Source organism: Brevibacterium luteolum (genome assembly GCF_013004595.1).
GTDB lineage: Bacteria > Actinomycetota > Actinomycetes > Actinomycetales > Brevibacteriaceae > Brevibacterium > Brevibacterium luteolum.
In genome coordinates, this window is record NZ_JABEMC010000005.1 from 114,055 (window position 1) to 170,465 (window position 56,411).

52 protein-coding genes and 1 tRNA gene (2 of these 53 only partly in view) are annotated in these 56,411 nt (G+C 67.6%); 21 read left to right on the plus strand and 32 right to left on the minus strand.

Annotation, left to right across the window (positions count from 1 at the left end; all coding sequences use genetic code 11):
- A protein-coding gene (pspAB, locus tag HLA91_RS09235; RefSeq protein WP_102161954.1) for a PspA-associated protein PspAB crosses the window boundary here: on the plus strand, positions 1 to 550 show its 3' portion. Its footprint begins 50 nt before the window's first position; 550 of the gene's 600 nt are visible here — the last part of the coding sequence; its start codon lies beyond the left edge, outside the window; the stop codon is at positions 548 to 550.
- A gap of 149 nt (positions 551 to 699) precedes the next feature.
- Here the strand turns inward: pspAB and HLA91_RS09240 are convergent, their stop codons facing one another.
- From HLA91_RS09240 to mmsB, 9 genes are all read right to left on the minus strand, one after another.
- Positions 700 to 939 (minus strand): RNA-binding S4 domain-containing protein, encoded by a 240-nt coding sequence (locus HLA91_RS09240; protein WP_102161955.1) that lies wholly within the window; start codon positions 937 to 939, stop codon positions 700 to 702.
- Between the two features lie 3 nt (positions 940 to 942).
- A complete protein-coding gene (locus HLA91_RS09245; RefSeq protein WP_165883616.1) occupies positions 943 to 1,779 on the minus strand; it encodes a hypothetical protein in 837 nt (278 codons plus the stop codon).
- Between the two features lie 110 nt (positions 1,780 to 1,889).
- Positions 1,890 to 2,633 (minus strand): sulfite exporter TauE/SafE family protein, encoded by a 744-nt coding sequence (locus HLA91_RS09250; RefSeq protein WP_212754232.1) that lies wholly within the window; start codon positions 2,631 to 2,633, stop codon positions 1,890 to 1,892.
- 199 nt (positions 2,634 to 2,832) lie between these two features.
- Positions 2,833 to 4,458 carry a chaperonin GroEL gene (gene groL / locus HLA91_RS09255; RefSeq protein WP_102161958.1) on the minus strand — a complete coding sequence of 542 codons (1,626 nt, stop codon included), beginning with the start codon at positions 4,456 to 4,458 and terminating at the stop codon, positions 2,833 to 2,835.
- Between the two features lie 272 nt (positions 4,459 to 4,730).
- Positions 4,731 to 4,934: a cold-shock protein gene (locus HLA91_RS09260; RefSeq protein WP_102161959.1), complete on the minus strand. Its 204-nt coding sequence runs from the start codon at positions 4,932 to 4,934 to the stop codon at positions 4,731 to 4,733.
- A 250-nt stretch (positions 4,935 to 5,184) separates the two neighbouring features.
- Positions 5,185 to 5,793 (minus strand): LytR C-terminal domain-containing protein, encoded by a 609-nt coding sequence (locus HLA91_RS09265; RefSeq protein ID WP_170274441.1) that lies wholly within the window; start codon positions 5,791 to 5,793, stop codon positions 5,185 to 5,187.
- A gap of 3 nt (positions 5,794 to 5,796) precedes the next feature.
- Complete coding sequence (locus tag HLA91_RS09270; protein WP_102161961.1) at positions 5,797 to 6,051, minus strand: DUF3263 domain-containing protein; 255 nt, start codon at positions 6,049 to 6,051, stop codon at positions 5,797 to 5,799.
- 175 nt (positions 6,052 to 6,226) lie between these two features.
- Positions 6,227 to 7,693, minus strand: coding sequence for an aldehyde dehydrogenase family protein (locus tag HLA91_RS09275; RefSeq protein WP_170274442.1), 1,467 nt, complete (start codon positions 7,691 to 7,693; stop codon positions 6,227 to 6,229).
- Positions 7,694 to 7,777: 84 nt separating this feature from the next.
- Entirely contained in the window at positions 7,778 to 8,674 is an 897-nt protein-coding gene (mmsB, locus tag HLA91_RS09280) for a 3-hydroxyisobutyrate dehydrogenase (RefSeq protein WP_170274443.1), read from the minus strand.
- 111 nt (positions 8,675 to 8,785) lie between these two features.
- Between mmsB and HLA91_RS09285 the strand changes: the two genes are divergently transcribed.
- Positions 8,786 to 9,454: a uracil-DNA glycosylase gene (locus HLA91_RS09285; RefSeq protein ID WP_170274444.1), complete on the plus strand. Its 669-nt coding sequence runs from the start codon at positions 8,786 to 8,788 to the stop codon at positions 9,452 to 9,454.
- Between the two features lie 9 nt (positions 9,455 to 9,463).
- Here the strand turns inward: HLA91_RS09285 and HLA91_RS14210 are convergent, their stop codons facing one another.
- Entirely contained in the window at positions 9,464 to 11,530 is a 2,067-nt protein-coding gene (locus HLA91_RS14210) for a threonine/serine exporter family protein (protein ID WP_170274445.1), read from the minus strand.
- 93 nt (positions 11,531 to 11,623) lie between these two features.
- Positions 11,624 to 12,898 (minus strand): amidohydrolase, encoded by a 1,275-nt coding sequence (locus HLA91_RS09295; RefSeq protein WP_170274446.1) that lies wholly within the window; start codon positions 12,896 to 12,898, stop codon positions 11,624 to 11,626.
- 325 nt (positions 12,899 to 13,223) lie between these two features.
- Here HLA91_RS09295 and HLA91_RS09300 point away from each other — a divergent pair, with 325 nt between their 5' ends.
- Positions 13,224 to 14,264, plus strand: coding sequence for a ketopantoate reductase family protein (locus tag HLA91_RS09300; RefSeq protein WP_170274447.1), 1,041 nt, complete (start codon positions 13,224 to 13,226; stop codon positions 14,262 to 14,264).
- 47 nt (positions 14,265 to 14,311) lie between these two features.
- Here HLA91_RS09300 and HLA91_RS09305 read toward each other — a convergent pair whose 3' ends face one another.
- From HLA91_RS09305 to HLA91_RS09340, 8 genes are all read right to left on the minus strand, one after another.
- Positions 14,312 to 15,817 (minus strand): NCS2 family permease, encoded by a 1,506-nt coding sequence (locus tag HLA91_RS09305; protein ID WP_338076763.1) that lies wholly within the window; start codon positions 15,815 to 15,817, stop codon positions 14,312 to 14,314.
- 282 nt (positions 15,818 to 16,099) lie between these two features.
- Positions 16,100 to 16,441 carry a helix-turn-helix domain-containing protein gene (locus HLA91_RS09310; RefSeq protein ID WP_165883626.1) on the minus strand — a complete coding sequence of 114 codons (342 nt, stop codon included), beginning with the start codon at positions 16,439 to 16,441 and terminating at the stop codon, positions 16,100 to 16,102.
- Positions 16,407 to 16,760 (minus strand): type II toxin-antitoxin system RelE/ParE family toxin, encoded by a 354-nt coding sequence (locus HLA91_RS09315; RefSeq protein WP_170274448.1) that lies wholly within the window; start codon positions 16,758 to 16,760, stop codon positions 16,407 to 16,409. The genes HLA91_RS09310 and HLA91_RS09315 overlap by 35 nt, the downstream gene beginning before the upstream one ends.
- A 260-nt stretch (positions 16,761 to 17,020) precedes the next feature.
- On the minus strand, positions 17,021 to 18,148 hold the full coding sequence (locus HLA91_RS09320; RefSeq protein ID WP_102161970.1) for an SPFH domain-containing protein: 1,128 nt from the start codon (positions 18,146 to 18,148) through the stop codon (positions 17,021 to 17,023).
- A gap of 245 nt (positions 18,149 to 18,393) precedes the next feature.
- Entirely contained in the window at positions 18,394 to 19,422 is a 1,029-nt protein-coding gene (adhP, locus tag HLA91_RS09325; RefSeq protein WP_170274449.1) for an alcohol dehydrogenase AdhP, read from the minus strand.
- A 186-nt stretch (positions 19,423 to 19,608) separates the two neighbouring features.
- Entirely contained in the window at positions 19,609 to 20,370 is a 762-nt protein-coding gene (fabG, locus tag HLA91_RS09330; RefSeq protein WP_170274450.1) for a 3-oxoacyl-ACP reductase FabG, read from the minus strand.
- A gap of 48 nt (positions 20,371 to 20,418) precedes the next feature.
- Complete coding sequence (locus HLA91_RS09335) at positions 20,419 to 22,263, minus strand: acetate--CoA ligase (protein ID WP_170274451.1); 1,845 nt, start codon at positions 22,261 to 22,263, stop codon at positions 20,419 to 20,421.
- Positions 22,256 to 23,041: an IclR family transcriptional regulator gene (locus HLA91_RS09340; protein ID WP_170274452.1), complete on the minus strand. Its 786-nt coding sequence runs from the start codon at positions 23,039 to 23,041 to the stop codon at positions 22,256 to 22,258. The genes HLA91_RS09335 and HLA91_RS09340 overlap by 8 nt, the downstream gene beginning before the upstream one ends.
- A 218-nt stretch (positions 23,042 to 23,259) precedes the next feature.
- Between HLA91_RS09340 and HLA91_RS09345 the strand changes: the two genes are divergently transcribed.
- The 7 genes from HLA91_RS09345 (at position 23,260) to HLA91_RS09375 (ending at position 31,507) form a co-directional block, all read left to right on the plus strand.
- Entirely contained in the window at positions 23,260 to 24,177 is a 918-nt protein-coding gene (locus tag HLA91_RS09345) for an ABC transporter ATP-binding protein (protein ID WP_338076764.1), read from the plus strand.
- Positions 24,174 to 26,228 (plus strand): AMP-binding protein, encoded by a 2,055-nt coding sequence (locus HLA91_RS09350; RefSeq protein ID WP_170274453.1) that lies wholly within the window; start codon positions 24,174 to 24,176, stop codon positions 26,226 to 26,228. The genes HLA91_RS09345 and HLA91_RS09350 overlap by 4 nt, the downstream gene beginning before the upstream one ends.
- On the plus strand, positions 26,225 to 27,097 hold the full coding sequence (locus tag HLA91_RS09355; RefSeq protein ID WP_170274454.1) for a branched-chain amino acid ABC transporter permease: 873 nt from the start codon (positions 26,225 to 26,227) through the stop codon (positions 27,095 to 27,097). The genes HLA91_RS09350 and HLA91_RS09355 overlap by 4 nt, the downstream gene beginning before the upstream one ends.
- A 3-nt stretch (positions 27,098 to 27,100) precedes the next feature.
- Positions 27,101 to 28,165 carry a branched-chain amino acid ABC transporter permease gene (locus HLA91_RS09360; protein ID WP_204514217.1) on the plus strand — a complete coding sequence of 355 codons (1,065 nt, stop codon included), beginning with the start codon at positions 27,101 to 27,103 and terminating at the stop codon, positions 28,163 to 28,165.
- A gap of 85 nt (positions 28,166 to 28,250) precedes the next feature.
- Positions 28,251 to 29,441 (plus strand): ABC transporter substrate-binding protein, encoded by a 1,191-nt coding sequence (locus HLA91_RS09365; protein WP_170274455.1) that lies wholly within the window; start codon positions 28,251 to 28,253, stop codon positions 29,439 to 29,441.
- Positions 29,438 to 30,289: an ABC transporter ATP-binding protein gene (locus HLA91_RS09370; protein WP_170274456.1), complete on the plus strand. Its 852-nt coding sequence runs from the start codon at positions 29,438 to 29,440 to the stop codon at positions 30,287 to 30,289. Before HLA91_RS09365 ends, HLA91_RS09370 begins: the two co-directional genes overlap by 4 nt.
- A 21-nt stretch (positions 30,290 to 30,310) precedes the next feature.
- Positions 30,311 to 31,507: a phenylacetate--CoA ligase family protein gene (locus HLA91_RS09375; protein WP_170274457.1), complete on the plus strand. Its 1,197-nt coding sequence runs from the start codon at positions 30,311 to 30,313 to the stop codon at positions 31,505 to 31,507.
- Positions 31,508 to 31,585: 78 nt separating this feature from the next.
- On the opposite strand, the gene HLA91_RS09380 is transcribed toward HLA91_RS09375, so the two are convergent.
- Both HLA91_RS09380 and HLA91_RS09385 read right to left on the minus strand, forming a co-directional pair.
- Positions 31,586 to 31,981, minus strand: coding sequence for a fluoride efflux transporter FluC (locus HLA91_RS09380; RefSeq protein WP_170274458.1), 396 nt, complete (start codon positions 31,979 to 31,981; stop codon positions 31,586 to 31,588).
- Complete coding sequence (locus HLA91_RS09385) at positions 31,978 to 32,469, minus strand: CrcB family protein (RefSeq protein ID WP_170274459.1); 492 nt, start codon at positions 32,467 to 32,469, stop codon at positions 31,978 to 31,980. The genes HLA91_RS09380 and HLA91_RS09385 overlap by 4 nt, the downstream gene beginning before the upstream one ends.
- Before the next feature lie 214 nt (positions 32,470 to 32,683).
- Between HLA91_RS09385 and HLA91_RS09390 the strand changes: the two genes are divergently transcribed.
- Together HLA91_RS09390 and HLA91_RS09395 are read left to right on the plus strand one after the other, a co-directional pair.
- Positions 32,684 to 33,223, plus strand: a complete 540-nt coding sequence (locus tag HLA91_RS09390) for a YceI family protein (RefSeq protein ID WP_170274460.1) — start codon at positions 32,684 to 32,686, stop codon at positions 33,221 to 33,223.
- A 110-nt stretch (positions 33,224 to 33,333) separates the two neighbouring features.
- Complete coding sequence (locus HLA91_RS09395; protein ID WP_170274461.1) at positions 33,334 to 34,386, plus strand: pirin family protein; 1,053 nt, start codon at positions 33,334 to 33,336, stop codon at positions 34,384 to 34,386.
- Between the two features lie 39 nt (positions 34,387 to 34,425).
- On the opposite strand, the gene HLA91_RS09400 is transcribed toward HLA91_RS09395, so the two are convergent.
- The 6 genes from HLA91_RS09400 to HLA91_RS09425 all read right to left on the minus strand — a co-directional run bounded on the left by HLA91_RS09400 (position 34,426) and on the right by HLA91_RS09425 (position 39,790).
- A complete protein-coding gene (locus HLA91_RS09400; RefSeq protein WP_170274462.1) occupies positions 34,426 to 35,073 on the minus strand; it encodes an HAD-IA family hydrolase in 648 nt (215 codons plus the stop codon).
- A 30-nt stretch (positions 35,074 to 35,103) separates the two neighbouring features.
- Positions 35,104 to 35,862 (minus strand): glucosamine-6-phosphate deaminase, encoded by a 759-nt coding sequence (locus HLA91_RS09405; RefSeq protein WP_338076765.1) that lies wholly within the window; start codon positions 35,860 to 35,862, stop codon positions 35,104 to 35,106.
- A 243-nt stretch (positions 35,863 to 36,105) separates the two neighbouring features.
- Positions 36,106 to 36,441: a TfoX/Sxy family protein gene (locus tag HLA91_RS09410; RefSeq protein WP_170274463.1), complete on the minus strand. Its 336-nt coding sequence runs from the start codon at positions 36,439 to 36,441 to the stop codon at positions 36,106 to 36,108.
- Positions 36,442 to 36,515: 74 nt separating this feature from the next.
- Positions 36,516 to 36,588, minus strand: a tRNA-Thr gene (locus tag HLA91_RS09415).
- Positions 36,589 to 36,771: 183 nt separating this feature from the next.
- A complete protein-coding gene (locus HLA91_RS09420) occupies positions 36,772 to 37,653 on the minus strand; it encodes a DsbA family protein (RefSeq protein WP_102161988.1) in 882 nt (293 codons plus the stop codon).
- Between the two features lie 139 nt (positions 37,654 to 37,792).
- A complete protein-coding gene (locus HLA91_RS09425) occupies positions 37,793 to 39,790 on the minus strand; it encodes a protein kinase domain-containing protein (protein WP_170274464.1) in 1,998 nt (665 codons plus the stop codon).
- A 62-nt stretch (positions 39,791 to 39,852) separates the two neighbouring features.
- Between HLA91_RS09425 and HLA91_RS09430 the strand changes: the two genes are divergently transcribed.
- Entirely contained in the window at positions 39,853 to 42,276 is a 2,424-nt protein-coding gene (locus HLA91_RS09430; protein ID WP_338076766.1) for a trehalose-6-phosphate synthase, read from the plus strand.
- Between the two features lie 41 nt (positions 42,277 to 42,317).
- Here the strand turns inward: HLA91_RS09430 and HLA91_RS09435 are convergent, their stop codons facing one another.
- Together HLA91_RS09435 and HLA91_RS14080 are read right to left on the minus strand one after the other, a co-directional pair.
- Positions 42,318 to 43,385 carry a substrate-binding domain-containing protein gene (locus HLA91_RS09435; protein WP_170274465.1) on the minus strand — a complete coding sequence of 356 codons (1,068 nt, stop codon included), beginning with the start codon at positions 43,383 to 43,385 and terminating at the stop codon, positions 42,318 to 42,320.
- Positions 43,385 to 44,437 (minus strand): LacI family DNA-binding transcriptional regulator, encoded by a 1,053-nt coding sequence (locus HLA91_RS14080; RefSeq protein WP_170274466.1) that lies wholly within the window; start codon positions 44,435 to 44,437, stop codon positions 43,385 to 43,387. The genes HLA91_RS09435 and HLA91_RS14080 overlap by 1 nt, the downstream gene beginning before the upstream one ends.
- 119 nt (positions 44,438 to 44,556) lie before the next feature.
- Here HLA91_RS14080 and HLA91_RS09445 point away from each other — a divergent pair, with 119 nt between their 5' ends.
- The 3 genes from HLA91_RS09445 (at position 44,557) to HLA91_RS09455 (ending at position 48,317) form a co-directional block, all read left to right on the plus strand.
- A complete protein-coding gene (locus HLA91_RS09445; RefSeq protein WP_170274467.1) occupies positions 44,557 to 45,927 on the plus strand; it encodes a DUF4032 domain-containing protein in 1,371 nt (456 codons plus the stop codon).
- Complete coding sequence (locus tag HLA91_RS09450; RefSeq protein ID WP_170274468.1) at positions 45,924 to 46,718, plus strand: SDR family NAD(P)-dependent oxidoreductase; 795 nt, start codon at positions 45,924 to 45,926, stop codon at positions 46,716 to 46,718. Before HLA91_RS09445 ends, HLA91_RS09450 begins: the two co-directional genes overlap by 4 nt.
- 192 nt (positions 46,719 to 46,910) lie before the next feature.
- On the plus strand, positions 46,911 to 48,317 hold the full coding sequence (locus HLA91_RS09455) for an MFS transporter (protein WP_102161994.1): 1,407 nt from the start codon (positions 46,911 to 46,913) through the stop codon (positions 48,315 to 48,317).
- Positions 48,318 to 48,729: 412 nt separating this feature from the next.
- Here HLA91_RS09455 and rlmB read toward each other — a convergent pair whose 3' ends face one another.
- A complete protein-coding gene (rlmB, locus tag HLA91_RS09460) occupies positions 48,730 to 49,662 on the minus strand; it encodes a 23S rRNA (guanosine(2251)-2'-O)-methyltransferase RlmB (protein ID WP_170274469.1) in 933 nt (310 codons plus the stop codon).
- A gap of 115 nt (positions 49,663 to 49,777) precedes the next feature.
- Complete coding sequence (cysS, locus tag HLA91_RS09465; protein WP_170274470.1) at positions 49,778 to 51,232, minus strand: cysteine--tRNA ligase; 1,455 nt, start codon at positions 51,230 to 51,232, stop codon at positions 49,778 to 49,780.
- A gap of 281 nt (positions 51,233 to 51,513) precedes the next feature.
- Here cysS and HLA91_RS09470 point away from each other — a divergent pair, with 281 nt between their 5' ends.
- The 4 genes from HLA91_RS09470 (at position 51,514) to HLA91_RS09485 (ending at position 55,259) form a co-directional block, all read left to right on the plus strand.
- Positions 51,514 to 53,154 (plus strand): sodium-dependent transporter, encoded by a 1,641-nt coding sequence (locus HLA91_RS09470; protein ID WP_170274471.1) that lies wholly within the window; start codon positions 51,514 to 51,516, stop codon positions 53,152 to 53,154.
- Positions 53,151 to 53,273, plus strand: a complete 123-nt coding sequence (locus tag HLA91_RS09475) for a methionine/alanine import family NSS transporter small subunit (RefSeq protein WP_165883647.1) — start codon at positions 53,151 to 53,153, stop codon at positions 53,271 to 53,273. The genes HLA91_RS09470 and HLA91_RS09475 overlap by 4 nt, the downstream gene beginning before the upstream one ends.
- A 202-nt stretch (positions 53,274 to 53,475) precedes the next feature.
- Complete coding sequence (locus HLA91_RS09480) at positions 53,476 to 54,570, plus strand: S-(hydroxymethyl)mycothiol dehydrogenase (protein WP_170274472.1); 1,095 nt, start codon at positions 53,476 to 53,478, stop codon at positions 54,568 to 54,570.
- On the plus strand, positions 54,567 to 55,259 hold the full coding sequence (locus HLA91_RS09485) for an MBL fold metallo-hydrolase (protein WP_170274473.1): 693 nt from the start codon (positions 54,567 to 54,569) through the stop codon (positions 55,257 to 55,259). Before HLA91_RS09480 ends, HLA91_RS09485 begins: the two co-directional genes overlap by 4 nt.
- A 117-nt stretch (positions 55,260 to 55,376) precedes the next feature.
- Here the strand turns inward: HLA91_RS09485 and HLA91_RS09490 are convergent, their stop codons facing one another.
- Positions 55,377 to 55,838 (minus strand): heme-binding beta-barrel domain-containing protein, encoded by a 462-nt coding sequence (locus HLA91_RS09490; protein ID WP_170274474.1) that lies wholly within the window; start codon positions 55,836 to 55,838, stop codon positions 55,377 to 55,379.
- Between the two features lie 223 nt (positions 55,839 to 56,061).
- On the opposite strand from HLA91_RS09490, the gene HLA91_RS09495 reads away from it, so the two are divergent.
- Positions 56,062 to 56,411, plus strand: the 5' portion of a protein-coding gene (locus HLA91_RS09495) for a hypothetical protein (RefSeq protein WP_170274475.1). It continues 181 nt past the right edge of the window; the window shows 350 of its 531 coding nt (coding positions 1–350); the start codon lies at positions 56,062 to 56,064; its stop codon lies beyond the right edge, outside the window.

The window sequence follows — 56,411 nt, forward strand, 5'->3', positions numbered from 1 at the left end:
CCTCGATGACCTGTTCGCGCTGCCGAACGTGTCGCTGACCCTGCAGTCATCCTCGACGTTCACCCCGACTGGCGTCGGCGCCGTGTGCTTCCGCGAGGTCGAAGGCCGCGCCTTCGCCGAGGCCGAGCAGGAGAGCCGCGAGCTCATCGCCAAGGACCCCGACTGCGACGTCGAACAGGTCAACGACGGCTACGGCTTCACCTGGCAGGTCATCACCGACGCCCAGGCGAACATCTCGAACCTGGCGACGAACATGCACGCCATCAACTCAGCGCTGGTCAACCAGGGCTTCGACACGATGCTGCTGTGCACCGCCCTGTACTTCCGTGACGCCGACGGCCGCGCGGCCGCGATCGTCTACCTGTACAAGCGCGGCACCTTCTACCCCTTCGTGCAGGTCGGCCAGCACCGACGCGACAACGCCCTGGAGATCCAGCTCAAGGGCCTGCTCGAAGGCGAGGTTCCCCTCGAAGAGGATCTGACGAAGTGGTCACCGCTGTGGGATGCCCCGGGCATGGACCGGACCGCTGGGCCAGAGCTGACCCGCTGAGACACACCCGCGTGCAGTTCGTGTCGACTGCTCGATCATCGAGTCGACACGAAACGCACGACTGAACTCGGCTGAACGTGTGCAGACTCGACGATTCTCGAGTCTGCACGAAATGTCAGAAAGGGGATGGCAGTGCTGCTGACGGCCGGTCAGCTGACCGCAGGAGGCTCCAGGGCCTGGGCGACGGTGAACTCGACGCCGGCAGCCGGGACGGAGATGACATCCCCGGTGACGATCTTGGCGCTGCGGCGCGTATCGACTTCGCCGTTGACGAGGACGTCGCCGGACGCGATCATGTCCTTGGCCATGACGCCGTGCTCGGCAACGCCGTGGAGCTTGAGCAGCTGACCGAGGCGGATATCGCCGGAGCTGATCTCGACAGTCTCCACGGATCAGAACCCGAAGTCGAAGTCGCCGAAGCCACCGCCATCGCCGAAGCCGCCTCCGTCACCGAAGCCTCCACCGTCGAAGCCTCCGGCGTCACCGCCGTCCATGCCGCCGGGGTCAGCGTTCATGCCGTCGTTGAAGCCGTCAGCGTAGGAGCCGTCCCAGCCGTGGCCGAAGCCGTTGAAGAGCATAGCGCCCATGAGGACGCCGGGAAGCAGGCCGGAGCCGGCGTAGGAGTTGAAGTAGCCGCGGTTGTATTCGGCGTAGCTCGGGCCGGCCTCCCAATAGGCGCGGCGGCCCAGCCCGTCAGCAGTGGCGACCTTACGCACGGCAGGCTCAGCACCGACGGCGATGCGCTCAGCGTCAGCAGCGCACACCGGCACCGGGCGCAACTGGCCGCCGACCGGAGCCCAGTCGATCTCCTCGACCGAGGGTCCATGCTGCGGGTTGAAGAAGCACGGCGGACGTCGGGTGGGCAGCGGCTCGCCGTTGACGCGGGCACGCACGCACTTGGCGGCGTAACGGCCGTCCTCAAGCGCTTCGGTCACGTGCCGGATGTCCTCGGGCTTCTGCACGCGCTCCAGGGTCTCCTTGGCGGTGTCGTAGGCGTCGAGTGCGCGCTGGTAGTCCTGGCGGCCGCCTTCGTCGAGGTCGGCGCCGGTGGTGACGATGTCGAGGTCAGCGACCTCTTCGCCGAAGGACGTGACGTCCTCGGCTGCGGACTGGGTGACGAAGCTGAGCTCCTCTGCCTGTTCCTCCCGTTCGCGCAACTTCTGGCGCCGGGAGCCGAAGAACATGAGTGAACCGACGATGATGAGCAAACCGAGAAAGACGTATCCCATGCCCCGTCCGATCCTTCTTCCATCACGAGTGCGGCTGACTGCCCCATTATCACCGGCGAACCTTAGTGCACTCTGAGGAGCACGCGTGAATACGGCGCGCGGGGTTCAGCTCACAGGCCCGCCAGTCCCTTGACGAGCGTGGCGGCACCGCCGGCCAAGGCGATGGTGATCATGCCGACGCGGGCAACCTTGACCGGGATGCGCTCGGCGGTCAGCTCGCCGATGATCTGTCCGGCGGCCAGGGCGGCAAAGACCATGAGCCACTGGCCGAGCCCGAGGTGCGGGATCGCGGTGCGGTCGAAGGCGACCTTGGCGATGATCGACATGACCGAGGCGATGGCCAGCAGAGGCTGCATCGTCGCGGCGAAGCTGCGCTGCTCCCAGCGGGTGAGCACGGCATAGGTGCTGAAGGCCGGGCCGCCGACGCCGGAGGCGGCGTTCATGACCCCGGCGACAAGCCCCGAGGTGGCGATGCCGCCGGTGTTGACCGGCAGCACCTTGCCGACGCGGCCGATGACGATCGAGGTTGCCAGGGCGATGACGACGATGGCACCGATGAGCGTCTGCAGCGGAGCGGTCGGCATGACGGACGCCAGCCACGCACCGGGGATGGTGGCGATGACCGAGGACACCGCGAGGATCTTCAACGTCTTCCAATGCACCTCGCGCCAGGTGCGGGCGAAGATGATCGCGCAGGAGATGAAGCCGACGATATTGACGAGCACGACTCCAGACAGCGGGTCGAGCAGCAGCACGAGGAACGGACCGGAGACGAGGGCGAATCCCATCCCCGTCACACGCTGGGACAGTGCGCCGATGAAGACGGCGAGCAGGATGAAGGTGATGACGGGCATGATGAGCTCAGCTTAGCGCTTCATAAGACCTGCAGCGGGAGGTTCTGCGGCTGCTGAGATTTTGGTGCGGTGCAGGTCAGGGCGCTGCTCGGGGCGTGGTGAATGAGAGCAGGCGGGGTGGAAGAGTCAGACTCTTCCACCCCGCCTGGCTGGGTTCTGACGCGCCGGCTATGCGGCCGGTCGTTCAGTTCTCAGCGGCTCAGAAGCCCATGCCGCCCATATCCGGCTCGCCACCCGGCATGGCCGGTGCCTTCTCAGGCTTGTCGGCGATGACGGCCTCGGTGGTGAGGAACAGGCCGGCGATCGAGGCGGCGTTCTGCAGAGCAGAGCGGGTCACCTTGACCGGGTCGTTGATGCCTGCGGCCATGAGGTCCTCGTACTCGCCGGTGGCGGCGTTGAGGCCGTGGCCGGAGTCGAGGTTGCGGACCTTCTCGGCCACCACGCCGGGTTCGAGGCCGGCGTTCGTGGCGATCTGCTTGAGCGGGGCGTCGATGGCGACCTTGACGATCGAGGCACCGGTGGCCTCGTCGCCTTCGAGCTGGAGCTTCTCGAAGGCCGTCTTGCCGGCCTGGATGAGTGCCACGCCACCGCCGGCGACGATGCCCTCGTCGACTGCGGCCTTGGCGTTGCGCACGGCATCCTCGATGCGGTGCTTGCGCTCCTTGAGCTCGACCTCGGTTGCGGCTCCGGCCTTGATGACTGCCACGCCGCCGGCCAGCTTGGCCAGACGCTCCTGCAGCTTCTCGCGGTCGTAGTCGGAATCGGAGTTGTCGATCTCGGTGCGGATCTGCTGCACGCGGCCCTGAATCTCATCGGCGTCGCCGGCACCTTCGACGATGGTGGTCTCGTCCTTGGTGACAACGACCTTGCGGGCGGTGCCCAGCAGGTCGAGGGTGGCGTTCTCGAGCTTGAGTCCGACCTCCTCGGCGATGACCTGGCCACCGGTGAGAATGGCGATGTCGGCCAGCTGCGCCTTGCGGCGGTCGCCGAAGCCCGGAGCCTTGACGGCCACGGACTTGAAGGTGCCGCGGATCTTGTTGACCACGAGCACCGCGAGTGCCTCGCCCTCGACGTCCTCGGCGATGATGAGCAGCGGCTTGCCCGACTGCTGGATCTTCTCGAGGACCGGCAGCAGGTCCTTCACGTTCGAGATCTTGGAGTTGACGATGAGGATGTAGGGATCCTCCAGCACCGTCTCCTGACGCTCAGCGTCGGTGACGAAGTAACCGGAGATGTAGCCCTTGTCGAAGCGCATGCCCTCGGTGAGCTCGAGCTCCAGGCCGAAGGTGTTCGACTCCTCGACGGTGACGACGCCTTCCTTGCCGACCTTGTCGATCGCCTCGGCGATGAGCTCGCCGATGGCCGGGTCGCCTGCCGAGATGCCAGCGGTCGCAGCGATCTGCTCCTTGGTCTCGACGTCCTTGGCGGTCTCGAGCAGCACATCGGAGACGGCTGCGACAGCCTTCTCGATGCCGCGCTTGAGGCTGAGCGGGTCAGCACCGGCGGCCACGTTGCGCAGTCCCTCGCGGACGAGAGCCTGAGCGAGAACGGTGGCGGTGGTGGTGCCGTCGCCTGCGACGTCGTCAGTCTTCTTCGCGACTTCCTTGACGAGCTCGGCGCCGATCTTCTCGTACGGATCTTCGAGTTCGATCTCCTTGGCGATGGAGACACCGTCATTGGTGATGGTCGGTGCGCCCCACTTCTTTTCGAGCACGACGTTGCGGCCGCGCGGTCCCAGGGTCACCTTGACCGCATCGGCCAGGGTGTTGAGTCCGGTTTCGAGTCCGCGGCGTGCATCTTCATCGAATGAGATGAGCTTTGCCATATGGCTGGTCCTCCCTGAACGGAGTGGCATGTCTTCCCGGTCCCAAGCGCCCGCGACGGCAGAGCCGGTTCTGCTGATTCCCTTCCACAGCAGCCTGTCTCACTTCTCGGGGCCGAGATTTACCAGTACTAGATTTAGCACTCTCGACCCGAGAGTGCAAAACTGCACCCACACCTCGGGAGCGGTGCGGGTGCAGGCAGGGGCGGACATGCGAAGAGCCGGGGGCAACCCGGCTCTTCTGGTGATCGGCGGGCAGCGCCGGTCGGGAGTGCTCAGAGCACCGTGACCGATTCTGCCTGCGGGCCCTTGGCGCCTTCACCGACCGTGAACTGGACCTGCTGGCCTTCTTCAAGCGAGCGGTATCCGTCCATCTCGATCGCGGTCCAATGGACGAAGACGTCCTGGTCTCCGCCTTCTACGGTGATGAAGCCGTAGCCCTTCTCAGCGTTGAACCACTTGACCGTGCCTTGCGTCATTTCTACTCCATATCATGCGTACTGCAGCGGGGCACCTATCCGAGGAACTCCGTTGTTCGTGCCGGTCACGCCGCTGCCCTGGTGAGGCAGCACCGCGATCGACGCGGGTCACTGTATGCCCGGAAGACTGTCGGTTACGGCAAGTTTCCTTGTATCTCATACATTGCCGCCAGCCTATGCCACGGCTGGCGCTCCCTGCAAACACAGGCGCGGAATGGCGCGTTTCCGAGCGGATGCGGAACCGCGGTGCTCAGTTGCCGGTGCCCTCGGTGGCACCGTCGGTCGAGTCGCCGTCGCCGCCGAGGCTGTCGAGGTCCTCATCGGCGATGTCGGAGGTGATGAGCAGGGTGACCTGGCCGGGGAACTCCGCGGACTTCTCGACGGTCTCGACACCGAGTTCGGCGGCCAGTGCGCCGGCCTGCATCTCGTACTCGTCATCGGAGTAGTACACGACAGAGGACGACTCGTTGGTCGAGTGGTTGCCGACGTCGGTGACGTTCCAGCCGTTGGATTCGAGGTGCTCGCGGAACTTCGCGGCAGCACCGGTGACGCCGGAGCCGTTGAGGACGTGGACCTCGGCGGTCTTGTCGACGACGTCGACGGCCGGATCGGTGGTCTCCTCTTCGGTCGGCTCGGCCCCTTCGGTGGCTGCCGGGGTCTCGGCGACGTTCTCCTCGGGGTTCGAGGCGGACTGGCGGATGATGTTGAAAGCACCGAATACGACGAGCAGTGCGGCGATGGCGAGCACGGCGATGAGCGCGATCGCCCCGCCCTGCGAGATCGGCCCGCCTCGGCGGTGGGCGCCCTTGCGTCCGGTGGGCTGCAGGTCGTCGAATTCGTCGCGTGGGTACTTGGCCATCGGCTACCTCGCCATGCGCGTGCGGGCGCGGTGCTGGTGACGGCTCTCGCGGATGCGGCGCAGCCGTTTGATGAGGATGGGGTCGGCGGCATAGGCCGCGGGGCTGTCGAGCAGGGTGTTGAGCAGCTGGAAGTAGGCCGGGGCCGACATGTCGAACTCCTGGCGGATCGCTCCGTCCTTGGCGCCTCCGTAGGTATGCCACTGGCGCTCGAAGCGCAGTACGCGGGATTCGAGTTCGGTGAGCTCCTGCTCGCTCATGCCACCTGCCTTCTGTCGGATAGCCACAGTCTAGCGAAGAATGACACGCATGTGCTTCAGGCGGGCGTGCCGGTCATGCAGAAGCCACCGGTGCGGTGCTGGGCTGCAGCACCGCACCGGTGGCTCTCATCTGGGCGGACCCGCGAACGGGTCAGCCGCGGGTCTGCTGGGCGGGTCAGCCGATCTTGACGTTGACCTGCTTGATCTGGGTGAAGCCCTCGAGCATGCCCTCCAGGGAGAGCTCACGGCCGATGCCGGAGGTCTTGAAGCCGCCGTAGGCCTGGCCGACGACCTGCGGGCCGCCCTGGTTGACCTGCACCCAGCCGGACTGGATCCGGTCGGCCATCCGCAGTCCGCGGCCGAGGTCGCCGGTGAAGACGTAGGCGGCCAGGCCGTAGTCGGAGTCGTTGGCCATCTCGACGACCTCGTCTTCGGTGGAGAACCGGATGACAGACAGGACGGGTCCGAAGATCTCCTCCTGGGAGGTCTTCCAGTCGTTCTTCGCCTGCGCGAAGATCACCGGGGCGTGGTAGAAGCCCGGTTCGCCGACCTCGAGGCTGTCATGGCCGTCGTAGGCGACCTCGACGCCGTCTTCGGCCTTGCCGTGGTCGATGTACTCCTGGACGAGGTCGTACTGCTTCTGGTTGATGACGCAGCCGATGTCGGAGGCCTCATCGCGCGGGTCGCCGACCTTGAGTCCCTTGACCTTCTCGACGAGCTTGCTGAGGAAGTCATCGTAGATGTCGGCGTGCAGGAACAGGCGCGAACCCATCGTGCACGACTGGCCCTGGCGAGCGAAACGGGTGGCGAGCAGCACCTGATCGAGTGCGGCTTCGAGGTCCGCATCCGGGAAGATGATGTTCGGGCTCTTGCCGCCGAGCTCCATCGAGGAGTGCGCCAGGCGGCTGGCAGCCGCCTCGGCGACGTGGCGGCCAACCGAGGTCGAGCCGGTGAAGGAGACCTTGTCGACATCCGGGTGCTGGACGAGGGCCTCGCCGATGACCGAGCCCTTGCCGGTGACGACGTTGAGGACGCCGTCGGGCAGGAACTCCGAGCAGATCTCGGCCATCTTCAGGATCGTCAGCGGTGCGTCCTCAGCGCACTTGAGCACGATCGTGTTGCCGGCGGCCAGTGCGGCCGGGGTCTTGAAGCCGGCGATCATGAGCGGCGAGTTCCACGGCAAGATGCCGGCGACCACGCCGAGCGGCACGCGCTTCGTGTAGTTGAGCTGCTGCTCACCGGCGGGAAGCGTATTGCCCTTGACCTCGCCGGCGACACCACCGAAGTACCGGAAGATCTCCGAGAGCATCGTCGCCTCGGGACGGGCCTGAGTGCGCTTGGCGTTGCCGGTGTCGAGCGCGGTGAGCTCGGCGAGCTCGTCGATGTTGGCCTCCAGGGCATCAGCGCACTTCGTCAGCATCTTCTGACGCTCCTTGAAGTGCAGGCCCGACCAGGCCGGGAAGGCTGCGCGAGCAGCCTTGACGGCGCGGTCGGCGTCCTCGGCCTTGCCGTTGGGCACGTGGGCGATGACGACGTTGCGGTCGATGGGGGTGATGACATCGGCGCGCGACCCGTCGAGGGCGTCGACCCATTCGCCGCCGATGAGCATGTGCCAGTCAGTGGGCTGCGGGAAATCTGACATCGTGTGGTCCTTTCACAACAGGGGCCCTCAGTGTGAGGGGAGGCAGGGGTTCAAAGCGGTGTGCCCGCTGCGGCTGCAGCCGGCTCAGGCGTCGAAGGAGCCGTCAACCAGTTTCTTGACAATCGAGCAGTCCTTGCCGCCGGATCCGGCATCCGAGACCTGCTTGAGCATGTCCTTGACGATCGTGCCCAGCGTCAGCTCGGTGTCGGTGTCCTCACCTGCGGCGAGCGCCAGGTTGATGTCCTTGAGCGCCAGGTCGGCGGTGAAGGTCGGGGCGAAGTCGTCGTTGGCCGGAGAGGTCTCGACGACGCCGGGGTACGGGTACCAGGTGCGCAGCGGCCACGAGTCACCGGAGGAGACCTTCGCGATCGAGTAGAACAGCGAGTGGTCGAGTCCGAGGCGGTCGGCGAGCACCGCGGCCTCGGAGGTGGAGACCATGTTGATGAAGAGCATGAGGTTGTTGCAGATCTTCGCCGCCTGCCCGGTCGTCGGAGCACCGGTGGCGATGACGTTGCCGGCCATCGGCTCGATGAACGGGCGCGCCTTCTCGACTGCCGCCTCTTCGCCGCCGACCATGAAGGCCAGGGTGCCTTTCTCAGCTCCGGCGATGCCGCCGGAAACTGGTGCGTCGACGAACTCGAAGCCGGCCTCCTTGGCCCGGTCGTGCAGCTGCTGGCAGCTGGCGACGTCGATCGTCGAGGAGTCGATGAGCAGGGTGCCGGGCGCGGCCGTGGCGAAGATGCCCTCGTCGCCACCGTAGGCTGCCAGCGAGTGCTCCCCCTTGGGCAGCATCGTGAACACGACCTCGGCGCCTTCAAGCGCCTCGGCAGCCGAAGCACACGTGGTGACCCCCGCCTCGGCGGCGGCGTGCATGGCCGGTTCGGAGAGGTCGAAGCCGCGCACAGCGTGCCCGGCTCTCAGGAGGTTCTTCGTCATCGGCAGGCCCATGTGGCCCAGCCCGATCCATGCGATCGTCGACATTGGAGTCCTTTCGGATCGATGCGGTTGTACGCGCTGTGTTGAGCATAGCGCTCGTCTGTGTTGCCGGTCACGCCGGGGTCTGCGGAGGTCGCTGCTGGCTACGATGGCGGTATGAGTCTTGAGAAGATCATGGCCCCGGACTGGGCTGAGGCGATGGCGCCGGTGGCCGGTCAGATCACCGCGATGGGCGATTTCCTGCGCGCCGAACTTGCCGCCGGCCGCCAGTACCTGCCGGCCGGAGACGATGTGTTCCGCGCCTTCCGCGAACCGCTGTCCGGCGTGCGCGTGCTCATCGTCGGCCAGGATCCGTACCCGACACCCGGTCACCCGATCGGGCTGTCCTTCGCTGTCGCCCCGGACGTCCGCCCGCTGCCGCGGTCTCTGACGAACATCTTCAAGGAGCTCGGCGACGACCTCGGGGTCTCGCCCCCGAGCAGCGGGGACCTGCGCCCGTGGCAGGCGCAGGGAGTCATGCTGCTCAACCGGGTCCTCACCGTCGCCCCCGGCTCTCCGGCCTCGCACCGGAACCAGGGCTGGGAGACGGTCACCGACCGGGCGATCGAGGTGCTCACCGCCCGCGGCGGGCCGCTCGTGGCGATTCTGTGGGGCCGGGACGCGCAATCCCTGGCGCCGCGGCTGGACGATGTGCCGATCGTCGCGTCCCCGCACCCGTCGCCGCTGAGCGCTTCGCGCGGGTTCTTCGGCTCGAGGCCGTTCAGCCGGGCCAATGCGCTGCTGGCCGAGTGCGGTGGCGAGCCGATTGACTGGCAGCTGCCCTGACCGGCGCTTTCAGCTGGAGACCTGCCCCGTGCCCGAGGTGGAGGTCGGGTGCGTGCCGGCGGTCGCCTCGGCGACGGCATCGGACTTCTCACGGCGGTCCTTGACTCGCTGGTGGATCGGGCGGGCGAGGAAGTCGCCGAAGACCGCGCCCACAGCGATCGCGGCGTTGGCCGTCACTGCGGTGAATAGCGAGGACAGGCCCATCGACAGTGGGATCGCGTCCTGCGGCTGGACGATCTGGTAGGCCGCCGAGAAGATCGACAGGCCCTGCAGCAGCGGGAAGATGCCCGGCAGCAGCAGCACGATCGGCGGCGCACCGCGGTGCAGCGCGACCGGGCGGACGATGAGCCCGACGACGGTGGCGGCGATGAAGCAGGTGACGACATTGCCCAGGCCCAGCAGCGTGCAGCCGACGTAGATGACGAAGCCGACGCCGCCGATGAGCCCGGCGATGAGGATCTGACGCTTGGCGGCCTGCATGCCGATCGCCCCGCACATGCCGACAAGGATCGCGGCGATGAGCGAGATGATGGTGGTCAGCGCCTCGACTCCGCCGGAGGTGACGATCACCTCGATGGGTGAGAGCCCGATCGCCCGACCGACCATGATGCCCAGGGCGATGCCGGAGACGATGCCGGCCAGCGTGGTGCCGACGGTGACGGCCTTGGCCGAGGCAGTGAGCGGGAAGTTCGTCAGCGAGTCCTGCACCGCGGCGATGAGGCCGGCAGTCGGCAGCAGCAGCACAATGCCGGCGGCCACGAGGTACTGCGGAGCAGCGATGAACCCGAATGTCCAGGCCGCCATTGCCAGCACGGTCGCAAACGTCGATTGGCCCATCGCGGTGAAGAACGGGGGCACGTCGAAGCGGGCGAGCAGCGCACCGAAGCGGTCGATGATGATCGCCATGCCGAAGCCGATGACCGCTGAGACTGCCGAGCCGCCGAGCAGCAGCACGAAGCAGGTCACGAGCATGCCCCAGGCCAGGGCGACGAACCAGCCGGCAAACGGCCGGCGCTGCTGGCGGATCGCGTCGATCCGCTCGCTGGCTTCGAGGTATTCGACCTTGCCGTCGACGATGTCGGTCACGAGCTTGTGGACGGAGGCGAGCTTCGAGTAGTGGATCGACTCCTCGCGGCTGACGCGCATGACGTTGAGCAGCCGGCCCTCAGGGTCGGAGTAGTGCACATTGAGCGAGTTCGAGGTCAGGTCGACTTCGACGGTCGGCAGGCCGAGCGCGGTGCAGGTGGCGATGACGGAGACCTCGACGTCGGCAGTCGGGGCGCCGGCGCGCAGCATGATCCAGCCGATGTCGACGGCCAGCTCCATGATCTTGCGGGCTTCCTCCTCGCCCTTCGCCTGGCTCTGCACCGGCGCCTGATAGGGGGTGCCCTTGAGGGTGGCGACGATCGGGATCGGGTCGGTCGCCGGCATCGAATCGCCGGTGATCTGCCCGACGGCCTTGCGGGCGAGCCGTTCGGCCATCCGCTTCGACGAGGAGCCGGCGGCGTTGGTCTTCTCGACGATGCTGCGGGAGCTGCCGTTGCGGCGGAACCGCTGGGTGGAGGACGACCGACCCGTGCCGTAGCTGCCGTCGGCGCCGCGGGCGACCGGCGGGGTGAGCGCCTCGGACGGGTCGACCGGGTCCTGCTCCAGGCGTGAGGTCGCCGGAGTCGTGGCCGTTCCCGAGGCGGTGGCCGGGCTGGCAGCAGATGCCGAGCCGGCACGCCTGCCGTTCCTGCCGCGCGGAGCGCGGGTCTTGAGCTGTTTGTGCCCGCGCCGCCGGGCGGTCTGGGCCTTCTCCGTGGCCTCGGCGACGGTCTCTCGCGGGATCCCGCCGGTGGTGCGCAGTGCGGCGCCGGCGGTCGATCCGGTGTACTCGTTGGTGTTCAGCGGCTGGCTGGCGTCCGCGCCGAGATCGCTCGTTCCGGTCTGCCGTTCGGCTCCGGCTCGCCGCGCGGCTTCGCTCTCGTGGGAGTTGCGGCGTGCGCCATCGCCTGCCGCGGCACGTGATCCGTTGCTGCGGATGCGCGGGCGCAGCAGGCGCCGGCGCGGTGGGCGATCGCTGTCTTCTGCCACTGGTCCTTCTTGTCCGTCACACTGTGTCTGATCTCGGTTCTACCTGATGGATCTGATGCTCACGTGAACTGCCGCTGGACGAACGGTCGGTGCTCACGGCTCGTGGATCCGGGTGGGGCCGAACGGGTCGGCCACGAATGCCTCACCGCTGGCGAAATCGTGCGTGTACACGTGCCGGCCGGACACGTAGACGCTGGTGACACGCGCATCGAAGTCGAGCGGATGGGCGCTCCACTGCACGATATCAGCGTCGCGGCCCACCGCTAAGGATCCGACACGGTCATCGAGACCGAGGATCGCCGCCGGGTGGATCGTCATCGCCTGCAGCGCAACCTCCGGGTCGAGTCCCTCGCGCACGGCGAACCGGGCCTGGTCGACGAAGAAGAAGATCGGCACCACCGGGTGGTCGGTCGTGAGCGCGAACCGCACCCCGGCCTTGGCATACGCTGCCGGGGTCGCCAGTGTGCGGTGGCGCAGCTCGACCTTCGACCGGGAGGTCATGAGCGGGCCGACGATGACGTCGAGGCCCTTCTCTGCGATGTAGTCGGCGATGAGGTGGCCTTCGGTGCCGTGGTTGATGATGAGCCGGTAGCCGAACTCCTCGGCCAGCCGGATCGCGGTGGCGATGTCGTCGGCGCGGTGGCAGTGCTGATCCCACACGAGGTCACCGGTCAGCACATCGGCCAGCGTCTCCAGGCCCAGGTCCCGATCGAAGGGGACCCCCACCTCGGCGGCGGCCGCCCGGTTGGCGATGTAGTTGCGTGCCTTGACGAAGGCCTCGCGCTGGACCTTCACGACCCCGAGGCGGGTGGCCGGGGTCTGCTTGCGCTCGCCGTAGATGCGCTTGGGATTCTCGCCCATCGCCGACTTGACCGAGATGTCCTGGCTGATGAGCATCTCGTCGACGACCCGCCCCCAGGTCTTGAGAGCGGCGGTCCGCCCGCCGATCGGGTTGCCGGAGCCGGGCTTGACGACGGCGGTGGTGACGCCGCCGCGCAGCGCGTCCTTGAAGCCGACGTCAGCGGGGTTGATCGCGTCGAGGGCGCGCAGGGCCGAACCGTCGGGGTCGGTCATCTCGTTGACGTCGTTGCTCTCGCCGCCCTCACCGTCCTCGTGGACGCCCATGTGGGCGTGGCTTTCGACGAAGCCGGGGGCGATGACCGTGCCCGAGGCGTCGATGACCTCGGCACCGGCGGGCACCTCGACCTCGGCGTCGGGGCCGATGGCGGTGATGGTGCCCTCGTCGAGGACGATCGTGCCGGAGGCGATCTCAGGTGCCGGGTTGCCCTCAGCGTCGGCGATCGGCAGCAGCCGGGCTCCGGTCAGGGCGACGGTGCGGCGCGGCGGAACGGCGACGGGCTGATACATGGGGCTCCTTCACGGCTGTGCGGGCGGTGCGGCGGTGGTGCTGCTCGGCCCAAACGGTGCTGGGCCGGCAGGCCACCCCTCCACCCTAACGGGAACCGCTGGAGCGCACCGGTGACCTAGGCACCGGCGGTCGAGGCGAAAGTTTGTAGAGCTATTCATATTTTCAGAGCCTCCACATATGAACAGCTCCACAAACTTTTCCCTTGAAGCATCCGCCGGCGAAAGTGAGAAAAGTTATTCATGGAATCCAGACGTGAGACCGTGAATAACTTTGCAAACTTCTCCCACGCCTGCCCGCTGCCGCCGGCCTTGGTAGCGTGGACGCATGAACAGGTACGTCATCATCGGGGCCGGCGCGATCGGCGGCACCCTCGCAGCGGCCGGCAGCGACGCCGGCCTGTCCATCACCGTCATCGCCCGCGGCGAGCACGCCGACGCCATCGCCGCCGGCGGCCTTGCGATGCGCACCCCGTCGGGCACCATCACCGCCCGCCCCGAGCTCGCCCGCTCCCCTGAAGAGGTCGAGCTGCGCACCGGTGACGTGCTCGTGCTGGCGACGAAGACGAACCAGGCGCTCACCGCCCTGCCGCAGTGGGCCGACCGCCCGGTGACCGGCGCCTCGGGCACGATGATCGGCACCGCCGGTGAGCTGCTGCCGATCGTCCTGCTGCTCAACGGCACCGAGGCCGCCCGGCAGGCACCCCGGCACTTCCGCACCGTGGTCGCGGCGACCGTGTGGATGCCGGCACTGTTCCTCTCCCCCGGCGAGGTCATCACGCGCATGCAGCCGGATCACGGCGCCTATTTCGCCGGTCCCGTCACGGCCGATCCCGAGGCGGTGGCCACCGCCCGGCAGTTCGTGACCGATGCGGGCACGGCCGGGTTCGCCGCCGAGGCGCTCGGCAGTGCCGATGAGCTGTGGCCGCATATCTGGGGCAAGCTTCTGACGAATCTGGCCAATGGGCTCGACTCGATCCTCGGGCCCGGGATCGAATACGGCGAGCTCAACGATGCGCTCAAGGCCGAGGCGAAGGCCGTCTACGCCGCAGCCGGGATCGACCACGTCGGCTCGAGTCCGAAGGCCTTCGACATCGAGGACCGGATCCAGATCGGCGGAGTCGACGGTGTCGAGGAGTTCGCCTCGTCGTCCTGGCAGTCGCTGGCCCGCGGCACCGGTTCGATCGAGACGGACTACCTGGGCGGGGAGATCGTGCGCATCGGCAACACACTCGGGGTGCCGGTGGGCAAGAACGCCTTCGTCATGCGGTGGTGCCGAGCGCTGGCGGCCGGCGACGACCTCGCCGGCCAGATCCCGGCCGACCCGCAGGAGCGGCTGGCAGTGCTCAGGCGCGTGATCCTCGACTGACCGGCCGGCGCAACTCGCGCCGCCACCGCGACTGCCGCCGGCCGACCTCAGCTGCCGAGGGCGTTCTGGATCGGCCCGGAGACGAAGTAGACGACGAACAGCGCCGCGGTGACGAACATGAGCGGGTGGACCTCAGGGGCCTTGCCGCGCAGCACCTTGATGACGACGTAGCTGATGAAGCCGGCGCCGATGCCGTTGGTGATCGAGTACGAGAACGGCATGAGGACGACGGTCATGAATGCCGGGATCGCGATCTCGACGTCGGCCCAGTCGATGCGCAGCACCTGCTGCATCATGAGGAAGCCGACGAGCACGAGCGTCGGGGCGGCCGCCTCGGTCGGGATGACGGCGGCCAGCGGCGCGGCGACGATGGTGAGCAGGAACATGAGGCCTGCCATGACGTTGGCCAGGCCGGTGCGCGCGCCCTCGCCGACGCCGACGGTCGACTCGATGAACCCGGAGTTCGACGACATCGAGCCCAGTCCGCCGCCGATCGCACCGAAGGCGTCAGCGACCATGACCCGCTTGGAGTTGGGGATCTCGCCGTCGGCGTCGACGATGTCGCCTTCCTTCGAGATCGCAACCATGGTGCCGAGCAGGTCGAAGAAGTTCGCCAGCAGGAGTGTGAACACCGCCAGTGAGGCGGCGACGATGCCGATGTGCTGCCAGGAGCCGAGCAGGTTGAAGCTGCCGAGCAGCGACAGGTCGGGCAGACTCAGCCATTCCTGGTTGAGCGTCGGGACGGTCAGACCCCAGCCGTAGGGGTTGGCGATCTCGCCGTCGGCGCCGGTCTTCGGGCCGATGCCGACGATCGCCTCGACGATGAGGGCGAGCGCAGTCGCCCCGAGGATCGAGTAGAGGATCGCCCCGCGCACGCGGGCTGACCACATGACGAACAGGCCCAGCAGCGCGATGAGGAAGATGAGGACCGGCCACCCGAAGAGGAATCCGCCGGTGCCCAGCTCGAGAGCCGCGCCCTCGCCCTTGGAGAGGAAGCCTGCGTTCATCATGCCGATGAGCGCGATGAACAGGCCGATGCCCACGCTGATGGCGGTCTTGAGCTGGCCGGGTACGGCGTTGAAGATCGCCGCGCGGAAGCCGGTGAGCACAAGGATGAGGAGGATGACGCCTTCGATGACGACCAGGCCCATCGCATCAGCCCAGGTCATGCCCGGCAGCACGACGATGCCGTACGTGAGGAAGGCTGAGAGGCCCAGCGAGGAGGACACGGCCATCGGGAAGTTGCCGACGACGCCCATGAGGATCGTGAGAATACCCGAGACGAGCGAGGTCGCCGCGGCCACGGCCGGCAGGTTCGGTTCGGTGCCGCCGCCGAGGAAGTGGCCGGTGGAGTCCATCGAGGCGCCGATGATGAGCGGGTTGAGCACGACGATGTAGCTCATCGCGAAGAAGGTCGCGAAGCCGCCGCGGATCTCGCGGCCGATCGTCGAGCCGCGCTCGGTGATGTGGAAGAAGCGGTCGAGGGTCCCGCCGGTTCCGAAGAATCCGCCTGCCGCGCCCGAGGCGGTGGTGTCCTGGTGCTGTGTGCTCACGGGGGTGCCGCGTGCCTTTCGTCTCAGATGGTGGGGTGTGTCCGACTGCCACGAGGGCGCACCTCGGCGCGGACGATGTCCAAGTGTACGCCTCGGTAGGACGAAACGGCACGAGCGGGCGACTCTGCCGTGCACAGCGGCGCAGATCTGACCCACAAGCCTGACGTCACGGCGTTCAGAGGGTGAGGCTCAGCTCGGCACCGGGTGACACCGTCGTTGGTCCGGCGCAACGACGCTCGAGTCCGAATAGTCACCACGTTCTGGGGACACCCCAACTCTCAGTTACGCCACCTGAACTCGCTGATCGCCGATGACGTATTCGACTGCCAGACTCCCGCCTACCGCTTCGAGGTAGCGGCGGACCGTTCCGACCTTCGCGCTGTCCAAATCACCGGATTCGATCTTTGACACCTGCCGCTGACCAACGCCGATGCGCTCGGCAAGCTGAGCCTGTGTCAGTCCGGCCTGCTCACGAAGCTCACGCAACCGGTAGGCACGGACTTCGGCGAGCATGCGGGCTTTGTGCGCCTCGACCGCCGCCCGATCCACGGGATGCTTCGCCTTCAGCTCTTCATAACTCAATGCCACTTCAATCACTCCCCCGCAATCGTCGTACGTGCTCATCGAATAGATCGTCGGCCACCGGGATATTCACCTTGTACCAGCGAGCCCAGTTCCTGGCTTTGTCACCAGCAACGAGCATGATCGCCCGCCTCTCCGGATCAAAGGCGAAAAGCACCCGCAACTCCGAACGGACCGACGAACCGGGCCTCAGCTCCTTCATATTCCGATGCCGCGATGCAGTCACTGTGTCAACGAGCGGCCGGCCGAGCTGCGGACCGGCTGCTTGCAGCACTTCGATTGCTGCGAACAGCTGAGCACGTGAATCTTCGTCCAACGAAGCTACCCATGGCTCAATCAACTCAGCGTCGATGCTCCACACACCTCAAGTTTAGACCATGGAAGCTCTACTCACAATAACGCGAACGAAATCGATTACGCGCACACGCCAAGAGTCCCGAGCTTCACTCGGTCTCGCGCACCGGCGGCGCTTCACCGGAGGATTACCGAGCACGTTCTGCCGGCATCCACGGCAACGCCCGCAAAAAGGCGATCATCAGCGCGACCCCTGAATCCACTCACGCCCCGCCTGGCGGCTGCCAGTCGGGGCGTGCTGTGGTGCGTGGAGCGTGAGCCTCAGCCTCACATGCCGGGCATGAAGTCCGGCGGCTCAGGGAAGTCGCGGCGCTGCTGCTGGCGAGCCTGGTCGGCGGCCCGGCGCGCCTGCTGCTGGGCGGACTGCTCGCGAGCGCGGCGGGCACGGTCGGCCTCTTCGCGCTCACGGCGCTGGGCCTCAAGGCGCTCCTGGCGGGAGTCGCTGTCGGAGTCGGAGATCGCCCGCTCGGACTCATGCGAGGTCAGCAGCGCATTGCGGATCTCGGTCGTGAGGTCGCCGAGCGCACCGGGGTTGCTCGGCAGCATGAGCACATTCGAGCGGCCGTTGCGGGCGACATCCTGCATCGTGTCGAAGTACTGGGTCATGAGCAGCAGCTGCTCGGCGGTCGATTCGATGCCGGCGCGGCGCAGCATCTCGTACTGCTCGGCGATACCGGTGGCGATCGCCTTGCGCTGTCCGGCGACACCCTCACCCTGCAGGCGCTTGGACTCGGCCTCGGCTTCGGCCTGGGTGACGCGCTTGATCTTGTCGGCCTCGGCAAGTGCCTGCGCGGCCACGCGGTCGCGCTGGGCGGCGTTGATCGAGTTCATCGAATCGCGCACCCGCTGATCCGGGGAGATGTCGGTGACCAGGGTGTTGACGATGCGGAAGCCGTAGCCGGCCATCTGCGCCGACAGCCGGTGCTCAACACTGGTGGCGATGTCGTCCTTGGACTCGAAGGCCGAATCCAGCGTCAGGGTCGACAGGGCCGAGCGGACGGTGTCGAAGACATACGAGCGGATCTGCTCTTCGGGATTCGCCAGCCGGTAGTAAGCGTCGACGACCTTGTCCTCGCTCACGAGGTACTGCACGGCCACCGGCACCATGACGAAGACGTTGTCCTTCGTCTTCGTCTCGATGTTGACCTCCAGCTGCTGAACGCGCAGCGAGATCGGCTTGGTCGTCGTCTCGATGAACGGGACCTTGGTGTTGAGGCCGGGCTTGGCGACCTTCTTGAATTTGCCGAAGCGCTCGACGATGACGTTCTCCTGCGTGTGCACGGTGAAGAAGATGCTCGAGCGCAGGCCGCCGAACAGCAGAGCTGCCACGACGATGAGGATGACGATGACAACGCCGAGGGCGACGAGGATCCCGATGATCGCGCCGATGTCCATAAGTGCTCCAGTCCTATTGGGTTGAGGGCGTGAGAGGTGTGGCTTCCAGCCTATCGCCGGTGCCCACAGGTTGAGACGACGATCGTGTAACAGTTCCCGCACATCGGTGCCGGCTCCAGCACCATCTCCCGCTGCCCTCCCCTCCCCACGCCCGAGGCGGGCGCACGGTGGACACCGCACGCCCGCCTCGGGAACGGGTCACGCACCGACCGGCCGGCAACGGCAGCCGGTCATTGCGGCTGGTCTCAGTCGTCGAATTCGACGACGACGCGGCCGTCGATCTTGCCGTGGACCATCTCGTCGAAGATCTGGTTGATCTCGTCGAGCTTGCGGGTGTGGTAGGTCGGGTGGATGTGGCCGCGGGCGTAGAAGTCCAGGGCCTCCTCCATGTCCTGCCGGGTGCCGACGATCGAGCCGCGGATGGTGAGGCTCTTGAGCACAATGTCGAAGATCGGGGCTGGGAAGTCACCGGGCGGCAGGCCGTTGAAGACGATGGTGCCGCCGCGGCGGGCCATGCCGATCGCCTGGCCGAACGCGTCGGGGTGCACGGCGGTCACCAGCACGCCGTGGGTGCCGCCGGTGGCTTCGACGATCTCAGCGGCCGGGTCGCCGGACATTGCGTTGACGACGACTTCGGCGCCGTGCTTCTTGGCCAGGGCGAGCTTGTCATCGGCGATGTCGACAGCGGCCACGCGCATGCCCATCGCCACGGCGTACTGCACGGCGATGTGGCCAAGCCCGCCGATGCCGGAGATCGTGACCCACTGGCCGGGCTTGACCTCGGTGACCTTGAGGCCCTTGTACACGGTCACCCCGGCGCACAGGACGGGTGCGATCTCGTTGAGGTCGGCGCCTTCGGGGATGTGGGCGGCGTAGCGGGCGTCGACGAGCATGTATTCGCCGAAGGAGCCGTTGACGGAGTAGCCGCCGTTCTGCTGCTTCTCGCACAGCGTCTCCCAGCCGGTGCGGCAGAATTCGCAGTCGCCGCAGGCGCTCCACAGCCAGGCGTTGCCGACGATGTCGCCGACTTTGACGGAGGTGACGTCGTCGCCGATGGCTTCGACGCGGCCCACCCCCTCGTGTCCGGGGACGAACGGCGGGCTGGGCTTGATGGGCCAGTCGCCGTGGGCGGCGTGCAGGTCGGTGTGGCACACGCCGGTGGAGATGAGCTTGACGAGGGCCTCGTGCGGGCCGGGGGTGGGGATGTCGGTGGAGTCGCTGACGTTGAGGTCTTTGCCGAATGCGGTGACGACGGCGGCTTTCATGGTGCCCATGGTTCACTCCTCGAGGTTCGGGGCGCGGCCGCAGCGCGGCTGCAGAGGGCACTTGTCACATTACCGGTGGCGCATCCGTGGCGGAACACTCTGGACGCGGCATCCCGTCTGATGGGATGCCGCGTCTGCAGGTGGTAGTGGTTCCGCTCCCGAGGCGGTGGTCCCGGTCCCGAGGCGGTGGCCGGGTTATCCCTCGGCGAGGGCCTCAGGGCTTTCGGGCAGGATCTGCCCGCCGTCGACGACGATGCCCTGGCCGGTGATGTAGCGGGCGCCGTCGGAGCCGAGGAAGGCGACGGTGTGGCCGATATCGCTGGGCTCACCGAGGTAGCCCAGTGGCACGGCTGCAGCCATCTGCTTGAGGTAGGCCTCGCCCATGTCCTTCAGGCCCGGGGTGAGCACATTGCCCGGCAGCACGGCGTTGATGGTGATGCCGTCGGCTGCCAGTTCGATGGCGGCGGAGCGGACGAAGCCCATCTGGGCGGCCTTCGTCGCTCCGTAGTGGGACCAGGCGGGGAAGCCGGTGTAGTTGCCGGTGATCGACGAGGTCACGACGATGCGGCCGGCCTGCGATTTCCGCAGGGCCGGCAGGGCGGCCTGGACGATGTGGACGGTGCCGAAGGTGTTGATCGCGAAGATCGATTCGAGGTCCTCATCGGTCATCTCGTCGATGCGGGCCTGCGGGTACACCCCGGCGTTCGACGACAGCAGGTCGAGTCCGCCGTGGTCGTTAACGAAGGAGGCGATGACCTCTTCGCAGTTGTCGCGGGAGCGCACATCGAGCAGGTAGGCACTGAGCCCGTCGTTCTGGGCGGCCGTGACCTCATCGTCGGTCACACCGGTGACGCCGACCGTGGCGCCGTGTTCGATGAGGGTTTCGGCGATGCCGCGGCCGATGCCGAGCGTGCCTCCGGTGACGAGAGCTTTCCGTCCGGTGAGAAGTCCTGCCATGATCTGTCATCCGCCTTTCGGGTGGAGTGCGTGTCAGCAGTTCTCAGTCTAGCGAGATCTGCGGTCCTGCAGGCGGCAGTAGGCGAGCACATCGGCCCAGCGCAGCTGTCCCCATTCCGCACCTGCGGGCACGAGACCGGCCAGGGCCCGGCCGAGCAGCTGCCGGTCGAGGTCGGCATCGAGGGTGTCGACGAAGACGATCGCCCGCGGCCTCGCGAGTCCGCCGAGCATCTCGCGCACCGAGCTCATGAGGTCGACGGCCAGCTGGCGGGAGGCCGGTTCGCTCGTGACGACGGCGGCCCACACGCTGCGGCCGTGCTCGGGGTCGCGCACGGCGACCGCGCGGGCGGCGTCGACGAAGGGGTGGTCTTCGAGCAGCTGGCCGACGGCGGTGAGCGAGACGAGCTGGCCGGACACGGAGATGGCCGGGTCGATCCGGCCCTGAAAGGTGAAGCCGCCGTCGGGTTCGACGAGGACGAGGTCGCCGCTGGCGAACCCGAGGTCCGGGCGGCGGGTGAAGGGCGCGCAGATGGTGTCCTCGGCGCCCGCTCCCGAGGCGGTGCTCACCATGCCGGGCAGGGGTGCGGTGACGATGAGCTCGCCGGTGTGGCCGGGTTCGACCGGCCGGTCATCAGCGTCGGTGACAGAGATGACCCCGCGGCCGAGCTGGCAGCTGCCGCCGTGGACGAAGACGATGCCGCTTAAGAGGATCTGGCCCCAGCCGTCGACGACCTCGCAGCCGTTTTCGACGAAGGCGCGCTGCATCCAGCGGCGCAGCTCGGGTTCGACCGGTTCGCCTGCGGTGACGACGCGGCACAGGGCGGCGACGCTGCCGGCGGCGGTGACGTCGTCGTGCCAGGAGCGCATCGTGCGCATGACGGCCGGGGTGGTGACGAAGGTCGAGACGTCGTAGCGGTTCATGATCTCGAAGGCCCGCTGGTGGTGGGGCACGTCGAGGGTGCCTTCGTAGACGACGATGGTGTCGCCGTACAGCAGCGGGCCGAGCAGGCCGTGCCACTGCGAGACCGCCCAGGAGACGTCGCCGGCACACCAGAAGGTGCCGCCGGTGCGCACCGCACCATGGAAGGCGGCGGCGGTGGCGAAGACGGCGGCTAAGGAGTGCCAGGTCGTCAGACTCGGAGCGCCGGGGGCTGCGAGGTGGCCGGCGCACAGGTGCGCGTCGATCGGCCGTCCGGAATCGACTGCGCTGGTCGCAGTCTCAACGTGGCGGGTGGCCGGGCGAGCAGCGTGGGTGAGGTCGTCGAACCAGTGGTCGCCGTGGAACCACGGCACGTTGAGGCCGGTGCGGCGGATGACGAGGGTGTGTTCGACGCTTTCAGCTGAAGCCAGGGCGTCATCGGCGCGGACCTTGAGCGGAATGACGGTGCCGTGCCGCCAGGCGCCGTCCTGGGTGATGAGCAGGCTCGGCTGCAGCTGAGCGAGCCGGGTGGCCAGGGCCTCGGCGGGCAGGGAGATCGGCAGCATCGACCAGCGGGCGCCGATGTCGATGCAGGCCAGCACCGCGAACACCGTCTCGGGCAGCCAGCCGGTGTGGAAGGCCACCACGTCGCCGTCGGTGACCCCGCGGCCGCGCAGCGCGGTGGCGACGGCGGCAACTTCGGTTGCAAGTTCGGCGTAGGTGAAGGAGAGCCGTTCACCGGATTCGCCTTCCCAGTGCAGGGCGATCTTCGAGCCGTTGGCGCGCGCGTGGCGGGTGACGAGGTTGAAAAGCGGGTCGATCCGGCCACCGGGGAACCACTGCCCGCCATAGGGTCCGGGCTGCCAGACACTGCTGGGAGCAGCCGTCCAGTCGAGGAGGTCGATGATCGGCTGCCAGTCGGCGGTGAGCGTGTTCGGGTCGATGCCGGTGAAGGGCGCGGGTGCCTCAGCCATTGCCGATGCTCCTTCCGCAGGAGACGGCGGTGCGCTCGAGCGCCGCAGCCGCCTTGCGCACGTGGGCCTCGTCGGCTCCGGCGGGCACATCGGCGGCCAGGGCTGCCACGACTGCGGCTTCGGCGTCGCGCAGCGGCACAGCGACTTCGTCGACGTGGTCGGCGACGATGGCCGGCAGGTGGATGTGGTTCGCACTCGCCCACTGCTGACGGTGGGTTTCTGCCAGTTCCACGGTCTCAGGTGAGGCGCCGGCGAGGACCTCAGCCCACACCTCGGGTGCGGCGTGGGCGGCGAGCACCCGCCCGGCGGCGGTGTCGAGGGCCGGCAGTGCGCGCGGTGAGCGACGGAAGGGCCCGCGGTCATCACCGTCGACCTGGTCGATGCACATGACCTCTCGGCCGGCGAGCACATAGACGCTGATCGTGGCGGCGAGCTGGTTGCGCAGCGCCACGACGAAGGGGGCGAGCGCGGCGAGGATCGCACTGCGCGCCAGGTAGTGCTTCGACAGGCGGGTGAGCTGCGGGCCGAGGCCGTAGCGGGAGGTCGCCGGGTCCTGCACGGCGTAGTCGGCCTGCACGAGTGAGCGCAGCAGCCGGTGCACGGTGGGCACCGACATGCCCGAGCGGGCGGCGAGGTCCGTCAGGTGGTGCAGCGGCGGGCCCTCGGCAAGCAGGTCGAGCAGCCTGACCGCATTGCGGATGGTGCCGAGGCCCCCACGGGCTGAGCCGTTGCCGCTGGTGCTGCCATTGGCTTCGTCGCCATTGCCCTCACCGGCCATGTGCGGTTCCCTTCCTGAGCTGAGGCACCGGCGGTCACCGCATGCCTGAGTTTCAGCTTGCCACATGCCGACGCGGCATGCAGAACCGGATGACTGAAAAGTTTTTCTCTTGCAAGTATTGATTTTCACATATTGAAAACCTATTGTCTATCGTGACAGTGATGCCGATCACAGCGGTCTGTCTCACTCTCGCTTTCGCAACGACGCAAGGAGATCACGTGCGAACACGCGCCTACCGCCACTCCCTCAGCGGGAGCACGATGCCGCCGGGCCAGCCGCTGCTGCAGGTCTCGGATCTCTCGCTGCGCTTCGGCGGTGTGCGCGCGCTCTCCGATGTCAGCTTCACCGTCACCTCCGGCACCATCCACGCCGTCATCGGCCCCAACGGCGCCGGAAAGTCCTCACTGCTCAACTGCGTGTCGGGACTGTACAAGCCCACCGAGGGCGAGATCGCGCTGCGCTACGTCGTCGGCGAGACCGGCCGCCACCTCGGCGAGCACTCACCCGAGGAGCGCGAACGCCGCGCTTCGACCGACCAGCCGCACGAGTACGCCGACCGGACGCTCACCCGCCTGTCGCCGAACCGGGTCGCCCGCCTCGGCGTCGCCCGCAGCTTCCAGAACATCGAGCTCTTCGAGCATCTGACGGTGCTGGAGAACATGATGCTCGGCCGGCACATCCACATGCGCCAGAACGTGTTCTCGGCGATGCTGTGGCTCGGCCCGGCCCGCCGGCAGGAGATCGAGCACCGCGAGATCGTTGAGGAGATCATCGACCTGCTGCAGCTGCAGGCCTACCGCAAGAAGCCGGTCGGCACGCTGGCCTACGGCATCCAGAAGCGCGTCGAGCTCGGCCGGGCGCTGGCGCTGCAGCCGGCCCTGCTGCTGCTCGATGAGCCGATGGCCGGCATGAACGCCGAGGAGAAGGAGGACATGGCCCGCTACATCCTCGACGTCCACGAACTCGCCGGCGTCTCGATGGTCCTCATCGAACACGACATGAACGTCGTCATGGACATCTCGAACCGCGTCACCGTCCTCGATTTCGGCCGCGTCATCGCCGACGGCACTCCTGCTGAGGTGATGGCCGATCCGCAGGTCATCGAGGCCTACCTGGGAACGGAGGCAGTCCGATGACCGCCGCACCTGAGCACAACACCACTGGCAGCCGCGGCTTCACCGCCGACCGGCCCCCGCACGCGATCACCAAGACGATGCCGCAGTACCTCGATGCGCTCGCCGCCGCCCACCCCGAGCGGGTGGCGATGCAGGAGAAGCGCTACGGGATCTGGCAGCCGATGAGCTGGGCGCTCTACCGCGAGCGCGTCCGCGACTTCGCCCACGGGCTCGTGACCCTCGGCATCAGCCGCGGTGACATCGTCGCCGTGCTCGGCGACAACCGGCCCGAATGGCTCATCGCCGAACTGGCCTGCCAGTCTCTCGGCGCCAGCGTCGTCGGCATCTACCCGACCTCACTCGGCAGCGAGATCACCCACATCCTGCACACCGCCGGTGCGCGCGTGGTCGTCGCCGAGGATCAGGAGCAGGTCGACAAGCTGCTGGGCCTGCACGCCGAGCTCGGCACCGAGTCCATGCTCGAGCACATCGTGTTCTACGACCCGCACGGCCTGGAGCAGTACACCGACGAGATCCTGCTCGACTTCACCGACGTCGAAGACGCCGGCCGTGCCTGGGCGGCTGAGAATCCCGGCTGGCTCGATGAGCAGATCGCCGCCGGCCACCCTGATGACCTCGCCGTCATCTGCACCACCTCGGGCACGACCTCGAAGCCGAAGCTCGCCGAGCTCTCCCACGCCAACCTGCTGTCGATGGCCGAGCACCTGACAGCCATCGACCCGATCGTCGCCAAGGACCGCTACGTCTCGATCCTGCCGTTTGCCTGGATCGGCGAGCAGATGCTCGCAGTGGCCTGCGGCCTGTACTGCGGGCTGACGATCTCCTTCCCCGAAGACGCCACCACCCAGAAGTCCGACCTGCGCGAGATCGGCCCCGACGTCATGTTCGCCCCACCCAGGATCTGGGAGTCGATGCTCTCAGAGGTGCAGGTGCGCATCGACGAGGCCGGGAAGATCAAGCGCGGCATCTTCGGCTGGGGCTATGAGATCACCGACCGGCTGGCGAGCAAGCGCACCTCCGGCAAGCGGCTGAGCGGCTGGGATAAGTTCATCGGCTCGATCGCCGATGCGGTGGCCACCCGCCCGGTGCGCGAACAGCTGGGGCTGACCCGCATCAAGCGCTGCTACACCGGCGGTGCCCCGCTGGGCCCGGACGTGTTCCAGTTCTTCCACGCCATCGGCGTCAACCTCAAGCAGATCTACGGCCAGACCGAGATCTGCGGCATCGCCGTCGTCCACCGCGACGACGGAGTCTCCTACACCTCGGTCGGCGAACCGCTGCCGGGCACCGAACTGCAGTTCGGCGACAATCAGGAGATCATGCTGCGCTCCTCCTCGGTGTTCCGCGGCTACCACCTCAACGACGCAGCCACCGCCGAGACCGTCACCCCGCAGGGCTGGCTGCACACCGGCGACGCCGGCTACCTCGACGAGGCCGGCCACCTCGTCGTCGTCGACCGGCTCAAGGACGTCGTCACCGCAGCCGACGGCACCATGTACTCGCACGCCTTCATCGAGAACAAGCTGAAGTTCTCCCCCTACATCGAAGAATCCGTCGTCTTCGCCGGCACCGGGGTCACCAACCCCGAGACGGTCGACGCCGAGCATCCGATGTGCGCGATCGTCACGCTCGACCCGGCGACCGTCTCTGCGTGGGCCGAGCACGAGAAGCTGTCGTTCACCACCTACACCGACCTGGCCGCCAAACCCGAGGTGTACGAGCTCATCGCCGAGGAGCTCGCCCGGGCGAACGAGGACCTGACCGAGACGATCCGGATCCGGCGCTTCGTGCTGCTGCACAAGCAGTTCGATCCCGATGACGACGAGATCACCCGCACCCGCAAGGTCCGGCGGTCCGTCATCGCCGAACGCTACTCCTCGATCATCGAAGCGCTGGCCTCGGATGCCGATGAGGTCACCATCTCGGCAGCCATCACCTATCAGGACGGCTCCGTCGTCGAACGCTCGATTCCGCTGCGGATCTTCGATCTTGAGTCCTACACAGTTCCCGCCGGACGGGGACGCAGAAAAGTCTGGAGTGGTCGACAGTGAGCACCTTCATCACCCTCGTCATCTTCGGCCTCTCCGAGGGCGCCATCCTGGCGCTGGCCGCACTGGGCTTCGTGCTCATCTACAAGGCCACCGGCGTCATCAACTTCGCCCAGGGCGAGTTCCTGCTCATGGGCGCCTACACCTTCTACACCGCCTGGGTCATCTTCCAGCTGCCGCTCATCGTCGCGATCATCATCGGCATCATCATCGCCGTCATCGTCGGCGGCGTGGTCGAACGCTTCATCCTCAGACCGATGGTCGGCCAAAGCCACATCTCGATCATCATGGTCACCATCGGCTTAGCCGGGCTGCTGAGCGCCCTTGTGCAGATGTTCTTCGGCACCCAGCCGCGGGCGATGCCCGCACTGTTCCCGACGAACTCGGTGTCCCTGCTCGGCGGATCGGTGCCGGCCAACCGGCTGTGGGTGCTGCTCATCGCCGCGATCGTGCTGACCCTGCTGACGCTGTTCTTCCAGAAGTCCAAGCACGGCATCGCGATGCGCGCGGTCGCCGATGACCAGCAGGCGGCGATGACCGTCGGCATCTCCGTGCGCCGCGTGTTCGCGATGTCGTGGGGGCTGGCCGCCATCAGCGCGCTCATCGCCGGCATCCTGCTCGCCGACGTCACCGCAGTGGAGATGAACATCGTCAGCTTCGGCCTGCTCGTCTTCCCCGTCGTCATCCTCGGCGGACTCGACTCGGTGCCCGGCACCATCGTCGGCGGCCTGACCATCGGCCTGCTGACCGCCTTCGTCTCCGGCTACCTCGATCCCGGCCTGGCGGAGGTCATCCCGTACATCGTGCTCGTGCTCATCCTGCTCGTCCGCCCCTACGGCGTGTTCGGCGAGAAGCGGATCGAAAGGGTCTGATCCATGTCTGCAGCTATCGAAACCGGTCGCCACCACCGGTCCTACAACTCGGAGATGCGACTGTGGCACACCCGCCCGCAGATGGTCCGGATGGCACTCGTGGCCGTCATCGCGATCCTCGTGCCCTTCGTCTTCGACAACTACTGGCTCTCGATCGCCAACACCGCACTCATCGCAGCCGTCGGTGCGATCGGCCTCAACATCCTCGTCGGCTACACCGGCCAGATCTCACTGGGCCAGGGCGGCTTCCTCGCCGTCGGCGCCTTCACCTCGGTCATCCTCACCGACCGGATGGGGATGCCGGCACCGATCTCGATCCTGTGCGCCGTCGTGCTCACCTCGGTCATCGGCGTCATCATCGGCCTGCCGGCGCTGCGGCTCAAGGGACTGTACCTGGCGATCGCGACCCTGGCCTCGCAGATGGTCATCATCTTCATCGTCCGCCGCTGGGGCTGGCTGACCGAAGGACAGGGCTTCGTCGACGTCAACCGGCTGGAGGTCTTCGGCTTCCGGATCGAACGCTCCAGCTTCGAACAGCAGTGGTACGTCATCCTGCTCATCATCACGGTCATCGTCGCCATCACCGCCACCAACCTCTTCCGCACCGGCGTCGGCCGCTCCTTCATGGCCGTGCGCGACCAGGACATCGCCGCCTCGGCGATGGGCGTCAACCTCACCCGCACGAAGCTCACCGCCTTCGCCGTCTCCAACGCCTACGTCGGACTCGCCGGTGCGCTGCTGGCGCACTACACGGAGATCATCTCGTGGGAGAAGTTCACCATCGACGTCTCCATCCTGTACCTGGCGATGATCATCGTCGGCGGCATGGGCTCGGTCGCCGGCTCCATCTACGGGGCGATCTTCATGTCCTTCCTGCCGGTCATGGTCCGCATGGTCGCCGACGCCCTCGGCGGGGTCGCACCGATGCTGCAGCGCCAGCTGCCGGCCTTCGAGCATGCGATCTTCGGCCTTGTCATCATCGTCTTCCTCATCGCCGAACCGCGCGGACTCCAACGGATCTGGCAGCGGATCAAGGACTACTTCGGCTACTGGCCGTTCCGCTACTGACCATCCGACCTCGACATCATCCACCATCACCACCCGCTGCGCAGCAGCCGCACCACTGGACCGGTGCACAACATCAGGAGGAACCATGAAACGCACCACCATCACTTCGGGAATCGCCCTGTCGGCGGCCTCCCTCATGCTGCTGAGCGCATGCGGCGGGGGCGGATCGGCCAGCGCCGACTCCGATGAGCCGATCGTCATCGGCATGATCGCCGACCAGTCCGGCGCCACCGGCGACGTCGGCGCCCCCTACAACGAGGGCATGCTCGCCTACGTCGACTACCTCAATGCCAACGGCGGCATCGAAGGCCGGGAGATCAAGGCCGAGTCGAACGACTACGCCTACGAGATCCCCAAGGCCGAGGAACTCTACCGCCGCTACGTCAACGACGAGGCCGTCGCCATCCAGGGCTGGGGCACCGGCGACACGGAAGCGCTGCGCACCCGCGTGGCCAACGACGAGCTGCCGTTCATGTCCGGATCCTTCGCCGAGGACCTGACCGATCCCGAGGAGTCGCCGTACAACTTCCTCGTCGCCCCCACCTACTCCGACCAGATGCGTGTGGCGCTCAACTGGATCGCCGAGGACGCCGGCGGCAATGCCGGTGTGGCCGTGCTGCACCACGACTCGCCGTTCGGCACCTCCCCGGTCGAGGACGGCAAGGCCTGGGTCGATGAGAAGGGCCTCGACATCGACTACAAGTCCTACGCGATGCCGGCTGGCACCACGAACTACGCCGGCCTGCTCAGTCAGGTCAGCGACGCGAAGTACATCGTCATCCAGAACGTCTCATCGCCTGCCGCGCAGTTGGCCAAGGACCTGCAGGCCCAGGGCGGGGACCAGAAGATCGTGTGCCTGAACTGGTGCGCCAACGAGCTGTTCATCACCTCTGCCGGTGATGCCGCCAACGGCCACGTCATGGTCCAGCCGATCGCCCCGCTCAACGCCGACAAGCCCGGCCACGAGCAGATCGTGTCCTACCTCGAGGAGAAGAACGAGGACCCGGACTCGAAGATCACCAGCTACGTGCAGGGCTGGTACACGATGCACGTCATGGCCGAGGGCATCCGCCACACCATCAAGGAGGGCAACGACCTGACCGGCGCGAACATCCGCGAATCACTGGAGACCATGGGCGGCATCGACACCGGTGAGGTCATCGGCGACGGCACCGTCGAGTTCTCCGCCGACTCCCACCGCGGCTCGACGTCGTCGAACCTCTACGAGGTCAAGGACGGCGCGATGGAGGAGATCGAATCGGGAGTCACCCCATGACCGCCGAACCGCTGACGGCCCCGGGCGCGAGCCCGGGGCCGGGGGCCGGCGACCAGCCCGCCGCCCTGCTGGCGATCAACAACATCGAAGTCATCTACGACGACGTCATCCTCGTCCTGCGCGGCCTGTCGCTGACCGTGCCCGAAGGCCAGATCGTCGCCCTGCTCGGCTCCAACGGCGCCGGCAAGTCGACCACCCTCAAGGCCGTCTCCGGGCTGCTGCCGAGCGAACAGGGTGAGGTCGCCTCCGGGTCGATCACCTTCGCCGGCACCGACATCACCCGGATGGACGCACCCGAGCGGGTCAAGCACGGGCTGAGCCTGTGCATGGAGGGCCGGCATGTGTTCCCGCACCTGACGGTGGCCGAGAACCTCGCCGCCGGCGGGTACACGAAGAAGGGCAACATCAGCTCGCAGCTCGACTTCGTCTACGAGTTCTTCCCCAAGCTCGGCGACATGCGCTCACGCACCGCAGGCTTCCTCTCCGGAGGCGAGCAGCAGATGCTGGCGATCGGCCGGGCGCTCATGGCCGAACCGAAGCTGCTCATGCTCGATGAGCCCTCCTTGGGCCTGGCCCCGCTGCTGGTCGAGGAGATCTTCGAGACGATCGGCCGGCTCAATGCCGAGACCGGGCTGACGGTGCTCGTCATCGAGCAGAACGCGCAGACCGCGCTGTCGGTGGCCCACCACGGCTACATCATGGAGCAGGGCCGGATCATGCTCGAAGACGAGGCCAAGGCACTGGCCGAGAACCCGGATGTCAAGGAGTTCTACCTCGGCATCGGCGGCGACGGGAAGAAGAGCTACCGCGACGTCAAGCACTACAAGCGCCGCAAGCGCTGGCTCTGATCGCTGAGGTGAGGAGAGAACATGAACGCCCAGGACACCCGTGTGCCCGCCGGTTTCACCCAGCAGCTGGAAGAGGCGCTGGCCGGCAACCCGGAACTTGAAGCCCGGTTCGCCGAGCACAGCTTCGACCCGGCAGGCGCTGCTGAGCTGGCAGACCTCGATGCGCTACCGGTGCAGAGCAAGGACGAGCTTCTCGCCAGCCGCGCGCATCTGAGCCCGAGCTTCACCCCGCGCCGGATCTTCCAGTCCCCCGGCCCGATCTACGAGGCGCAGCCTCCCGGCGCTGACCCGTGGCGCTGGGGCGAGGCGCTGCGTGCGGCAGGGCTGGAACCCGGTGATGTGGTCGCCAACTGCTTCGGCTACCACCTCTCCCCTGCTGGGGCGATGTTCGATGAGGCGATCAGCGCCGCCGGGGCGACCGTCCTGCCGGCCGGGATCGGCAGCCAGCAGCTGCAGGTCCGGGCACTGACCGACCTCGGGGTGCGGGGCTACGTCGGACTGCCGAGCTACCTCAAGGCCCTCATCGACGTCCACGCCTCTGCCGGCGGCACCCCGGGCGACTTCCCGGTCCGCTGGGCGCTCGTGACCGCCGAGCCGCTGCCCGATGAGCTGCGTGCGGCACTGACCGAGTGGGTGCCCAGCGTCCGGATGGCCTATGGCTCAGCCGAGGCTGGGCTCATCGCCTATGAGGACGGGCAGCATCCGGGCATGGTGACCGCCGACGGCATCGATGTCGCCGTGTGCAGCATCGACACCGGTGAGCGCCTCGATGCCGACGAGGGCGAGGTCGTGCTCTCGCTCGTGCGTCCCGAGGCGCCGCTCATCCGGTTCGGCACCGGGGATCTCTCGGCCTGGGTCACCGATGGTGACGGCCAGCCGGCCACCGATGCCCGCGGCCGCCGCTATTTGGCCGGTGTGCTCGGCCGGGTCGGGCAGGCGATCAAGGTCCGCGGCATGTTCCTCCACCCCCGCCAGGCGGCCGAGGTGATGAGCCGGGTCGACGGTGTCGAATCCTGCCGGTTCGTCATCACCCGCACCGGCCACCGCGATGAGGTCACGTGTGAGATCGTGCCCGCCGCAGGTGCCGACGCCGAGGCGGTTCTCGCCTCAGCGGCGGAGGAGATCCGGGCGGGCCTGCGGTTCAATGCTGAGGTCCGTGCCGTCGATGAGCTTCCCGGCGACGAGGGCATCCTCGTCGATGCCCGCAACTGGGACTGAACCCCTGAAACCGGTCTCCCATCTGGGCAGGGAGCCGGCAGACGCCGTCGCACATTCATGCGGCGGCGTCTTGTCGTCTCACCCGGCCAGCAGCCAGCCGATGAGTACCCCGAGGGCCGCGGCGGCCAGGGCGGTGAGCATCATCCCGAGCCCGTAGGTGAGCCCGGCGCGGATCCGGCCGCCGGCCAGCAGCCGGGCGGTCTCGACGCTTGCGGTGCCCAGCGTCGTAAAGCCGCCGAGGAAGCCGGTTCCGGTGATGACGAGCCAGCCAGGCAGCGCGCTGCCCGGCAGTCCTGTGCGGGTCAGGGCCATGGCCAGTCCGGTGAGCAGGCCGAGGGCGAAGGAGCCCGTGACGTTGATGAGCGCCGTCGCCATCGGCACCTGCGCGACGCGCAGACGCGCCAGCCGGATGTCGAGGGCATAGCGCAGCGCCCCGCCGCAGCCGGCGGCCAGTGCGAGGAGGACAGCAGTCATCGCACCTCCCCGCGCGGTCGGGTCCACCGGCGAGCCGCAGCAATCCCGAGCGCGGCCGCGATGACCCCGCCGATGAGCGTGATGATGACGCTGCCGGCTGCCCAGAGCAGCATCCCGGTCTCGACTCCGTGACCTGTCGCCTGTCCGGTCAGCGCTGCCGGCCTGGCGAGCGCTGCAGCGAATGGCGCGGCGGCATCGACGGTGAGGGCGCTGTAGGTGGTGAACCCGCCGAGCAGCCCGGTGCCCAGGCCGCGCTGCGCCAGCCGCAACCAGCCAGCCGGCATTCTGTCCTGCCGCCAGGCGAGTGCTTCGAGCAGCAGCCCGAGGCAGAAGCTGCCGACCAGATTCACGATGAGCACCGCGAGCATCCCGTAGCCGGCCGGGATCGCAAGCCCGAGCCCCCAGCGGGCGAGGCTGCCAGCGGCGGTGCCTGCGAAGACAGCGGCCAGCAGCAGCGGTGAGAGCTCAGAGGCCCGGCCTGTGCGCATCGGCTCCCCTCCTGCCTGCTGACTGTCGACCGGATCAGGCTATCCGATGCACCCAAGCCAGCCACCGCCTCGGGCGCGGCCCCTGGAGCAGACCCAGCGTGGCGCATCACACACCCCCTTTAGTTGAAGTTTAAATTACATGGCGTTAGAGTAGTGACTGTTCGGCCGGCAGACCGCCGCCGTCAGCACATTCCCGATCTCGTGAAGGAGCATCATGACCACTCTCACCCCTGGCATCTGGAAGCTCGATATGTCGCACACGCTCATCGGCTTCAGCGTCCGCCATGCCGGCATCAGCAAGGTGCGCGGCAGCTTCAATGACGCCGACGCCACCCTGACCGTCGGCGACTCGATCGCCGACTCCCGCGTCGAGGCCGCCGTGCAGGTCGCCTCGTTCGACTCCGGCGATGAGAACCGCGACGCCCACGTCACCGGCGAGGACTTCTTCGACGCCGCCCAGCACCCGCAGATGACCTTCGTCTCTACCGGCGTCGAGGGCACCGAAGAGGAGTTCACCCTCACTGGTGATCTGACGATCAAGGGCACCACCCGCCCGGTGACCTTCGATGTCGAGTTCGGCGGCGCGACCGTCGACCCGTTCGGTGCGACCCGCGCCGGATTCGAGGCGACGACGAAGATCTCCCGCAAGGACTTCGGCATCACCTGGAACGCCGCCCTCGAGGCCGGTGGTGTGCTCGTCGGCGACACCGTCACCATCACCATCGACGCAGCCTTCGTCCGCAGCGAGGACTGACCCTAAGGCCCGGGCAGAGTCAGTGCCTGCCCGTCCCGCACTCGGGCCCTGGAACGACCCTGTTCCGGGGCCCGAGTGCTCTCTAGACTGAGGGAGACGAGAGGACTGCGATGAGCAACACCGAACCTGATCCGCCTGAGCGGGTGTGCGCCGGGACCGAGGCGGCCGGCACCGAGATCCTCACACCCCGGGAGGTGCCGCTGGGCGGGCCGCGGGCAATGACGGTTCACCGCACACTGCCGCAGCGGGCCCGGTCGCTCATCGGCCCGTGGTGCTTCGTCGACCATTTCGGCCCCGATGACGTCGCCGCCACCGGCGGGATGAACGTCCCCCGGCACCCGCACACCGGCCTGGCGACGGTCACGCTGCTGTTCGCCGGCGAGGTCGAGCACACCGATTCGACCGGCTTTGCCAACACCGTCAGACCCGCCGAGGTCAACCTCATGATCGCCGGCTCCGGGATCTCGCACTCGGAGTTCTCCAACCCCGCCACCCGGATCCTGCACGGCGTGCAGCTGTGGTACGCGCTGCCGGAATCCGAGCGCTTCGGCCAGCCGGGCTCCCAGCATCATGTCGCCGAGTCGGTCGAACTGCCCGGCGGGCAGGTGTGGACGTATCTGGGTGAGTGCGCCGGCCTGCGCTCCCCCGTTGAGACACGGGTCGAAGCGCTGGCCGCACAGATCCACGTCGAACCCGGCGAGCAGGTACGCTTCGACGTCGACCCGGAATATGAGCTCGGGCTGCTCGTCGACCAGGGTGCCGCACAGCTGAGGGCCAGCGGCGGCGTGGCGTCTGCCGGTGGGGACGCCACCGCGGTGACGTCGCGCGAGCTTGCCTATGTGCCGCCGGGCTCAGACCAGCTGACGATCGCCGCCGGTGACGAGGCGGTGCGCGCGGTGCTCATCGGCGGCCGGCCTTTGGGTGAGCAGATCGTCATGTGGTGGAACTTCGTCGCCCGCAGCCATGACGAGGTCATCACCTTCCGGCGGGCCTGGCAGGCTGAGATCGGTCACCCCGACGCCGAGGCGGCCGGCACCGAGGCACGAGACACTGAGCTTCCGGCTGCGGCAGCAGGTATGGACTTCGGGCCGTTCCCGGCCGGCACCCCGGATCCGCTGCCGGCCCCGCGGCTGCCGAATGCCCGGCTGCGGCCACGCAGCTGAGCGACCTGCCGGCTGGTCTGCTCAGCCAGGGCTCGCGGATCAGTCGGTGATCTCGACGATGATCCCGTCGTCTGCCGGAGTGAACCGGCAGGCAGTCAGGTCGAGTACGCGGGCATGCGCGTTGGTGAGCTCATCGATCGCATGCGAGGTCGCCACTCCGAGCACATGGGCACCGGCTGCGAGCCCGGCACGGATGCCGGCCGGGGCGTCTTCGATGACGAGGCACTGGGCCGGGTCGACACCGAGCTGACGGGCAGCGGCGAGATACCCCTCGGGATCGGGTTTGCCGTTCTCGACGTCCTCAGACGTCACGAGCACCTCGGGCACCGGCAGCCCGGTGATCTTGAGCCGGGGCACCATAACGTGCCGTTCGCCTGAGGTCACGGCAGCCCAGCTGCCGGACGGAAGCAAGGTGAGGATGTCGCGGGTGCCGGGCAGGGCGATGACGCCGTCGGTGTCGCTGACTTCGAGTTCGTTGAGCCGGCGCATGGCCGCCTCAACCTGGTCTGCGTCGATGTGCTCGATGAGCACGTCCTGGCTGCGCCGGCCGTGGCTGGTACGCAGGATCGCGTCGGCGTCGATGCCCTGTTCGCCTGCCCAGGTCCGCCAGGTGCGTTCGACGGAGGCGGTGGAGTCGACGAGTGTGCCGTCGATGTCGAACAGGATGGCCCGGCAGGTCAGTCGCATGCGGTCGGTCTCCTCTTCAGCCGGCTGGTCTCAGCCGGCGTCGGTGCTTCGGGGGTCTCCGCTGACGAGGCGGGAGGCGGCTGCCGCATCGAGGAACACCTCGAGCGCGGGGTGGTCCTGCAGGGCGCTGGCGGGCACGGCCTCATCGACCGGCCCGTCGATCATCGCGGCGACCGCCTCGGCTTTGCCTGCGCCGAAGGCGAGCATGATCGCCTTGCGCGATTCGAGGATCGTGCCGATCCCCTGGGTCAGCGCCTGGGTGGGCACCTCGTCGATCGAGTCGAAGAACCGGGAGTTGGCCTCGCGGGTCTCAGCGGTGAGGTCGACGACCCGGGTGCGGGAGTCGGCCGGTGAGCCGGGTTCGTTGAAGGCGATGTGACCGTTGGGCCCGATCCCCAGGATCTGCAGGTCGACTCCGCCGAGGCCTGTGATGCCATCTTCGAAGGCAGCGGCAGCGGCGTCCGGGTCGGCGGCGTCACCTTCGGGCAGCACCGTGTGGGCAGGGTCGATGCCCCAGGGTTCGAGGATCTGCTCGGCGATGTAGTGCCGGTAGCTCTGCGGGTGCTCGGCCGGCAGGCCGATGTACTCGTCCAGGCAGGTGATGCGCAGACCGGAGAGGTCGAGACCCTCACCGGCACGGCGGGTGAGTTCGGCGTAGAGCGGTTCGGGGGTTGAGCCGGTGGCGATGCCGATGACGGCCTCGGGGTTGGCGCGGACGAGCTCTTCGACCTGGTCGGCTGCTTCGGAGATGAGTTCGGCGATGTCCTCGCCGGTCACCACGTGCATCATCGTTCACTCCTCATCTCGCGGCCGTCTCGGAAGACGCCGGTCACGGTCATGCCGTCACCCCATAGTACGAAGTCCGCCGGTCTTCGACGCCTTCATCAACAAGGGTGTCGGCAGGTTCTGCATTAAGCACGGCTCGAATCCGGACGCCAGGTTCATCATCGGCACCATCTACCGCCTGCTCGTCCCGATCGGCCCGCATCACCTGCGGCAGGTGCAGTCCGGTGTGCCAACGTACTAGCACGATCAACTCACCTGGCGGTTGTGCTCCATCGCGACGTCCAGCCATGCGGCCAGACCCTCGTCACTGTCGATCGCAGCGGCGTCGACTTCTATCCAGCCAGGACCCATCTCACGGTCGGCGCCCATCGTCGCCTGCTGCGCGCCGGGCCGGGTGAGAAGCTCCGCGTGTTGATCGGCGCCCACCCGCACGAGCAGACCGCCGGACTTCAGCGCGCTGACAGCCAGCTTCTCATTGACCACGAACGACCGGCCGTCGAACATCGACACCTCACGCAGCACCGGTTCGTTCGCGAACAGGATCCGCAGGCGTTCGACGAGAGCTTCTTGTGCAGGGGTCATGACTGGGCCCTTCGGTGCCGACCAGAACCGACATCAGGATATCGGACCGCAGGCAGGTGTCAGGGCATGAGAAGAGCCCCCTGTCAGACTCGAACTGACGACCTTCGCTTTACAAGAGCGGTGCTCTACCAACTGAGCTAAGGAGGCGCGCTCACCGCAGTGAGCCTAAGACAGTGTAGAACATCGGCCTGCCGTCCGCCACGCACGCCCCCACGACTGCGCCCCGCTCTTCTCGGCACCAGCCCCACAACCGCACCCGCCAACGACTGACGCCCGCCGGTCACGAATTCCGTGACCGACGGGCGTCTGCCAGCTCAAGCGCTCAGGCGATCAGTTGCCGCCGGCGGCGCGCAGCACCTCAAGCGGGAACTTCTGCGGATCCTGCTCGCGGAAGGACTCGGTCTCCTTGCCGTTGATGAGCACACGCGGGGTGCCGGAGAGTCCGCGCTCGTCGAACGCGGCCTTCGTCTCCTTCTCCACGGACTTCGCGAAAGCCTGCTCGGTGATGCAGCTGCGCACATCCGAGGCATCCGAATCCTCGGGCTCGACCTTCGCGCTGACATCGACGCCGGCGTCTTCGGCGATCTTGATGATCTGGTCATCCTCCATGCCCTCAGCACCTTCCTGCGGCTGCTGAGCGAACATCGCCATGACGAAGTCCGAGTATCTCTGCACCTGGCCGGAGTCGGCGACACAGGCAGCAGCGTTGGCCGCACGAGTGGAGTACTTGTTGCCGCCCGAGGCGTTGTCGAGGAACGCGACCGGCGCGTACTGCAGGGCGATCTTGCCCTCCTCGACGAGCTTATTCAGCGTCTTGCCGTGGGTGTCCTCGAAGGCCTTGCAGGCCGGGCACTGGAAGTCGAAGTACACCGTCACGACAGCAGCGTCGGAGCCGAGCGGAGATTCGGCGATCGGCGGCGGCGGGTTCTCGCCGGGCTCCTCGATGCCGGGCGCGGTGTAGGCCTTGAGCTCATCGCCGTCCTTGGCCACGGTCATCGTGCCCTCGGCGTAGTTGCGGGGGCCGGCCACCGGCTGCATGCTCTGGAAGATGAGGAAGCCGACGACGGTGAGGAAGGCGACGACGACGACACCCACCGAGGTGAAGAGGATCGTCTTGGCCTTCTTCTCCCGCCGCGCGTCGTTCTCTGCGATCTGCCGCGCCTTCTCGCGCGCTGCCTGTCGGCGATCGGCGGCCGATGAGTTCTTCGCCATGTTTCCTCACGTGATGTCGGTCGCTGCGCGGGCTTCGGCGCAGGCGCTTACTGGTTCGACAGCTATCTTAGATCCTCGGCCATCCTACGCGGTTCAGCAGTTCTTCAGGGGGATCCGCTCCCGAGGCGGTGGCTGGGTCCTACAGTTCGGAGGCGCGTGGGATGAGCTCGAGTGGGTTGAAGGTCAGCGGCCACCAGGTGACGCCGGCGGTGGAGAGGATGACGCTGACGGCCATGACGAACAGCAGCGCGAGCACCCCGAACATGATCCATTCGCCGGTGCGGTTGCGGGCGATCGAGGTGAGCGCGGCCCGTGAGCCGACGCGCAGGTTCGCCGATCCCGGCCCGAACCACAGCACGAGCGCATAGGACAGCCCGGCTGCCCACAGGGTCCATTCGAAGGACCGGCCAGAGGGCACGATGCCGGCGATGTCGAGGCGCATGAGCACGGCGACTGCGACGAAGGCGACGGCCGGCAGGATCATCGAGAACAGCGAGGTGAACACCGACCGGAACAGCGCACCGGGCAGGCTGGCGATCGAGGACCACACCGATACACCGGAGGGTCCGTCGTTGAACTGCCGCCAGTTGCGCACCTGGGCCATCGACCCGGTCGTGCGGGCGGCGACCTGCCACAGGTAGGAGGCAATGAGCATGATGACCGGCCCGAGCGCTACGAGCGTGACGGCCAGCAGGTTGAGCATGAGCAGCGGCCATGCTCCGCCGAGGCGCGGCGGACGCGGCGGGCCGGGCGGCTGCAGCTGCTGGGGCTGCCAGGGCTGCTCGGCCGGCACCGGGGCGCCGGCATGCTGGTAGCGCTCGACCTGCTGATGCGGCTGGGGCCGTGGGTCGATGCCGAGCGGGCCGTAGGCCGGCGGTGAGCCGACGGCTGCGTGCGCCGGACCCGAGGCGTGTGCCGAACCAGAAACGTGTGCTGAGCCTGAACCGGCCGGCTGGCTGCCCTGCATGCGGCCGTGCTGGCTGCCGTAGGGGGCTGCTCCCCCGTAGACGCTGCCACCAGGTGTGCCAGACGAGGGCTGGACAGGCTGCGGACGGCCGCCGGGGGCGTTGCCGTGGCGGGGCACCCCGTGCTGGTCAGGGCGGTGACCGGCGAAACCCCCGGCCTGCAAGCCCTCCATGCCGCCGGGCTCGCCGCCAAGGTGGTAGACACCGCCGGGACCGGTGCGTCCCATCGGGCCGGTCGGCGGGGCCAGTGGATCATGGGCTGCTCCGGCTGCAGCGCCGAAAGCTCCTGCCGCACCGACGGCAGGCAGATCGACCCGGGCGCCGCCGGTATCGCCGCGGCCGGGTCCGGCCGCATGACGGGGGCTCCCGAGTGCAGGCAGCTGCCCAGATTCGATGTCGACGAGGGCGTCGAGGATCATGGCCCCCGATGGCCGCCGCTCGGGTTTGGGGTCGAGGCAGGCCTGCAGCAGGGGCACGAACAGCTCCGGCGCCCCTTCGAGGTTGTGCCGGCCGGTGGCCACGCGTCCGAGCACCGCTTCGAGCGGGCCGGAGCCGTACGGGTTGCGGCCGGTGGCCGCAAACGCCATCGTCGCCGCCCAGCCCCACCAGTCGGTCTTCTCGCTGGCGTCGCGGCCGTCGGCGATCTCGGGGCTGAGATAGCCCGGGGTGCCCATGACGAGGCCGGTGGCGGTGACCTTGACTTCGTCGGCGGCCTGGGCGATACCGAAGTCGATGACCATCGGCTCGCCGTCCATGATCATGACGTTAGCCGGCTTCAGGTCGCGGTGGATGACGCCTGCTTCGTGCACGGCGTTGAGCGCATCGAGCAGCGCATGGCCGAAGTGGACGAGCTCATCCTCGGCGAACGGGCCGTTGTCGCGCACATCGTCAGACAGCGTCTGCCCGTCGACGAACTCAGTGATGATGAACGGCTGCGCGGTCTCAAGTTCGGCGTCGAGGACCGCTGCGATCCGCGGATGCTTGATCCGCCTCAGCGTCCGCACCTCACGGGCGAGCCGCTTGCGGGCAGTCTCGTCGTTGGCGATGTGCGCGTGCAGCACTTTGACGGCGACCGGGTTGTTCTCAGCATCCACCCCGAGGTGGACGACGCCCATGCCGCCGGAACCGAGTTCATTCAGCAGCCGATAACCGCCGAGTTCCTGTACTGCCACTCAACCCAGGTTAGCTGAGGCGGTAGAGTTTCTCATGAGGATCGAGTGCTGATAGGAGTAACGTGATTCACACCTCCGCCCCGTTGGAAGCTCGTTCACCCCTGGTGGCCCCGCCGGAGGACGGGGCTGACTTCATCGTCGTGGCCAACCGGCTCCCGGTGGACCGCGACACCTCAGGTGAGCCGCCGTCCTGGCGAACCTCACCCGGAGGTTTGGTCACCGGCGTCGCCCCGGTCATGCAGGCCCACAAGGGTGCCTGGATCGGCTGGGCCGGAGTGGCAGATGAGGAATTCGATCCGTTCGACATCGACGGCATGCACCTCGTGCCGGTGCCGCTGAGCTCGGAGGAAGTCCGCCGCTACTACGAAGGCTTCTCCAATGCCACGCTGTGGCCGCTCTACCACGACGTCATCGTGCCTCCGGAGTTCCACCGCACGTGGTGGAACAGCTACCGGACGGTCAACCGGCGCTTCGCCGAGGCGGTCGCGCGCACCGCCTCGGAAGGGGCGACGGTGTGGGTGCACGACTATCAGCTGCAGCTGGTCCCCTATCTGCTGCGCGGCATGCGACCGGACGTGCGCATCGGCTTCTTCAACCACATCCCGTTCCCGCCGTGGGAGATCTTCGCGCAGCTGCCGTGGCGCGCCCAGATCCTGCGCGGGCTGCTCGGCGCCGACCTCATCGGCTTCCAGCGCCCGGCCGATGCCCAGAACTTCCGCCGAGCCGTGCGCATCTGCCTGGGCCTGCCGAGTTCGGGCAATCTGGTGAAGATCCCAGCGGCAGAAGACCCGGCCAGCGAACTCGGTGATACGACGACGATCACCCGCACCGCCGAGGCGAGCGCCTTCCCGATCTCGATCGACACCGAACATCTGGCCGAACTCGCCCGCGACCCGAGGATCTGTGCGCGGGCCAAGGAGATCCGCGCCGAGCTCGGCAACCCGGAGACGATCCTGCTCGGTGTCGATCGGATGGACTACACCAAGGGCATCCGCCACCGGCTCAAGGCCTACGGCGAGCTGTTCAACGACGGTGTGCTCGATCCGGGCACGGTGACCCTTGTGCAGATCGCGACCCCGAGCCGTGAGCGCATCGACCAGTATCAGCAGATCCGCACCGATGTGGAGCTGGCGGTCGGCCGGATCAACGGCGAGTACTCCGGGATGGGGCATCCGGTCATCCACTACTTCCACCACTCCTATCCGCGCGATGAGATGACCGCGCTCTACATCGCCGCCGACGTCATGCTCGTGACCGCCCTGCGCGATGGAATGAACCTCGTGGCCAAGGAGTACGTCGCCTGCCAGACTGATGACGACGGAGTGCTCGTGCTCTCCGAGTTCGCCGGTGCCGCCGAGCAGCTGACCCAAGCGGTGATGGTGAATCCGCATGACATCTCCGGCCTCAAGTCCCGCATCGCCGCAGCGGTGACGATGGATCCCGGTGAGAAGCGCGCCCGCATGCGCGCCATGCGCGAGGGCCTCGCTGAGGAGGACGTGCGCGCCTGGTCCGATGCCTTCCTCGCCCGCCTCCAGCAGACCGACCGGGCCGGCCTGGCCGAGGCCGCAGCCCACATGCGCACCGACCAGCACCCGACCGACGCTGATGCCCAGCCGGATTCCGCCCCCGGCTACTCGGATCCCGACGACATCGACATCACCGCGCTGGCAGCGGCCGACCGGCTGCTCGTCGGCCTCGACTTCGACGGGGTCATCGCCCCGCTGGTCGACAATCCGATGGACGCCGCGCCGCTGCCGGCCTCGGCTGCCGCGGCCGAGGCGCTGGCTGCTGAACCGAACACGGTCGTCGGCTACATCTCCGGGCGCAACCTCTCGGTGCTCAAGCATCTGTCGAACGCACCCGAGGGTGCGATCTTCATCGGCTCGCACGGGGTGGAGAGCGATTTCAGTGCAATCGGCGGGGAGGACATCGGCGCTGCCGACGGCCGCCGCTCGGGCGGCAATCCGGCCGCAGGCACCTACGCGAGCGGGCCGAGCAATGATGAGCAGGCGCTGCTCGATGAGCTTGATGCCGCCTTCACCGACATCCGCACCCGCACCCCCGAGGAGGGCCACGGGCTGCTGCGCATCGAGCGCAAGCCGCTCGGCCGGACCTTCCACACCCGCGGCTGCTCGGAGAACCGCACCGCCTTCTACGCCACCGAGCTCGAAGCCCTGGCCAAGCGGCTGGGCCAGCTGCGGTTCCTCACCGGGCACGAAATGTTCGAGTTCGCGCTGCGCCACCAGACCAAGGGCAACGGCCTGGAGCGGATGATCCGCCAGACCGGTGCGACTGCCGCGCTCTACATCGGTGATGACCGCACAGATGAGGATGCGTTCAAGAAGCTGCGCACCTACCCGGAGGACTTCCCGCGCCTGTCGATCAAGGTCGGGCCCGCTGGCACCGCCGCCGAGGTGCGCCTCCAGTCCCCCGATGACGTCGCCGTGTTCCTCGGCCGGCTCGCCGCCGCCCGCGCCGGCCGCTGACCACCGGGTTCTGCAGTTCCGGCTGGTGCTGACCGGCTGGTTCAGCGCCGGCCGATGGCCCGTTCGGAGGCCCGCAGGACGAGTTCGGGGCTGACGCGGTAGTCCGGCAGCTGGGGTGTGCGTCCACCGCCGGCACCCGCCGCGCCGACACCGGACCCGCCGGCACCGGATCCAGCAGCCCCTGCACCATCGGCGCGCATGAGCCGTTCGAGCTCGCGCAGCGCAGCCTCAGCCAGGGCGGCCCAGTCGAAGGTCACCTGCGACATCGGCGGGTGGATCACCTCGGCGTCGGGCATATCCCCGACCGTCAGCAGCGAGAAGTCCTGCGGGACTGCCAGGCGCAGCCGGCGGGTCGATTCGAGGAACCCGAAAGTGATCGCCGGCGCGCAGCTGATCGCCGCCGAGCATTGCGCCTCCAGCAGCTCATCGGCTGCCTGCGAACCGGCCAGGATCCCCGGACCTGCCACGACGACCGGGGCCTGGTCGCGGGTGGCGGGGATGTGCAGCACATCGGCCATCGCCCGCCGGAACGCGCTCACCCGGGTGGAGGCAGCCGAGTCCTCGGGTACGACGAGCCCGATGCGCCGGTGACCGAGGTGGATGAGGTGGCGGACTGCGGTGCGGATGCCCTCCCCGGAGTCGAGGACGAGCTGGGCGAAGCCTTCGTGCCGGGCGTTCGAGACGCGGATGACCGGCACTCCGTGGGCGGCGAGCCGCTGAGCCTCGGGACCGGCCGAACCGCCGCCGAGCACCACCGCGCCGGCGACGCCGAAGGACTCGAGCACCTCGGCGGCCGATGCGAGGTCCGGGCCGGTCTGGATGCGCACGGCCACCCAGCCGAGGGCGAAGATCCGCTCGACGATCTCCAGATAGAGGCTCTCGAACGGGTCGACGTCACCGGCGAGCGGGGCGGCGTGCACAACCGCGATGACGGTGCCGCTCCGGGCCGCCTCATCCCCGTGCCGCACACCGAGCGTGCCGAGTGCTACGGCGACGGCACGGCGGGCGGCCGCCGACGTGCCGGACTGCTCTCTGAGCACCCGGGAGACCGTGGAGACCGACAGCCCGGAGGCCACCGCGATCTGCTTGAGCGAGATGTCCGAACGCATCAGGTCCTCGCCGCCGCAGTCGACTGACGGGCCAGGAGCCTCGGCCGCAGCGTCGGCGGAACCGAGGCGAGCTGCCGGCCGGGCAGGCCGAGCACGCTGCGCACGCCGGCGGCCAGCGCCTCGGCCAGCGCCTGGTTGTCCAGCCGGAGCACGGTGGCCGGCGGGTCTGTGTAGCGCATCGTCGAGAAATCCCCGAACCCCACCACGGACAAGTCGCGCGGGATCGCCAGGCGTCGGCGGCGGACGGCGGCGAAGACGCCGTGCAGCTGCAGGGCGGATTGGACGATGACAGCCGTGCAGGTGGCGTCGCGCAGCTGGGTGGCTGCGGCGATCCCGCCGGAGTGGGACTTCGGGACGGCAGCGATCCACTCATCGAGCCGGTCGGTGACATCGCGCATCGGGTGCTCACGCCGGAACCGGTTCTTCAGCCGCTCGGCCAGCGCGCCGGAGTCGTTGCACACCAGGCCGATGCGCCGGTGGCCGAGCGCGTGCAGATGCTCGAACGCCAGGCTCATCCCACCGGACAGGTCGACCCGGGCGGCGATCCACTCAGCGTCGATCGCTGGGCCGGCCACCGCCTCGGGACCGGTGTCCCCCGTGACCGAGGTGTCGCTCGCCTCGGTGCCGGTGGCCGCGGTGGGCCAGGCGGCGGTCGCCTCGGCGAAGCGGACGACGGGGACGTCGACGTCGAGTGGGGTGAAGGTGGGGGTGACGACGAGGGCGGCGCCGGCGTCGATGCAGGCGCGGACCTCGGCGATGTCCTCGTCAAGGAACGGAGTGGCGGCGATGATGCCGGTGTCCTGGAGCTGCATCGACAGCGAGCGGCACACCTCGATCTGCCAGTGCTCCGGCTGGGCCGGTGCGCACACGGCTACGAGCCGGGCCGCCTGCCGATGCAGCAGGGTCGAGCGGTCGTAGCCGAGGGAGCGCACGGCGTCGAGCACCCGGGTGCGGGTCGCCTCGGCGACGGTGCCGCGGCCGCCGAGCACTCGCGAGACCGTCGTGACCGACACGCCTGCCGCCTCGGCGACGTCCTCCAGCCGAACTCTCATAGCGCCAGTCTACGGCGGGCGCACGGGCGGCAGCGGTGGCCCGGCCAGCGGTTTCGCTACGATGGGAGCGCAGCTGCGGCCGCCGACGCCTGGCGGCCAGCCGGCCTGCGGGAGGACACGTGAAGATCCACGCCGATCAGTTCGCTGAGCTCGTCGAGACGCTGCCGTGGGATGTGCCGCTGCAGCGGTGGAAGCCCGAGCTGCTCATCGGCCTGCCACGCGGCATCTCCCGGCATGTGGTGCGCTTCGTCGAGTTCGAAGGCACGATCCTAGCGGTCAAGGAGACCCAGGATGCGATCGCAGTGCGCGAATACGAACTGCTCACCGCACTCGCCGATCTCGACGCGCCTGCCGTGCGGCCGCTGGGGTACGTCACCGGGCGAACCGATGCCGACGGCCAGCCGCTGCCTGGGGCGCTGCTGACTCCGCATCTGTCGTATTCGCTGCCGTTCCGCGATCTGTGCGGTTCCCAGGTGCCCCCGCACATGGCCGATCTGCTCGTCGACGCCCTTGCGGTGCTCATCGTCAGGCTGCACCTCGTGGGGTTCTTCTGGGGTGATGTGTCACTGTCGAACACGCTGTTCCGCCGCGATGCTGACGCGCTGGCCGCCTATCTCGTCGACGCCGAAACCGGGGAGCTGCACGACTCGCTGTCAGCCGGGCAGCGCAGCCACGACCTCGATCTGGCGCGCACGAACATCGCCGGGGAGTTCCTCGACCTGCAGGCGGGTGGCCTGGCCGACCCGGATGTCGATCCGATGGCGATGAGCAACCGGCTGTGCGAACGCTATGACGAGCTGTGGGCCGAGCTCACCACCGTTGAGGCGTTCAACATGTACGAGCGCTGGCGCATCGACCAGCGCATCGAACGGCTCAACGAGCTCGGCTTCGATTTAGGCGAACTGACGGTCACGACCGACCTCGACGGCGTCACCACGCGCATCGAACCCAAAGTCGTGGCACCGGGGCACTTCCAGCGCCGGCTCAGACGGCTGACCGGGATCGAGGCGGAGAAGCAGCAGGCCCGCCGGATGCTCAACGACCTCGATGTCTACCGGGCGGCGAATGGGCTCGATGATGAGGACGAGGCAATCGTCGCCGAGCGCTGGCTGGCTGATGTCTACCGGCCGGTGCTCGAGGCGATCACCGATGAGTACAGCGGCCGGCTGGAGCCGCCGCAGGTGTTCCACGAGTTCCTCGACCACCGCGCGGAGATGGCCGAGGCCGCTGGCCGGGATGTCTCCACGCCCGAGGCGGTGGCCGCCTACCGCGACGAGAAGCTCGCCCATTACCCGCACGAGGCCCACCTGCTCCGCGATCCGGACACCGCGGTGCTGCGGCGGCTCGCAGAGGCAGAATTAGCGCAGGCAGACCCTGCTTCGGCAGAATCAGCGGAGACAGACCCTGAACCGGCAGAGTCCGGGCATATGCAACCGGAGACACCGGAACCGCCGGCTGCGGCGGATGAGACGAGAGAAGGACCCCGATGAGCGCATCTCCCCGCATTCCCGACCTGTTCGACCTGACCGGGCGCACCGCCGTTGTCGTCGGTGCCGCCTCGGGCCTGGGCCAGGCCTCGGCACTTGGGCTGGCCGACGCCGGTGCCCACGTCGTGTGCGCCGACCTCGACCTCACCGGCGCCGAGGCGACCAGCATGATCATCGAGCAGCGCACCGGCAGTGCTGCGACCGCCGTCGAACTCGATATCACCTCGACTGCAGCCGTCGACGCGGTCGTCGAGCGCTTCCCCGCTGCCGAGGTGCTCGTCATGACCCCGGGCATGAATGTGCGCAAGAGGATGACTGAGACGACCGATGACGAATTCGACCGGGTCATCGACATCAATCTCAAGGGCACGTACCGGCTCATGCGCAGTTTCGGCCGTGAGATGGCCAGCCGGCAGCGCGGTTCGATCATCACATTCGCCTCTTTCCGCGCGATCGTCGTCGAACCCGGACAGGGGATCTACGCCGCCGCCAAGGCCGGGGTCGTGCAGCTGACGAAGACGCTGGCCAGCGAGCTCGGCGCCGCAGGCGTGCGGGTCAACTCGATCCTGCCCGGACCGTTCGAGACTCCGCTGACCGAGCAGATCAAATCCGATGAGGAGTGGTGGGACGCCTACGCCCAGAAGGCCGCGCTCGGCCGCTGGGGCCTGCTGCACGAGATCGCAGGACCGGTGCTGTTCCTCGCCTCAGATGCCTCCAGCTACGTCACCGGGCACTCGCTGCTCGTCGACGGCGGCTGGATGGCCCAGGACGGACGCTTCACCCCACGGGTGTGACACCTCGGGACGGGTGACTGCGACCGGCAATTATGACCCACATCTGTGACCAGCGTCTCATTTAGTGGGACACGGGCGGCGGCAGCGAGCCGGCGGCGATATACCTGACGGAAGCCAACGCGGACGGCGGGCGAAGGCACGATCTGCGCTCACTGCCGGGCCGCGCACTTCTGCCGACAAGGACCGCCCTCGATGACGACGTCCCGCCACCCCGCACCGACCGCAGCCCACGCCGAGCTGCGCAGGCGAACCCTGCGCAAAGTCGCCCTCCGGCTCACCCCGTTCCTCGGGCTGCTGTACTTCATCAACTACCTCGACCGGACGAACATCGGCTTCGCCGGACCCAACGGCATGAACGACGAACTCGGCCTGACGCAGACGATGTTCGGCCTGGCCTCCGGCGTGTTCTTCATCGGTTACCTGCTGCTGGAGATCCCCTCGAACCTCGCGCTGCACAAGTTCGGGGCCCGGCGCTGGATCGCCCGCATCCTCGTCACCTGGGGCATCATCGCAGCCCTCATGGCGTTCATCCCGGCCGGCAGCTGGCTGGGCATCGGCGGCGAGTGGTGGCTTGTCATCCTGCGCGTGCTGCTCGGCATCGCCGAGGCCGGATTCTTCCCCGGCATCATCCTGTACCTGACCTTCTGGTTCCCCAAGCGCGAGCGGGCGAAAGCGATCTCGTTCTTCATGCTCGCCATCCCCGCCTCCTCGGTGCTCGGCGCGCCGCTGTCGGCCTGGCTCATCGAGCACGGCGACGGCCTGCTGTGGGGCATGACCGGCTGGCGGTTCATGTTCCTCATCGAAGGCCTGCCGGCAGTGCTGCTCGGCTTCATCTGCTGGTTCTTCCTCACCGACCGCCCGCACGATGCGAAGTGGCTGGCCGATGACGAACGCGCCTGGCTCAAGGCCGAGATGGACCGCGAGGAAGAGGAGACCGCAGCGACCTACCATGTGCCGCTGCGCACCTCGCTCACCAGCGGCCGGGTCTGGGCGCTGGCGTTCGTGTACTTCGGTGTGGTCTACGGCCTGTATGCCATCAGCTTCTTCCTGCCGACGATCATCAGCGGTTTCCAGGAGCGCTTCGGGGTGGAGTACTCGCTCATGGAGCGCGGCCTGCTCACCGCCGTGCCGTTCGCCTTCGCCGCTGTTGCGATGATCTTCTGGGCCCGCCACGGCGACAAGACCGGCGAGCGTGTGTGGCACGTCGCCCTGCCGACCCTCGTGGCCGCCGCGGTCATCCCGGTGACCTCGTTCGTCAACTCGCCGTTCCTGGCGATGGTGTGCGTGTCGATCTTCGCCTGCGGTGTCATGTGCGCTCTGGCGACGTTCTGGCCGCTGCCCACCGCGTTCCTCTCCGGTGCCGCAGCTGCTGCCGGTGTCGCCCTGGTCAACTCGATCGGCAATATGTCCGGTTTCTTCGCCCCGTACATCACCGGCTTCCTCGCTGACACGACCGGTTCGCAGTCGGCGGGCATGTGGGCGATCAGCGTAGCGATGGTCATCGCTGCGATCATCACGATCTCACTCGGCGCGCTGCCGAAGACGAAGACTGGTGGCACGCAGCCGGCGGTCGACCCGCGCAACGTCGACGTCAGCTGAGCAAGCGGCGGGCTGGGATCGTCGGCGGTGCGCCGGGGCTGGGTAACGGTCGGCGCTGGCCGGCCCACCCATGATGGTTCTGGGCCGTGCGATCGCACCAGTAGTCGTTGAGTGCCGAATCCTCGCTCGTGGATTCTGCACTCAACGGCTATATTTTGGCCGATTCGTAGCCGTTGAGTGCAATATCGAGTGTCGTCGATTCAGCACTCAACGCGATCCGCTGAAATGGCGGACACTCAAGCCCCGGCGGGCACAGCACGTGGGCGTGCACTTCGTGCCGACTCGAGCACCGTCGATTCCACACGAGAAGCACGCTGCAAGCGCCGAACCCGTGCATTTCGTGTCGAATCGAGAGGCGTCGGTTCCACACGAACGACACGCTCAGGTCGCCGTGCAGGTCAAGCCGTCGGCGTTACCCCTCGGCAAGCCCTTCGGCCCGGCGGGTGCGGGCGACTTCGTAGAGGCTCACGGCTGCGGCGACGCCGGCGTTGAGCGACTCCATCTGCCCGGCCATCGGGATCGAGACAATCTGGTCGCAGATGTCGCTGATGAGCCGGGACAGCCCCTTGCCCTCGGAACCGACGACGATGCACACCGGCTCCCGGGCGAGCGCGACCTCGGGCAGTTCGACGTCGCCGTCCATGTCAAGGCCCAGCACGAACACCCCCTGCTTCTTCAGCGCCTGCAGCGCGCGGGCGAGGTTGACGACCTGGGCGACCTTGATCCGGCCGGCGGCACCGGCGGCGGTCTTCCACGCCGAGACGGTCATGCCGGCCGAGCGGCGCTCGGGGATGATGACCCCGTGCCCGCCGAAAGCGGCGGTCGAGCGCACGATCGCCCCGAGGTTGCGCGGGTCGGTGATCCCGTCCAGCGCCACGAGCAGCGGCGTCTCGACAGCCTCGGCGGCAGCCTCCATGAGGTCGTCGGGGTGCGCGTACTCGTAGGCCGGCACCTGCAGGGCGATTCCCTGGTGGACGGCACCGTCGGTGAGGCGGTCGAGATCCATCTTTCCCGCTTCGAGCATCGGGATGCCGCGGTCGGCGGCCAGGGCGATCGCCTCGCGCACCCGGTCATCAGCATCGGCCTTGTGGGAGATGTACAGCGCGGTCGCCGGCACCGCCTCCCGCAGCGCCTCGACGACGGAGTTGCGGCCGGCGATGATGTCCGAACCGGGGTCCTTGCGCCGCCGCTTAGGCTGGACGGCCTCTCGCCTGAGTTTGGCCTGCTTGGCCTTGTACGCCTTGTGGTAGACGCGGTCCTCGGCTTTGGGCGTCGGCCCCTTGCCAGCCAGCTTGCGGCGGCCATGGCCACCGGTGCCCTTGGCAGGGCCCTTCTTCGTCGCCATCGCGGCTCCTTCGGTTCGTGTCGGTGGGCTGGGGTCGTGCGGCCGGCCTGTCTCTGTCGCCGGCCTGTCGCAGCAGGCCAGCAGCGGTCAGGTTCGGCGCCGGCCGGCAGGCACCTCAGCCCTTGAGGCTGTAACGGTAGCCGCCGGGGGTGTCCTCCAGCTGCACGCCGGCGCGGGTGAGCAGATCGCGGATCTCATCTGCCCGCGCATAGTCCTTGGCCTGCTTGGCGGCCAGCCGCTCGGTGGCCAGTTCGTCGACGAGCACGCGCAGCCCGGCCTCTGCCGCACTGTCCGCGCCCGAGGCGGTGGTCCAGTTGGCAGCCAGCGGGTTGACGCCGAGCACATCGAGCATGAGCTCGAGTTCGGCCACCGTGCGGATGAGCGCCCCTCGGTCGGGGTCCCCGGACTCCAGCAGCCGGTACCCCTCACCAACGGCACTGAACGCAACCGAAAGCGCCTTGGGCACCGACAGGTCGTGGTCCATCGCGGCGGCGAAGTCGGCCGGCACATCGAAGGCCCGGCGGCGATAGCCGTCCTCCACCTCGGGAGCCGGCGGAGCGTCTTCGCCGAGGATCTCTCTGGCGCGGGTGAGGAAGTTCTCGAAGCGCTCGAGCGCATTCTCCTGCTTGGCGACCAGTTCTTCGGAGAACTCGAGCACTGAACGGTAGTGCGCGGTCGAGAGCGCATAGCGCACCGCCAGCGGATTGGAGGCGGCGAAGAGATCATGGGCGAAAACGGAGTTGCCCAGGGACTTCGACATCTTGTCCCCGCCGATGTTGAGCAGTCCGGAGTGCATCCAGATCCGGGCGAAAGGATCGCCGGCGGCATTCGACTGCGCGCGCTCGTTCTCATGGTGGGGGAAACGCAGGTCGAGCCCGCCGCCGTGAATGTCGAACTCCGCACCGAGGTACTTCGTCGACATCGCCGAGCACTCGATATGCCAGCCCGGCCGGCCGCGTCCCCACGGCGACGGCCACGAGGCGGTGAGCGGATCGCCGTCCTTGTGCGCTTTCCACAGCGCGAAGTCCCGCGGGTCCCTCTTGCCGCGCAGCGGGGCGTCATCGGCTGCGGCCATGTCGTCGAGCTGCTGGTTCGTCAGCGAACCGTAGTCCGGCCAGGAGCGCGCATCGAAGTAGACATCAGCGGAGCCGTCGAGGGCCGGATAGGCGTGTCCGGCGGCGATGAGACGGTCGATGAGCTCGATCATCTCCGTCATGTGCCCGGTGGCCAGCGGCTCATAGGTCGGGCGCAGCACGCCGAGGGCGTCGTATGCGGCGGTGAATTCCTGGAAGTAATGGTAGGCGTGGGCCCACCACGGGCGGGACTCCTCGACCGACTTCGCCAGGATCTTGTCGTCGATGTCGGTGACATTGCGCACGAAGGTGACGTCATAACCGCGGTAGAGCAGCCACCGGCGCAGCTGATCGAACACGACAGCGGTGCGCATGTGGCCGATGTGGGGCGAACCCTGCACGGTGGCCCCGCAGACGTAGAGCCCGGCATGTCCGTCGGTGACGGGGGTGAAGGGTTCGAGGCGGCGCGTGGCGGTGTTGAAAAGCTGTATGGTCACAGCCCCAGTCTAGCCAGGCACGCGGGCCCGCCGCGATGCACTCTCAGGATAACCCCGCCGCGACGGCGACAGGCACGTATAACTTTTCGAGCTCAACTTCCAGTGCCCGCCGTCTGAGAAGTGACAATCCCCGCCCGCCGAGTTAACTTTGGTGTGAGTTCAATCTCAGCTGTGAATTTCGTGAACATCCTCCCGAAATCCTGGACTGCGAGGGCCAGGTCTGCTTCAGCCTGCTGGACACAGCGCTGTGTCTGTCCTCGCTCACCACCAGAAAGGACACCATGTCGAATAAGTCGCTACAGCGCGAGGTATTCCCGACCCGAATGGCTTTCATCCTGGCCGCCGTCGGCTCTGCCATCGGCCTGGGAAACATCTGGCGCTTTCCATACGTCGCCTTCGAAAACGGAGGCGGAGCGTTTCTCATCCCATACCTCGTCGCGCTGCTGACGGCGGGTATTCCGATCCTGTTCTTCGACTATGTGCTCGGACACCGTTCGCGGTCCTCAGCACCGATGTCGTTCCGCGTACTGTCGAAGTCCTTCGAGCCGCTGGGCTGGTTCCAGACCGGTGTCGCCACCGTCATCGGCATCTACTACGCCGTCATCATCGGCTGGGCGCTGAGCTACACGGTGTTCTCCTTCACCGAGGCCTGGGGCGATGACGCCGGCACCTTCTTCGAGGCGACCTACCTCAACGCCGGTGAGTTGTCACTGGGCAACGCCTTCAGCTTCGTGCCCGGCATCCTCATCCCGCTCATCATCGTGTGGGTGATCGTGCTGGGCATCCTGTTCCTCGGTGTGCAGGGCGGCATCGCCCGGTTCTCGAAGATCTTCATCCCGGTGCTCGTCGTGCTGTTCCTCGCACTCGTCATCCGCTCGCTGTTCCTGCCCGGTGCCGTCGACGGCCTCAACGCCCTCTTCACCCCGGACTTCTCAGCGCTGACGAAGGCTGATGTGTGGGTGGCCGCCTACGGGCAGATCTTCTTCTCGCTCTCGGTCGGCTTCGGCATCATGATCACCTACGCCGCCTACCTGCGCCGTCGCACGAACCTCACCGGCTCGGGCCTCGTCGTGGCGTTCTCGAACTCCAGCTTCGAGATCCTCGCCGGTGTCGGTGTCTTCGCAGCCCTGGGCTTCATGGCCCACGCTGCTGGCACCGGTGTCAACGATGTCGCAGCCGGCGGCGTCGGACTGGCCTTCGTCGGCTTCCCGACGCTCATCTCGCAGATGCCCGGCGGGCCGCTCTTCGGCGTGCTGTTCTTCCTCAGCCTCGTCTTCGCCGGCCTGTCCTCGCTCATCTCGATCATCCAGGTCCCGGTGCAGGCGGTCGCGGAGAAGCTGGGTATCTCCAACCGCGCCTCGCTGGCGATCGTCGGCGGCGGCATGGCGCTCGTCTCGCTGCTGACCATGCCGACGGCCACCGGCCTGACCGTGCTCGATGTCGCTGACGCATTCGCCAACAACATCGGCATCGTCGGCGGCGCGCTGCTGGCGATCATCGCCGTCGCCTGGTTCAAGCGGGCCACCCCGCTGCTGCGCGATCACCTCAACGCGATCTCCTCGTTCCGCATCGGCAAGATGTGGACCATCGCGCTGACGATCATCACCCCGATCGTGCTCGGCTTCATGCTCATCCAGCAGATCTGGACGTATGCGACCACGGGCTACACCGAGTCCTCGGCCGACATCATCGGCTGGATCATCATCGCCGTGCTCATCGTCGCAGCGGTCGCGCTCTCGGTGCTGCCGTGGCCGCGCGCCTCGGAGGAGTTCACCGCCCGCGCTGTGGAGGCCAACGATGCTGACACCAAGGCGCATCCGGAGCTGTACACGCCTGCGCACATGACCGGCTTCGACGACAACCCCAGCACCGGCACCACCGGTGCGGATGCGGCCCGCCGCACGGAAGGAGACAACCGATGACACCTGCAGCAATCATCATGATGGTCCTGGCGCTGTTCATCGTCTGGGGCGGCCTCGTCGCCTCCCTCGTCCACCTCAAGGGACACCCGGACGAGATGGGCCACGAGGACATCATCTGATCCACACACCCTGACAAGCGGAACCAGCCGCCACCGCAGCCGAGGCGTCGGGAACCTGCCATGGTTCCCGGCGCCTCGGGCGTGTACAGGGGTTTCCTGCCTGGTGAGAACGCACGCGGATTTTCCTGCAGGCCGCACGCCGGTTCCGTAGACTGACCGATGTACGCATGAGCACGTATTCATCTCTGCTGAAGGAGGCATCATGCCCACGACCGTCAAGGGAATCGTCGCCATGGCCAAGGGGAAGCCGGTCGAGCTGACTGACATCGTCATCCCGGATCCCGGCCCCGGTGAGGTCATCGTCGACGTGAAGTCCTGCGGGGTGTGCCACACCGACTTCCACTACCGCGAAGGTGGTATCGGCGATGACTTCCCGTACCTGCTCGGCCACGAGTCCGCCGGCATCGTCGCTGAGATCGGCGCAGGCGTCACGAATGTCGATGTCGGCGACTTCGTCATCCTCAACTGGCGGGCGATCTGCGGTGAGTGCCGGGCGTGCAAGCGCGGCGAGCCGTGGTACTGCTTCGACACCCACAACGCCTCGCAGAAGATGACCCTGGCTGATGGCACCGAGCTCGAAGCCGCACTGGGCATCGGTTCGTTTGCCGAGAAGACGCTCGTGGCCGCCGGCCAGTGCACGAAGGTCGACGAGGCCGATCCGGCCGTCGTCGGACTGCTCGGCTGCGGCATCATGGCCGGCATCGGCGCTGCCATCAACACCGGCGAGGTCACCCGCGGCGACTCGGTGGCAGTCATCGGCTGCGGCGGCGTCGGCTCGGCAGCCGTCGCCGGAGCGCACCTGGCCGGAGCCAGCCCGATCATCGCCATCGACTTCGATGAGCGCAAGCTCGATGCCGCCAAGGAACTCGGCGCGACCGAGACGATCTGCTCGAAGGGCATGAGCGAAGACGAGCTCGTCGAAGCCGTCCAGAAGCTCACCGGCGGATTCGGTGCCGATGTCGTCATCGACGCCGTCGGCCGTCCCGAGACCTGGCGGCAGGCCTTCTACGCCCGCGACCTGGCCGGCACGGTCGTGCTCGTCGGCGTGCCGACCCCGGAGATGGAGCTGACCGTCCCGCTGCTCGACGTGTTCGGCCGCGGCGGCAAGCTCAAGTCCTCCTGGTACGGCGACTGCCTGCCCGAACGCGACTTCCCGATGCTCACGCAGCTGTACAAGGAGGGCCGCCTGCCGCTGGAGAAGTTCGTCACCGAGCGGATCACAGTTGACCAGGTTGAGGAAGCCTTTGACAAGATGGGACGCGGAGAAGTCCTTCGATCGGTAGTGGAGTTTTCATGAGCGCACGCATTGACCACCTGGAGACATCCGGCACGTTCTCGCTTGACGGGGGCACCTGGGATGTCGACAACAACGTCTGGATCGTCGGCGACGACTCCGAGGTCGTCGTCATCGACCCGGCCCACTCGCCTGAGCAGGTCGCCGAGGCCGTCTGCGACCGGAAGGTCACCGCGATCCTGCTGACCCACGGGCATGACGACCACATCCGCGCGGTCATCGAGACGCAGAAGCTGCTGGGCAACCCGCCGATCCACCTCAACCCCGAGGACATGGTCCTGTGGGAGATGGTCTACCCGGATGCCAAGCCGGAGGAGAAGCTCGAAGACGGGCAGACGATCACCGTCGGCGACGTCACGCTCACGGCCCTGCACACCCCGGGCCACTCCCCTGGTTCCACGTGCTTCTACATCGCTGATGGGGTCGCCGTTCCCGAGGTGGCCGCGGAGGCCGCCGGAAAGGTCAGGACGGGTGCGAACAACCCGATCCTCATCTCCGGTGACACCCTGTTCGAAGGCGGACCGGGTGCCACGGGCCGGTCGTATTCGAGCTTCGACACGATCATCGAGTCGATCTCGACCCGTCTGTTCCAGCTGCCGGAGGAGACCGTCGTGCTCACCGGCCACGGCCCGGCCACGGCGATCGGGCTGGAGAAGCCGCACCTGCAGGAGTGGATCGACCGCGGCGAATGAGCCGCTGGCCGGATTCCTGAACTGAGAAGACCGGCGGGTGAGAGCGTAGCAGCGTTCTCACCCGCCGGTTCTGTATCTGGGTCCGGTGACTGCGTCCCCGCGGTGACGTCGCCGGCTTCAGGGGGCGCGCATGAGCTGGGCGGTCAGGTGCCGGGTCATCTGGCAGCCGACAGCGGCCATGTCGAAGTTGACGGTCAGGTCGTTGCCGGCGAAGACGAATCGGCGCTTGGTCATCTCCACGTTCTTCGCCGTCGAGGTGTTGAGCACCCGGCCGGTGAGGTGCAGGACGATCCGCTCGTCGGTGAGATCGATGTGCCCTTCGAGCAGCTCGGTCTGACCGGTCGGCTGGGCGATGGTGAACTCCGCCCAGTCACCGACCAGCCTCAGGTAGCCGGTCTCGACGTGCATCGTCTTGCCATCAGGTGACCAGGTGCGCTGGGAGTAGGCGAGGAACGGCTTGCCGACATCGCGGAACTCCGTCTCCTCCCGGTACTCGAAGTCATCGATCGTCGGGTACTCGCCGAAACCGCTGCCGCTCCAGGCGCCGGCGATCCGTTCGAAGGCGGGGTGTGAGGTCATAGCAGAATCGTATCTGCGGCCCTGCCCGGCCGGTAGACTGAGGCGCCGGGAACCCCGGCCTGGATCCCGGTCTCGGGAATGTGGCACGGGTGGATCCGACCCGCCCTTTGGGAATCGATCGGGTCGTGAAACTGTTGTTCCTGACAGCTGCTGCTTCTCATCGCAGCGGCTCTGTTCCCAGCGGCGGTGTGCGAGCACCGCTTCGATCACTAGGAGTGATTCCGTGAGCACCCCGCAGGCACCACTCAGCCGCAATGAGCAGATGTGGGTCACCGAACGCGTCAACGCCCCCGGATGGGGTGTGTTCTACGGCATCGTCGCGATTGTCTTCGGCATCGTGCTGGCGATCTCGTCCTGGATGGCCGACATCAGCCAGGCGGCGCTCATCATCTGCCTCATCGCCTGCGCCTTCATCACCGGCCTCGGCGTGTGGATCACCCTGCGCGCAGCCACCCGGATCACGCCGCTGCAGCGGCTGCGCAAGGGCCGCGAACCCGATCACGTCGATGACGTCGAGATCGTCTCGATCTCCGATCTGCGCGGCATGGTGCTGCGCTACGCCAACGGCGGAGA

Coding starts and splice junctions, on each gene's coding strand:
- HLA91_RS09245 (WP_165883616.1), bottom strand. CDS start 1,779: ATGGGATACGTCTTTCTCGGTTTGCTCATCATCGTCGGTTCACTCATG.
- HLA91_RS09250 (WP_212754232.1), bottom strand. CDS start 2,633: ATGCCCGTCATCACCTTCATCCTGCTCGCCGTCTTCATCGGCGCACTG.
- groL (WP_102161958.1), bottom strand. CDS start 4,458: ATGGCAAAGCTCATCTCATTCGATGAAGATGCACGCCGCGGACTCGAA.
- HLA91_RS09260 (WP_102161959.1), bottom strand. CDS start 4,934: ATGACGCAAGGCACGGTCAAGTGGTTCAACGCTGAGAAGGGCTACGGC.
- HLA91_RS09265 (WP_170274441.1), bottom strand. CDS start 5,793: ATGGCCAAGTACCCACGCGACGAATTCGACGACCTGCAGCCCACCGGA.
- HLA91_RS09270 (WP_102161961.1), bottom strand. CDS start 6,051: ATGAGCGAGCAGGAGCTCACCGAACTCGAATCCCGCGTACTGCGCTTC.
- HLA91_RS09275 (WP_170274442.1), bottom strand. CDS start 7,693: ATGTCAGATTTCCCGCAGCCCACTGACTGGCACATGCTCATCGGCGGC.
- mmsB (WP_170274443.1), bottom strand. CDS start 8,674: ATGTCGACGATCGCATGGATCGGGCTGGGCCACATGGGCCTGCCGATG.
- HLA91_RS09285 (WP_170274444.1), top strand. CDS start 8,786: ATGAGTCTTGAGAAGATCATGGCCCCGGACTGGGCTGAGGCGATGGCG.
- HLA91_RS09295 (WP_170274446.1), bottom strand. CDS start 12,898: ATGTATCAGCCCGTCGCCGTTCCGCCGCGCCGCACCGTCGCCCTGACC.
- HLA91_RS09300 (WP_170274447.1), top strand. CDS start 13,224: ATGAACAGGTACGTCATCATCGGGGCCGGCGCGATCGGCGGCACCCTC.
- HLA91_RS09310 (WP_165883626.1), bottom strand. CDS start 16,441: ATGAGCACGTACGACGATTGCGGGGGAGTGATTGAAGTGGCATTGAGT.
- HLA91_RS09320 (WP_102161970.1), bottom strand. CDS start 18,148: ATGGACATCGGCGCGATCATCGGGATCCTCGTCGCCCTCGGCGTTGTC.
- adhP (WP_170274449.1), bottom strand. CDS start 19,422: ATGGGCACCATGAAAGCCGCCGTCGTCACCGCATTCGGCAAAGACCTC.
- fabG (WP_170274450.1), bottom strand. CDS start 20,370: ATGGCAGGACTTCTCACCGGACGGAAAGCTCTCGTCACCGGAGGCACG.
- HLA91_RS09335 (WP_170274451.1), bottom strand. CDS start 22,263: ATGGCTGAGGCACCCGCGCCCTTCACCGGCATCGACCCGAACACGCTC.
- HLA91_RS09340 (WP_170274452.1), bottom strand. CDS start 23,041: ATGGCCGGTGAGGGCAATGGCGACGAAGCCAATGGCAGCACCAGCGGC.
- HLA91_RS09350 (WP_170274453.1), top strand. CDS start 24,174: ATGACCGCCGCACCTGAGCACAACACCACTGGCAGCCGCGGCTTCACC.
- HLA91_RS09360 (WP_204514217.1), top strand. CDS start 27,101: ATGTCTGCAGCTATCGAAACCGGTCGCCACCACCGGTCCTACAACTCG.
- HLA91_RS09365 (WP_170274455.1), top strand. CDS start 28,251: ATGAAACGCACCACCATCACTTCGGGAATCGCCCTGTCGGCGGCCTCC.
- HLA91_RS09370 (WP_170274456.1), top strand. CDS start 29,438: ATGACCGCCGAACCGCTGACGGCCCCGGGCGCGAGCCCGGGGCCGGGG.
- HLA91_RS09375 (WP_170274457.1), top strand. CDS start 30,311: ATGAACGCCCAGGACACCCGTGTGCCCGCCGGTTTCACCCAGCAGCTG.
- HLA91_RS09380 (WP_170274458.1), bottom strand. CDS start 31,981: ATGACTGCTGTCCTCCTCGCACTGGCCGCCGGCTGCGGCGGGGCGCTG.
- HLA91_RS09385 (WP_170274459.1), bottom strand. CDS start 32,469: ATGCGCACAGGCCGGGCCTCTGAGCTCTCACCGCTGCTGCTGGCCGCT.
- HLA91_RS09390 (WP_170274460.1), top strand. CDS start 32,684: ATGACCACTCTCACCCCTGGCATCTGGAAGCTCGATATGTCGCACACG.
- HLA91_RS09395 (WP_170274461.1), top strand. CDS start 33,334: ATGAGCAACACCGAACCTGATCCGCCTGAGCGGGTGTGCGCCGGGACC.
- HLA91_RS09400 (WP_170274462.1), bottom strand. CDS start 35,073: ATGCGACTGACCTGCCGGGCCATCCTGTTCGACATCGACGGCACACTC.
- HLA91_RS09405 (WP_338076765.1), bottom strand. CDS start 35,862: ATGATGCACGTGGTGACCGGCGAGGACATCGCCGAACTCATCTCCGAA.
- HLA91_RS09410 (WP_170274463.1), bottom strand. CDS start 36,441: ATGACCCCTGCACAAGAAGCTCTCGTCGAACGCCTGCGGATCCTGTTC.
- HLA91_RS09420 (WP_102161988.1), bottom strand. CDS start 37,653: ATGGCGAAGAACTCATCGGCCGCCGATCGCCGACAGGCAGCGCGCGAG.
- HLA91_RS09435 (WP_170274465.1), bottom strand. CDS start 43,385: ATGCGTTCGGACATCTCGCTCAAGCAGATCGCGGTGGCCTCCGGGCTG.
- HLA91_RS14080 (WP_170274466.1), bottom strand. CDS start 44,437: ATGAGAGTTCGGCTGGAGGACGTCGCCGAGGCGGCAGGCGTGTCGGTC.
- HLA91_RS09450 (WP_170274468.1), top strand. CDS start 45,924: ATGAGCGCATCTCCCCGCATTCCCGACCTGTTCGACCTGACCGGGCGC.
- HLA91_RS09455 (WP_102161994.1), top strand. CDS start 46,911: ATGACGACGTCCCGCCACCCCGCACCGACCGCAGCCCACGCCGAGCTG.
- rlmB (WP_170274469.1), bottom strand. CDS start 49,662: ATGGCGACGAAGAAGGGCCCTGCCAAGGGCACCGGTGGCCATGGCCGC.
- HLA91_RS09470 (WP_170274471.1), top strand. CDS start 51,514: ATGTCGAATAAGTCGCTACAGCGCGAGGTATTCCCGACCCGAATGGCT.
- HLA91_RS09475 (WP_165883647.1), top strand. CDS start 53,151: ATGACACCTGCAGCAATCATCATGATGGTCCTGGCGCTGTTCATCGTC.
- HLA91_RS09480 (WP_170274472.1), top strand. CDS start 53,476: ATGCCCACGACCGTCAAGGGAATCGTCGCCATGGCCAAGGGGAAGCCG.
- HLA91_RS09485 (WP_170274473.1), top strand. CDS start 54,567: ATGAGCGCACGCATTGACCACCTGGAGACATCCGGCACGTTCTCGCTT.
- HLA91_RS09490 (WP_170274474.1), bottom strand. CDS start 55,838: ATGACCTCACACCCCGCCTTCGAACGGATCGCCGGCGCCTGGAGCGGC.